The organism is Rhodococcus sp. 66b, assembly GCF_002076325.1.
GTDB classification, from domain to species: Bacteria; Actinomycetota; Actinomycetes; order Mycobacteriales; family Mycobacteriaceae; genus Rhodococcus_F; species Rhodococcus_F erythropolis.
Map to the genome: position 1 here is coordinate 227,451 of NZ_MUZB01000005.1, position 56,820 is coordinate 284,270.

Annotated in this window: 54 protein-coding genes (1 of these 54 cut by a window edge); 24 read left to right on the forward strand and 30 right to left on the reverse strand. The window is 62.6% G+C overall.

From position 1 onward, the window contains the following. Window positions 1-29: 29 nt before the first annotated feature. Entirely contained in the window at window positions 30-572 is a 543-nt protein-coding gene (locus B0E55_RS11330) for a hypothetical protein (protein WP_021332531.1), read from the forward strand. A gap of 50 nt (window positions 573-622) precedes the next feature. After that, complete coding sequence (locus B0E55_RS11335; RefSeq protein WP_019747714.1) at window positions 623-1,339, forward strand: GAF and ANTAR domain-containing protein; 717 nt, start codon at window positions 623-625, stop codon at window positions 1,337-1,339. Here B0E55_RS11335 and B0E55_RS11340 read toward each other — a convergent pair. Beyond that, entirely contained in the window at window positions 1,308-2,255 is a 948-nt protein-coding gene (locus B0E55_RS11340; RefSeq protein ID WP_021332532.1) for a LysR family transcriptional regulator, read from the reverse strand. The two genes, B0E55_RS11335 and B0E55_RS11340, sit on opposite strands and share 32 nt — an antisense overlap. 153 nt (window positions 2,256-2,408) lie before the next feature. Between B0E55_RS11340 and B0E55_RS11345 the strand changes: the two genes are divergently transcribed. Both B0E55_RS11345 and B0E55_RS11350 read left to right on the forward strand, forming a co-directional pair. Then, window positions 2,409-3,785, forward strand: coding sequence for an MFS transporter (locus B0E55_RS11345; RefSeq protein ID WP_080909724.1), 1,377 nt, complete (start codon window positions 2,409-2,411; stop codon window positions 3,783-3,785). Further along, the gene (locus tag B0E55_RS11350; RefSeq protein ID WP_020907052.1) at window positions 3,782-4,525 is read left to right on the forward strand and encodes a 3-hydroxybutyrate dehydrogenase; all 744 of its coding nucleotides are present in this window, start codon (window positions 3,782-3,784) and stop codon (window positions 4,523-4,525) included. The genes B0E55_RS11345 and B0E55_RS11350 overlap by 4 nt, the downstream gene beginning before the upstream one ends. A gap of 22 nt (window positions 4,526-4,547) precedes the next feature. Here the strand turns inward: B0E55_RS11350 and B0E55_RS11355 are convergent, their stop codons facing one another. From B0E55_RS11355 to B0E55_RS11365, 3 genes are all read right to left on the reverse strand, one after another. Beyond that, complete coding sequence (locus B0E55_RS11355) at window positions 4,548-5,432, reverse strand: aldo/keto reductase (RefSeq protein WP_080909784.1); 885 nt, start codon at window positions 5,430-5,432, stop codon at window positions 4,548-4,550. Window positions 5,433-5,532: 100 nt separating this feature from the next. Beyond that, window positions 5,533-6,069 carry a hypothetical protein gene (locus tag B0E55_RS11360; protein WP_019747719.1) on the reverse strand — a complete coding sequence of 179 codons (537 nt, stop codon included), beginning with the start codon at window positions 6,067-6,069 and terminating at the stop codon, window positions 5,533-5,535. 17 nt (window positions 6,070-6,086) lie between these two features. Continuing rightward, window positions 6,087-7,028: an oxygenase MpaB family protein gene (locus B0E55_RS11365; protein WP_019747720.1), complete on the reverse strand. Its 942-nt coding sequence runs from the start codon at window positions 7,026-7,028 to the stop codon at window positions 6,087-6,089. Between the two features lie 87 nt (window positions 7,029-7,115). Between B0E55_RS11365 and B0E55_RS11370 the strand changes: the two genes are divergently transcribed. Then, window positions 7,116-7,685 (forward strand): TetR/AcrR family transcriptional regulator, encoded by a 570-nt coding sequence (locus B0E55_RS11370; RefSeq protein ID WP_019747721.1) that lies wholly within the window; start codon window positions 7,116-7,118, stop codon window positions 7,683-7,685. Here the strand turns inward: B0E55_RS11370 and B0E55_RS11375 are convergent. After that, window positions 7,672-8,463 (reverse strand): DNA-formamidopyrimidine glycosylase family protein, encoded by a 792-nt coding sequence (locus tag B0E55_RS11375; RefSeq protein WP_021343682.1) that lies wholly within the window; start codon window positions 8,461-8,463, stop codon window positions 7,672-7,674. The genes B0E55_RS11370 and B0E55_RS11375 overlap by 14 nt on opposite strands. A 48-nt stretch (window positions 8,464-8,511) precedes the next feature. Continuing rightward, entirely contained in the window at window positions 8,512-13,059 is a 4,548-nt protein-coding gene (locus B0E55_RS11380; protein ID WP_080909785.1) for an ATP-dependent helicase, read from the reverse strand. A gap of 106 nt (window positions 13,060-13,165) precedes the next feature. Here B0E55_RS11380 and B0E55_RS11385 point away from each other — a divergent pair, with 106 nt between their 5' ends. Beyond that, window positions 13,166-14,497, forward strand: a complete 1,332-nt coding sequence (locus tag B0E55_RS11385; RefSeq protein ID WP_020907057.1) for an anaerobic C4-dicarboxylate transporter family protein — start codon at window positions 13,166-13,168, stop codon at window positions 14,495-14,497. Window positions 14,498-14,534: 37 nt separating this feature from the next. Here the strand turns inward: B0E55_RS11385 and B0E55_RS11390 are convergent, their stop codons facing one another. The 3 genes from B0E55_RS11390 to B0E55_RS11400 are packed head-to-tail and all read right to left on the reverse strand — an operon-like array spanning window position 14,535 to window position 17,286. Next, window positions 14,535-15,626 carry an N-formylglutamate amidohydrolase gene (locus B0E55_RS11390; protein ID WP_020969180.1) on the reverse strand — a complete coding sequence of 364 codons (1,092 nt, stop codon included), beginning with the start codon at window positions 15,624-15,626 and terminating at the stop codon, window positions 14,535-14,537. Window positions 15,627-15,660: 34 nt separating this feature from the next. Then, on the reverse strand, window positions 15,661-16,665 hold the full coding sequence (locus B0E55_RS11395; RefSeq protein WP_080909725.1) for an acyl-CoA dehydrogenase family protein: 1,005 nt from the start codon (window positions 16,663-16,665) through the stop codon (window positions 15,661-15,663). A 57-nt stretch (window positions 16,666-16,722) separates the two neighbouring features. Beyond that, the gene (locus B0E55_RS11400; RefSeq protein WP_080909726.1) at window positions 16,723-17,286 is read right to left on the reverse strand and encodes a helix-turn-helix domain-containing protein; all 564 of its coding nucleotides are present in this window, start codon (window positions 17,284-17,286) and stop codon (window positions 16,723-16,725) included. Between the two features lie 134 nt (window positions 17,287-17,420). On the opposite strand from B0E55_RS11400, the gene B0E55_RS11405 reads away from it, so the two are divergent. From B0E55_RS11405 to B0E55_RS11415, 3 genes are read left to right on the forward strand one after another with little or no spacing between them, the layout of a single operon-like run. Next, entirely contained in the window at window positions 17,421-18,797 is a 1,377-nt protein-coding gene (locus tag B0E55_RS11405) for a uracil-xanthine permease family protein (RefSeq protein ID WP_080909727.1), read from the forward strand. Continuing rightward, window positions 18,778-19,842 (forward strand): isopenicillin N synthase family dioxygenase, encoded by a 1,065-nt coding sequence (locus B0E55_RS11410; RefSeq protein WP_080909728.1) that lies wholly within the window; start codon window positions 18,778-18,780, stop codon window positions 19,840-19,842. The genes B0E55_RS11405 and B0E55_RS11410 overlap by 20 nt, the downstream gene beginning before the upstream one ends. After that, on the forward strand, window positions 19,839-20,624 hold the full coding sequence (locus B0E55_RS11415; protein ID WP_069145880.1) for an alpha/beta fold hydrolase: 786 nt from the start codon (window positions 19,839-19,841) through the stop codon (window positions 20,622-20,624). Before B0E55_RS11410 ends, B0E55_RS11415 begins: the two co-directional genes overlap by 4 nt. Here the strand turns inward: B0E55_RS11415 and amaB are convergent. Beyond that, window positions 20,575-22,080, reverse strand: a complete 1,506-nt coding sequence (gene amaB, locus B0E55_RS11420) for an L-piperidine-6-carboxylate dehydrogenase (RefSeq protein WP_021332540.1) — start codon at window positions 22,078-22,080, stop codon at window positions 20,575-20,577. The genes B0E55_RS11415 and amaB overlap by 50 nt on opposite strands. Beyond that, complete coding sequence (gene hglS / locus B0E55_RS11425; RefSeq protein WP_080909729.1) at window positions 22,077-23,393, reverse strand: 2-oxoadipate dioxygenase/decarboxylase; 1,317 nt, start codon at window positions 23,391-23,393, stop codon at window positions 22,077-22,079. Before hglS ends, amaB begins: the two co-directional genes overlap by 4 nt. Window positions 23,394-23,423: 30 nt before the next feature. Between hglS and B0E55_RS11430 the strand changes: the two genes are divergently transcribed. Together B0E55_RS11430 and lat are read left to right on the forward strand one after the other, a co-directional pair. Then, window positions 23,424-23,888 carry an Lrp/AsnC family transcriptional regulator gene (locus tag B0E55_RS11430; RefSeq protein ID WP_019747732.1) on the forward strand — a complete coding sequence of 155 codons (465 nt, stop codon included), beginning with the start codon at window positions 23,424-23,426 and terminating at the stop codon, window positions 23,886-23,888. A 66-nt stretch (window positions 23,889-23,954) separates the two neighbouring features. Beyond that, window positions 23,955-25,283, forward strand: a complete 1,329-nt coding sequence (lat, locus tag B0E55_RS11435) for an L-lysine 6-transaminase (protein ID WP_080909730.1) — start codon at window positions 23,955-23,957, stop codon at window positions 25,281-25,283. Here the strand turns inward: lat and B0E55_RS11440 are convergent. The 6 genes from B0E55_RS11440 to uraD all read right to left on the reverse strand — a co-directional run bounded on the left by B0E55_RS11440 (window position 25,280) and on the right by uraD (window position 31,998). Further along, window positions 25,280-27,991 (reverse strand): molybdopterin-dependent oxidoreductase, encoded by a 2,712-nt coding sequence (locus B0E55_RS11440; RefSeq protein ID WP_080909731.1) that lies wholly within the window; start codon window positions 27,989-27,991, stop codon window positions 25,280-25,282. The genes lat and B0E55_RS11440 overlap by 4 nt on opposite strands. Next, window positions 27,988-28,797 carry an FAD binding domain-containing protein gene (locus B0E55_RS11445; protein WP_029537912.1) on the reverse strand — a complete coding sequence of 270 codons (810 nt, stop codon included), beginning with the start codon at window positions 28,795-28,797 and terminating at the stop codon, window positions 27,988-27,990. The genes B0E55_RS11440 and B0E55_RS11445 overlap by 4 nt, the downstream gene beginning before the upstream one ends. A gap of 7 nt (window positions 28,798-28,804) precedes the next feature. Next, entirely contained in the window at window positions 28,805-30,118 is a 1,314-nt protein-coding gene (locus B0E55_RS11450) for an 8-oxoguanine deaminase (RefSeq protein ID WP_232816936.1), read from the reverse strand. Between the two features lie 53 nt (window positions 30,119-30,171). Next, the gene (gene pucL / locus B0E55_RS11455) at window positions 30,172-31,089 is read right to left on the reverse strand and encodes a factor-independent urate hydroxylase (protein WP_198538419.1); all 918 of its coding nucleotides are present in this window, start codon (window positions 31,087-31,089) and stop codon (window positions 30,172-30,174) included. 64 nt (window positions 31,090-31,153) lie between these two features. Continuing rightward, complete coding sequence (gene uraH / locus B0E55_RS11460) at window positions 31,154-31,483, reverse strand: hydroxyisourate hydrolase (protein ID WP_080909732.1); 330 nt, start codon at window positions 31,481-31,483, stop codon at window positions 31,154-31,156. Continuing rightward, complete coding sequence (gene uraD, locus B0E55_RS11465; RefSeq protein ID WP_020969193.1) at window positions 31,480-31,998, reverse strand: 2-oxo-4-hydroxy-4-carboxy-5-ureidoimidazoline decarboxylase; 519 nt, start codon at window positions 31,996-31,998, stop codon at window positions 31,480-31,482. Before uraD ends, uraH begins: the two co-directional genes overlap by 4 nt. A 116-nt stretch (window positions 31,999-32,114) precedes the next feature. Between uraD and B0E55_RS11470 the strand changes: the two genes are divergently transcribed. Then, window positions 32,115-32,915, forward strand: coding sequence for a tyrosine-protein phosphatase (locus tag B0E55_RS11470; RefSeq protein ID WP_047890256.1), 801 nt, complete (start codon window positions 32,115-32,117; stop codon window positions 32,913-32,915). Here the strand turns inward: B0E55_RS11470 and B0E55_RS11475 are convergent, their stop codons facing one another. The 9 genes from B0E55_RS11475 to B0E55_RS11515 all read right to left on the reverse strand — a co-directional run bounded on the left by B0E55_RS11475 (window position 32,916) and on the right by B0E55_RS11515 (window position 41,860). Continuing rightward, a complete protein-coding gene (locus tag B0E55_RS11475; protein WP_019747741.1) occupies window positions 32,916-33,278 on the reverse strand; it encodes a VanZ family protein in 363 nt (120 codons plus the stop codon). After that, window positions 33,275-33,625: a hypothetical protein gene (locus tag B0E55_RS11480; protein WP_003940792.1), complete on the reverse strand. Its 351-nt coding sequence runs from the start codon at window positions 33,623-33,625 to the stop codon at window positions 33,275-33,277. Before B0E55_RS11480 ends, B0E55_RS11475 begins: the two co-directional genes overlap by 4 nt. Next, complete coding sequence (locus B0E55_RS11485) at window positions 33,625-34,050, reverse strand: DUF1707 SHOCT-like domain-containing protein (RefSeq protein WP_029255031.1); 426 nt, start codon at window positions 34,048-34,050, stop codon at window positions 33,625-33,627. The genes B0E55_RS11480 and B0E55_RS11485 overlap by 1 nt, the downstream gene beginning before the upstream one ends. Window positions 34,051-34,126: 76 nt before the next feature. Further along, window positions 34,127-35,923, reverse strand: a complete 1,797-nt coding sequence (locus tag B0E55_RS11490) for an acetyl/propionyl/methylcrotonyl-CoA carboxylase subunit alpha (RefSeq protein ID WP_019747743.1) — start codon at window positions 35,921-35,923, stop codon at window positions 34,127-34,129. A gap of 138 nt (window positions 35,924-36,061) precedes the next feature. Beyond that, window positions 36,062-37,462: a condensation domain-containing protein gene (locus B0E55_RS11495; RefSeq protein ID WP_080909733.1), complete on the reverse strand. Its 1,401-nt coding sequence runs from the start codon at window positions 37,460-37,462 to the stop codon at window positions 36,062-36,064. A 4-nt stretch (window positions 37,463-37,466) separates the two neighbouring features. Next, entirely contained in the window at window positions 37,467-37,883 is a 417-nt protein-coding gene (locus B0E55_RS11500) for a SufE family protein (RefSeq protein WP_019747745.1), read from the reverse strand. Next, a complete protein-coding gene (locus tag B0E55_RS11505; protein WP_019747746.1) occupies window positions 37,880-38,785 on the reverse strand; it encodes a sulfurtransferase in 906 nt (301 codons plus the stop codon). Before B0E55_RS11505 ends, B0E55_RS11500 begins: the two co-directional genes overlap by 4 nt. Before the next feature lie 118 nt (window positions 38,786-38,903). Further along, a complete protein-coding gene (locus B0E55_RS11510) occupies window positions 38,904-40,367 on the reverse strand; it encodes a condensation domain-containing protein (RefSeq protein WP_080909734.1) in 1,464 nt (487 codons plus the stop codon). Continuing rightward, on the reverse strand, window positions 40,367-41,860 hold the full coding sequence (locus tag B0E55_RS11515) for a condensation domain-containing protein (RefSeq protein ID WP_080909735.1): 1,494 nt from the start codon (window positions 41,858-41,860) through the stop codon (window positions 40,367-40,369). The genes B0E55_RS11510 and B0E55_RS11515 overlap by 1 nt, the downstream gene beginning before the upstream one ends. Window positions 41,861-42,010: 150 nt before the next feature. Here B0E55_RS11515 and B0E55_RS11520 point away from each other — a divergent pair, with 150 nt between their 5' ends. Beyond that, window positions 42,011-43,708, forward strand: a complete 1,698-nt coding sequence (locus tag B0E55_RS11520) for an MFS transporter (protein WP_019747749.1) — start codon at window positions 42,011-42,013, stop codon at window positions 43,706-43,708. 63 nt (window positions 43,709-43,771) lie between these two features. After that, the gene (locus B0E55_RS11525; protein WP_080909736.1) at window positions 43,772-45,076 is read left to right on the forward strand and encodes an HNH endonuclease signature motif containing protein; all 1,305 of its coding nucleotides are present in this window, start codon (window positions 43,772-43,774) and stop codon (window positions 45,074-45,076) included. A 124-nt stretch (window positions 45,077-45,200) separates the two neighbouring features. Here the strand turns inward: B0E55_RS11525 and B0E55_RS11530 are convergent, their stop codons facing one another. The 3 genes from B0E55_RS11530 to B0E55_RS11540 are packed head-to-tail and all read right to left on the reverse strand — an operon-like array spanning window position 45,201 to window position 47,836. Beyond that, window positions 45,201-45,842: a Maf family protein gene (locus B0E55_RS11530; protein WP_007731146.1), complete on the reverse strand. Its 642-nt coding sequence runs from the start codon at window positions 45,840-45,842 to the stop codon at window positions 45,201-45,203. A 15-nt stretch (window positions 45,843-45,857) separates the two neighbouring features. Beyond that, window positions 45,858-46,199: an acyl-CoA carboxylase subunit epsilon gene (locus B0E55_RS11535; protein WP_019747751.1), complete on the reverse strand. Its 342-nt coding sequence runs from the start codon at window positions 46,197-46,199 to the stop codon at window positions 45,858-45,860. Next, window positions 46,196-47,836, reverse strand: coding sequence for an acyl-CoA carboxylase subunit beta (locus B0E55_RS11540; protein WP_003940853.1), 1,641 nt, complete (start codon window positions 47,834-47,836; stop codon window positions 46,196-46,198). Before B0E55_RS11540 ends, B0E55_RS11535 begins: the two co-directional genes overlap by 4 nt. A gap of 115 nt (window positions 47,837-47,951) precedes the next feature. On the opposite strand from B0E55_RS11540, the gene B0E55_RS11545 reads away from it, so the two are divergent. From B0E55_RS11545 to B0E55_RS11565, 5 genes are all read left to right on the forward strand, one after another. Next, window positions 47,952-48,806, forward strand: a complete 855-nt coding sequence (locus tag B0E55_RS11545) for a biotin--[acetyl-CoA-carboxylase] ligase (protein ID WP_020907080.1) — start codon at window positions 47,952-47,954, stop codon at window positions 48,804-48,806. Between the two features lie 118 nt (window positions 48,807-48,924). After that, a complete protein-coding gene (locus B0E55_RS11550; RefSeq protein WP_020907081.1) occupies window positions 48,925-49,500 on the forward strand; it encodes an HdeD family acid-resistance protein in 576 nt (191 codons plus the stop codon). A gap of 62 nt (window positions 49,501-49,562) precedes the next feature. Then, window positions 49,563-50,129, forward strand: coding sequence for a PH domain-containing protein (locus tag B0E55_RS11555; protein WP_021343702.1), 567 nt, complete (start codon window positions 49,563-49,565; stop codon window positions 50,127-50,129). A 37-nt stretch (window positions 50,130-50,166) separates the two neighbouring features. Then, a complete protein-coding gene (locus tag B0E55_RS11560) occupies window positions 50,167-50,847 on the forward strand; it encodes a response regulator transcription factor (RefSeq protein ID WP_003940916.1) in 681 nt (226 codons plus the stop codon). Window positions 50,848-50,873: 26 nt separating this feature from the next. Beyond that, window positions 50,874-52,196 (forward strand): sensor histidine kinase, encoded by a 1,323-nt coding sequence (locus tag B0E55_RS11565; RefSeq protein WP_019747754.1) that lies wholly within the window; start codon window positions 50,874-50,876, stop codon window positions 52,194-52,196. 26 nt (window positions 52,197-52,222) lie between these two features. Here B0E55_RS11565 and B0E55_RS11570 read toward each other — a convergent pair whose 3' ends face one another. Then, complete coding sequence (locus B0E55_RS11570; protein WP_007731156.1) at window positions 52,223-52,822, reverse strand: GtrA family protein; 600 nt, start codon at window positions 52,820-52,822, stop codon at window positions 52,223-52,225. 191 nt (window positions 52,823-53,013) lie between these two features. Between B0E55_RS11570 and B0E55_RS11575 the strand changes: the two genes are divergently transcribed. The 5 genes in view from B0E55_RS11575 to B0E55_RS11595 are tightly spaced (at most 35 nt apart) and all read left to right on the forward strand, a layout consistent with a single transcriptional unit that may run on beyond the window. Then, complete coding sequence (locus tag B0E55_RS11575) at window positions 53,014-54,213, forward strand: 5-(carboxyamino)imidazole ribonucleotide synthase (RefSeq protein WP_438473318.1); 1,200 nt, start codon at window positions 53,014-53,016, stop codon at window positions 54,211-54,213. Beyond that, window positions 54,197-54,709: a 5-(carboxyamino)imidazole ribonucleotide mutase gene (gene purE / locus B0E55_RS11580; RefSeq protein WP_080909738.1), complete on the forward strand. Its 513-nt coding sequence runs from the start codon at window positions 54,197-54,199 to the stop codon at window positions 54,707-54,709. Before B0E55_RS11575 ends, purE begins: the two co-directional genes overlap by 17 nt. Before the next feature lie 7 nt (window positions 54,710-54,716). After that, window positions 54,717-55,094: a hypothetical protein gene (locus tag B0E55_RS11585; protein ID WP_020907086.1), complete on the forward strand. Its 378-nt coding sequence runs from the start codon at window positions 54,717-54,719 to the stop codon at window positions 55,092-55,094. A gap of 35 nt (window positions 55,095-55,129) precedes the next feature. Further along, window positions 55,130-56,317, forward strand: a complete 1,188-nt coding sequence (locus B0E55_RS11590) for a sensor histidine kinase (RefSeq protein WP_019747758.1) — start codon at window positions 55,130-55,132, stop codon at window positions 56,315-56,317. Window positions 56,318-56,352: 35 nt separating this feature from the next. After that, window positions 56,353-56,820, forward strand: the 5' portion of a protein-coding gene (locus B0E55_RS11595) for a response regulator (protein WP_021332552.1). 225 nt of this gene lie beyond the right edge of the window; the window shows 468 of its 693 coding nt (coding positions 1-468); its start codon is at window positions 56,353-56,355; its stop codon lies off the right edge, out of view.

Below are 56,820 nucleotides of genomic sequence, written 5' to 3' on the forward strand. Positions count from 1 at the left end.
CCGGTCGAGCGTCACCCAGGAGGATCTCAATGTTCGGTAATCGGTCGCGATCTGCTGAGGAACACATAGCTACCGGCTATCTGGTCACTCACCTGTGCGGGGCGATGGTGGGGCTGCAACTCTCGCGGTCACTCGCGGACTCGTACGGTGCCTGGGCCGACGGTGAGCTGGACTCGTTGCCGGGTGAGCTCGAGTACGAGATCGAGCAGCTGCTGCAACTGATCGAGGACACCCAGGGCATATCTCTGCCGCGGTACTCCAAGATCGACGCGACGGTCAATCGGATCAGACGCCTCGTTCACGTCGACGCAATCTGGCGCAACCGTCTCGTGAAGTTGGCAACTCTCGAGATCATGCGGACCGCTCTGTGCGGCAAGAGTGCGATGTGGGAGGTCCTGCGAGACATTCCGGCCGGGGAGACCGAGGAGCAGTACCGCGAACTCAACGACCTGGTGTCCAAGCAGATCACCACGGTCACGGCGCTGCATCACCGCGCAGCTACGGAGGCTTTCCAGGGGACGGACGGGCGGGAATCGGCGAGCGGCGGCGACCCCATCAGGTCGAGTAAGTAAGGTTTGTACCGTTCGATGAAGAATTCGATGAACGGTAGACCCCGAGGTGTATGGAGATGGCTGAGCGCGACCAAGCACTGACAGAACCCAAGGCAGTGTTCGCGGCGTTGGCGGAGATCCTCTACTCCGCGGCAGACAGCGCCGAGGTGTACTCCGCGATCTGTTCGGCGGCTGTCGAGTTGATTCCCGGTTGCGACCACGCAAGTCTGATGCTGCGACGTGGAAACACCAACGTCACCGTAGCGGCGAGCGACGAGATCGCCGATTATGCAGACGATCTCGAGCGTGCCACCGGTGAGGGGCCGTGCATCGACGCCCTCGATACGGAGGCGCCGCAACTCGAGTCGGACCTTCGCACCCCGAATCAGTGGCCCGAGTTCGCTCGGAAAGTAGTGGCAGAGACACCCATTCGCGGATCGATGGGGTTCCGGCTGATGGTCGATCGTCAGAAGTTCGGTGCCCTCAACCTCTTCTCGGACACTCCGGGGGCTTTCACCGAAACCGTTGCCGACCACGCGATCATGTTGGCGTCATTTGCATCCGTGGCCGTCACTGCGCTGACGCGAGGCGAGGATGCCGACTCGCTGCGACGTGGTCTGGCAAGCAGCCGCGAAATCGGTCAGGCCGTCGGTCTGCTGATGGCACTGCATCGTGTGTCCGACGACGAGGCCTTCGACATTCTGGTGCGAACCTCACAAAACATGAACGTCAAGATCGCCGAATTGGCGCGCAAGGTCATCGTCCAGCATCGTTCGACTCTGGACTGAGCGCTTCGTTCGTTCCGGGAGAACCGAGGAGTTGAGATCGCTTGCGATCCACCGTCTCTCGAAGAGCTGTCACCACCGCTGCGACCTCCGGGCGTCGCAAGGATTCCGAACGGGCCACCAACCAATAGGAAAGTCTCACCTCGATGTGAGCCGGTAGAACGCGAATCAAATCGTCGTGCTGCTCGGCCATGAAACAGGGGAGAAGGCCGATGCCGGCACCCGCGCGCGTTGCCTCGATGTGTACGAACACGTTGGTGGACGTGACGGCCTCGCGCATGGAAACCGTGAGCTTGCGAGCCAGATCGAGTTCGTCGACCTGCAGCATCGAGTCGATGAAGTACACGAGCGAGTGATCGGCCAGATCTGCGGCACTCTCGGGAACAGCATTCTGACGTAGATAGTCTCGGGACGCGTACAAACCCAGCGCGTAGTCGGCCAGATGGACTGCTTCGGCGCGGTGAACGTGAGGCTTGCCGACCACAACCTCGATGTCGAGACCCGAGCGTATCTGCGACGCCTTTCTGGTTGCGACAACAATCTCGACGCTGACGCGGGGATGGCGTCTGCGAACCGCGGCGCCGGCGGGCGCCGCGATGTATGCGCTGAATCCGTCGGTCGCCGAGACTCGCACGACGCCGTCGAGTTGCTGCTGACCGGTGGAGTCGAGCGCCAGTTCGTTCACCGCGGCCTCGATGCGCTCGGCCGCGCTGAGGGCTTGTCTGCCCAGGTCGGTCAGCTCCCAGCCGCCGGACGAGCGGACCAGGACACGGCCGCCGAGACACTTCTCGAGCGAGGAAATGCGGCGCGAGATGGTGGTGTGATTGAGGCCGAGGTCGTCGGCGGCGGTGTTGAAGCGACCGGTGCGACCGACCGCGAGAAGCACCAGTAGGTCGTCCGGGCTCAGTCCGAGAGTCATATCTGCATTTTTGCACCTATATGGTGCGAGATTTGTCATTGTCGTGCCATCAATCTGCACTGATACTCATCGAGTCACAAAAAATGTGCGAGCGGTCACATTCCTGATCGTGAAGAGCAGGCGAATCGCGAACTGAAGACGAGGGAGTCCACGATGAGCGTCGACAACATGCCGAAACCCGAGAGCCAAGCCCCACCATCGGGGCTGAAGAAGGTGGTCGGCGCCTCGATGGCGGGCACCGTGGTCGAGTGGTACGAGTTCTTTCTGTACGGCACGGCGGCCACGCTGGTCTTCAGCAAGGTCTTCTTCCCCGGCGGCGGCAACGAGCTGGATGCGATCATCGCGGCTTTCATCACCTGCGCCGTCGGATTCGCCGCCCGGCCACTCGGCGGAATCGTCTTCGGATACTTCGGAGACAAATTCGGCCGAAAGCAGTTGCTGCAGTTCAGTTTGCTGTTGGTCGGCGCCGCAACGTTCTTGATGGGCTGCCTGCCTACCTACGGTCAGATCGGCTACTGGGCGCCGGCAATGCTGGTCACGCTGCGCTTCATCCAAGGATTCGCGGTCGGCGGCGAATGGGGTGGGGCGGTACTCCTGGTCGCCGAGCACAGCCCGAATCGATCGCGCGGATTCTGGTCGTCGTGGCCTCAGGCGGGCGTGCCGATGGGCAACCTGGTGGCGACGGTCGTGCTGTTGATCCTGACGTCGACGCTCTCGGACGAATCCTTCATGAGTTGGGGCTGGCGCGTTGCCTTCTGGCTCTCCGCGGTGATCGTTCTGGTCGGGTACTACGTTCGGACCAAGGTCACCGATGCTCCCATTTTCATTGCGGCGCAGAAGGAAGCAGAACTGGTCAAGGCAACCTCGTACAGCGTTTTCGAGGTCGTCAAGCGTTACCCGCGCGGAGTGTTGACCGCGATGGGGCTGCGTTTCGCCGAAAACGTCATGTACTACCTCGTGGTGACCTTCTCGATCACTTACCTCAAGGTCGTCGTTCATGCGGACACGGCGCACATCCTCTGGTGGATGCTGATGGCACATGCCGTGCACTTCGCAGTGATTCCGTTGGTAGGCAAACTGTCCGACACGATCGGTCGACGCCCGGTGTACATGATCGGCGCCGTCACCGCCGGAACGTGGGGATTCTTCGCCTTCCCGATGATGAACAGCGGGCACAATGCAGTCATCTTGTCGGCAATCATCATCGGGCTCGTGTTCCACGCGTTCATGTACGCAGGCCAACCCGCGATCATGGCCGAGATGTTCCCGACTCGGATGCGCTACTCCGGTGTCTCCCTGGGTTATCAGGTCACGTCCATCGTGGCGGGTTCACTGGCTCCGATCATCGCGACCGGATTGCTGAGCAAGTTCGACTCCTCGGTCCCCATCGCGATCTATCTCCTGCTGGCATCCCTGGTCACCATCGTTGCAGTCATTTTCGCGCGGGAGACCAAGGGAATCTCGCTCGAGTCCGTCGACGCCGCTGACGCCCGTGTTCTCGCCGACGAGCGGGCCGGTGTGTCTGTATGACGCTGACCGGAAAGTCTGCTCTGGTCACCGGTGGTGCCAGCGGGATCGGCGAAGCGTGTGCTCGACTCCTCGCCGCCCGCGGCGCGCACGTGACCGTCGCCGATCTCGACGACGTCGCCGCGAAGTCGCTGGCCGAGGAGATCGACGGCACGGCGTGGGCCGTCGATCTCCTCGACACCGACCAACTCGTGGATCTGTCACTCGAGACGGACATACTCGTCAACAACGCCGGCATACAACGGGTCAGTCCTATCGAGGATTTCGACGTCGAGGACTTCCGGAAGATTCAGCGCCTCATGGTCGAAGCGCCATTCCTCCTCGCTCGGGCCGCCCTGCCGTACATGTACCGCAACAGTTTCGGTCGCATCGTGAACATTTCCTCGGTCCACGGGCTCCGCGCTTCGGCATTCAAGAGTGCATACGTCACGGCTAAGCACGGACTCGAAGGACTGTCGAAAGTTGTTGCGCTCGAAGGCGCCCCACACGGTGTCACCAGCAACTGCGTCAATCCGGGCTACGTCCTGACGCCACTGGTGCGATCCCAGATCTCCGACCAGGCAAAGGTTCACGGAATCAGTGAATCCGAGGTTGTCGAAAAGGTGATGCTCACCGAGAGCGCAATCAAACGGATGGTCGAGCCTGCGGAGGTGGCATCGCTGGTGGGCTGGTTGGCATCGACCGAGGCGTCGATGGTAACGGGGGCGTCGTACACCATCGACGGAGGGTGGAGCGCCAGCTAGACCACCCGAGCTGCTGGGTTTTTCACGCTTCGGGGATCTCGATTCCGAACTTCTCGCGAGTGATGACCTCGGGTTCGGGACCACCGCGAACTCCGGTGTCGAGTGCGTCGATTGCGGAGAGTTCTTCGGCGGTGAGTTCGAAGTCGAACACGTCGAAGTTCTCCGCGATGCGCGAGGGAGTCACCGACTTGGGGATCACCTGGCGGCCCTGCTGGAGGTGCCAGCGGAGCATCACCTGTGCGGGAGACTTGCCGTGAGAGGAAGCGATAGCGCCGATGGTGGCGTCCTCGAGGGTTGAGCCGTGAGAGCCGTCGCGATAGAACGTGATTCCGCCGATCGGTGACCATGCCTGAGACAGAATGCCGTGATCGGCGTCGGCCTCGAGCAAGGTCGACTGCCTGAAGTATGGATGGACCTCGATCTGGTTGACCGCCGGCACTACGGACGTTGCGTCCAATAGTCGGGTGAGGTGATCCGGCATGAAGTTACTGACTCCGATGGCACGAACCTTGGCGTCTGCGAGAAGTGTTTCCAGCGCCTTGTACGCGTCGATGGTGCGCTCGAACTCGCTCGGCAACGCCTGGTGAAGGATGAGGAGGTCAAGTTGCTCGACTCCGAGTTTGCCTGCGCTCTTGTCGAAGGCGTGCAAGGTCTCGTCGTATCCGTAGTCGGTGATCCAGACTTTCGTTTCGACGAAGATCTCACCGCGATCGAGACCGGATCGCCGGATCGCCTCGCCGACGCCCTTCTCGTTGCCGGAGGCCGCAGCCGTATCGATATGGCGATAACCCACCGACAGCGCGGACTCGACTGCGGCGAGAGTTTCGTCCGGCGGGGTCTGGTAGACGCCGAAGCCCAGCGCGGGGATGTCGACGCCGTTGTTCAGTTTCAGGCTCGGGATGCTCATGTCGTCCACGGTAGCGGCGGCCACTGGTTCGGTGGGAGTGACTGCTCAGCCGGGTAACGGCAGTACCCCTTCAGGCCTGGCAATTTGCAGTTGTGGCTCGTCAATGAGTGAGCACTATCTTCAAGCCGACTATGAGGGTGGCGACGGCAGCGAGGCCGAAGGCTGCCAGATGTGTGTTCGTGCTGACTTTCTCGCCGTGAAGACGGCTGATCACGTAACTGGTGGATCCGATGCGCAGGATCAAGACGATTTCCGCGATCAACTGCGCCGTCCGTGGTTCCAGGAAGTTGAACCACGCCGTCGCGAGAATGGCGACAGGAACAACCGCGGAGGTGAGGATCGGGACAGAATCGCGCAGCGAGTCGATTCTCTCCGCGGTGGTGAGACGGCGGTCGTTGCGAATGCTCTCGCCGACGCTCTCGGCAAATGTGTGGGCGATGTACGTCGACAATGCCGTGCCGACCACAATCGCGGCGCCCAGTGATTCCTGAGATTTTGTCACCGGGACGAGTGCGGCGAGGACAAGAATGTTGCCGTAGATGTACGCGGTGGTTCTCGCCGCCACACGTTCTTGTCCCAGCGGCGCACCGTGAGACGTGATCGGCCGGTTCAGCAGTGTTCGCAGGTCCCACTCCATGTTCAGAGCATGGCAGATCAGACCCTCGGGCTGTAGTGCATCGGATTATCTCGCTGCTCGAGCGGCGGTAGATTGCGCGCCGGTGTGTGGACCAGTGGTGCCCCGGCGGGAATTCTGCCGCTGGCTCGGTCCCATCCCGCGCGAGCGCGCGGTTGATACCGGTATCGCCACGGCACCAGGCGGAAGACGGCGTTGACGGTGCGGCCGACAGCGTTGTGAATTTTCTGATCGCGACTGGTCCACGAGTAGCCGAGAAGGTCGCGAACCGGTTGGTCGTACATGCCCACTGTCAGCCACACGAATCCGCGGGCGAGGGGAATCCGCGTGAGCCGCCACAACGGATCGGGTAGCCACGTCATGTACGGGGGCTTTCCCAGCCCCGACAAATCCAAGACGTCGCGAGTCGCTTTGTTGTCTTCGAGTACGTTGCGGCACATGTGGTCCCAATACTCCTGAAATGCCTCCCAGGTTTCGGGAACCGGGCGCATGCTCATCCCGTACAGGCGGTACCACTGAATGTGCTCGGTGAAGAGTTGTCGTTTCTGGGCCTCGGTCAGGCCACCGGAGAAGTTCTCGGCGGTGACGATGGTGCCCATGAAGAATGTCGCGTGCGCCCAGTAGAAGGTGTCGGGATCAAGTGCGTGGTACCGGCGTCCCAGCTTGTCGATGCCCTTGATCCGTGTGTGATAGCCACGGACTTCTTCGGCTGTCTGCTGCGCGCGATCGCCGTCGAAGACGACGCCGGCAATGGGATACAGCGAGCGGTACAGCCGTTCCCAGCGCTCGTCGAAGAACTGCGAGTGCTCCTCGACCCCGGCGCCGAGACCAGGGTGCATGTTTTGCATCGAACCTGCCCAGACACCTTGGAGCATCCCGCGCCAGTCGCCGAAATACTTCCAGGTCAGGGAATCCGGACCGAGGGGAACCGGGGTGCTGCTGTCGCCAAGTTGACTACGCATGTTGTCAGATTAGGATCGACAACAGCGGTAGTCAAGGATCGAATACCGGGTGCATTGAAGAACAAGTGTCGGCGAAGTGGGGAAGTTGTGAGCATCGAAGAACGCAGGGCCACTCGAAAGGCGACGTTGTTCGACGTCGGAGTGACACTGCTCGGTGCGGTCGACGGTCCGGCCGTCAACGTGCGAGCGGTCTGCAAGGCCGCTGGTCTGACCGAGCGGTACTTCTACGAGAGCTTCACCGATCGCGATCAGTACGTTGTCGCGGTCCACACGTTTGTCGCCGAGCGCGCGCAGTCGGCGCTCGCCACGGCAGTGGAGTCCGAGACGACATCCGAGGCAGTCGCCACCGCTGCGGTCGACGCTTTCGTCAAGCTGATGGTCGACGACCCGGCAATGGGGCGAGTGCTTCTGATCGCTCCGCTCTCGGAGCCGGTGCTGAGCGGACGCGGTATCGAATCGATGCCGGCGTTCGTGGACCTGGTGTACGACCAGTTGTCCGAGATTGCTGATCCGGTGGACAAGCAGCTGGTGGCAGTCGGGCTGGTCGGGGCGTTGTTCACACTGTTCATCGGTTATCTGGACGGCTCGATCGTCGTCGAGCGCGAGCGATTTGTGCGCCATTGCGTCCGGCTGCTGATCAACGCTAACCAGGCGTGAACGGCTGGCACGCGGGGCAGAAGAAGATATTTCGCTCGGTGAGCTGATCCGGTCCGAGGGTGCCTTCTCTGATGCGGGTTCCACATCGGCGGCAAGGTTTTCCGCGTCTGCCGTACACCCACGTTTGCCTACCTGGGCGGGTGTCGCCGGTGGTGACCCGGATGCGACGCGACTTGTTGACGTTGATGGTGCGGAATGACAGATCCACAATCGCGTCGAGGTTCCCGGCGCGGTGTGTCGGCGTCTTCGGGTGAATGCCTCGTAGGAAGCAGATCTCGTTGCGGTACACGTTGCCCAGTCCGGCCATCACGCGCTGATCCAGAAGCGCGACTCCGATCGGTACGGAGTCTGCAGCGCGAAGATTCTCGACGGCCACGGAACTGTCCCAATCGGTCCCGAGCAGGTCCGGTCCGAGGTGCCCGACGGCCTCCTGTTCCTGCCCCAGTTCGAGGATCTCGGTGACTCCCAGTGAAAAGCCCACTGCTACAGAGTCTTCGGTGGCCAAGATTATGCGCGCTTGATGGGCGGGTCTGCGCCAGCGCTCGCCGGGGCGATAAATCTGCCACTGACCCTCCATCTTCAGATGCGTGTGAATGGACGCTTCGCCCACGCGGATCAGCAGATGCTTTCCGCGGCTGGCGACGGAATCCACACGATGTCCCGATAAATCGACGGTGGCATAGCGAGGAACGCGGACATCGCAGGTGGTGAGTACCTTCTCGGCCAGGGCAGCGCGCAGATCGTTGGCGGCCCGCCACACGGTATCGCCCTCAGGCATGGTCGCCGCTCCAGCACTTCACGATCGCAACCATCATGACCTCAATCCTCATGACCTCAACCGGAATCCGCGAGGGGTGGCCGCGAAGCCGGCTTCGACCAGGACGGGAGCAAAATCGTTGCCGTGGATGGTCTCTCCGTCGACCTTCTCCACTACCAATTTGTCGACAGCGCGAGAAGTCACCTTCTGGGCAAGCGACAGTGCTGCCAGGCGCAAAGTTCCGCCGTCGTCGGTGAATGTCAGGATGGTGCGACCGCCTCGCTCGACGAACAGAACCAACTCGCCCTCCACCAGAACCACCAGTGCTCCCGCCTTACGCCCGGGCCGGTGTCCGGGTGACTCTTCGCCCCCCGACGCCGGCCACGGCAGTGCTGCGCCGTATGGATTGGCCGGGTCGCACGCCGCGAGAGTGACTGCAGCCGAGGAGGTGTGGCGCCCCTCGATGGAATCACCGAACGTGCGCAAGCGGTCGACCACGGGAGGCGTCGAGAATTGAGCGCCGCCCAGGGTGTCCACGAAGTATCCGCGTCGAGCGCGCCCGTTGTCCTCGAACGTGCTCAGTACCTTGTAGATCAACGCGAAACCGCCCGGCACGTTCTCGCTCATCACCGATCCGCGGGTGACTACGCCGTACCGTTCGAGTAACAGATCGGCCGTGGCGTGCGCCCGGATGGTCGGGTCCGGTTCGATGGCCGGCAGTTGGAACCACCGACCGGAAGCGGTTGCCGGTCCCGTGCGAGCCGGGGTGGAAGCGCGCGCCATTCCGCGGTACGGACGGGCACGAGGAACACGTCGAGGCGATCGGTGACTTGTGGTGGTTCTGGTGGTGTCCGAGAGAAGTGCGCGCAGCGGTGCCACGGTGTCGTTACCGATGTGTCCGAGCCACACCAACTCCCACAGTGCCGTCGTCACCGCACTGTCGACCGTGTCTGCAGCCGACTCCGTAGTTTGCAACGCGTCGACCAACTGGCGGAAGAAGTAGGCACCGCCGCCGGACAGCAGGTCGAGGATGCGTTTCTGCAACTCCGAGACGTCGGTGTCGGCGGGCGAATTGAGCGTGATCGGTGCCAGGTCGGCGGGGTGCAGAACTACCCACCCGTCTTTGCCGGAGATTGCTCCGGATCCGGACCACAGGACTTCACCCGTCGAGGTGAGTTCGTCCAACATCGCGGGGGAGTAGTCGGCGACTCGGCTCGGCAGGATCAACGATTCGAGAGCGGACGCCGGAATCGGAACGCCGGCAAGTTGATCGACTACCGTTGCAACACCGTCGATTCCGCGCAGCGTGCCGCCCACATGCTGCCAACCGGGAAGGAAACGTCCGAGCGTTGAGGTACTGACCGGCTCGACCTCCTGCCGTGCCGCGGCGAGCGAGCGACGCCGCAAGCGGCGCAGGACTTCGGCGTCGCACCATTCGCTCCCAGTTGCAGACGGTCGGAATTCTCCTTCGAGAACACGCTTTTCGAGCGCGAGCCGACCGAGAACGTCACGCGCGACGGATACTCCGATACCGAAGCGTGCAGCCGCATCCGTGAGAGTGAATGGTCCGTGGGTGCGTGCGTATCGGCTCAGGAGGTCGTCGAGTGGCTGATCGACCGGCTCGATGAACGCGGCCGGAACCCCGATGGGTAGGGGAACGCCGAGTCCATCGCGAAGGCGCGCTGCATCTTCGACGACGGTCCACCAACTCTCGCCCGCATAGGAGACGTGGAGGGCACGTTTGTCTGCGACCAACTTGTCGAGCCACGAGACCGGATCCTCGAGACAGCGTTCCGTGACTTCTTCGGTGGTCAGCGGGCCGAGCATGCGGAGGAGGTCGGCAACGCCCTCGAGGTCCTTGGCCTTGCGGTCCGGAGCGAGACGTTGCAGTTCACGTTCTGCCTGCTCGATCACTCCGGCGTCGAGCAGCTCGCGCAGTTCGACGCGGCCGAGGAGTTCGGCCAACAGCGTGGAGTCCAACGACAGTGCGGCGGCGCGTCGCTCGGCCAGGGGGCTGTCGCCCTCGTACATGAACGCGCCGACGTAGTTGAACAGGAGCGCACTCGCGAATGGTGAAGGCGAGGGCGTCTCCACTTCGACTATTCGAATCTGGCGCCGTTCGATCTTGCCGAACAATTCCTTCAGTGCCGGCAGGTCGTAGACGTCCTGCAAGCACTCACGCACGGTCTCGAGCAGGATCGGGAATGTCGGGAACTTGCGGGCGACGTCCAGCAGTTGCGCCGACCGCTGACGTTGCTGCCACAGTGGGGCACGCTTGCCGGGATTGCGGCGTGGGAGAAGCAGTGCGCGGGCGGCACATTCGCGGAATCGGGAGGCGAACAATGCCGAGCCACCCACCTCCTGGGTGACCAGATCTTCGATGTCCTCGACGTCGAAGGTGAACAGTTCGGCGCCGGGAGGTTCGTTCTCGGTGTCGGGGAGACGGATGATGATGCCGTCGTCGGAGGCCGTCGGACTGGAATCGACGCCGTATCGTTCCTGCAAGCGGGCCCCGATGGCGAGGGCCCACGGTGCGTGTACCCGTTGGCCGTACGGGGAATGCAGCACCAGACGCCAATCGCCGAGTTCGTCGCGGAAGCGCTCGACAACCAGCATTCGATCCGACGGGACCTGCCCGGTGGCATTCTTCTGCTCACCGACGAGTTGGATCAGATTGGTTGTGGCGTTGTGATCGAGCCCGCCCACGCGACAACGCTCGACGACGTCGGCTTCGTTACCCAGCGCGGTCTCTCGAACGAATTGTCCCAACGCCTGTCCGAGTTCGGCAGGGCGACCGAGTCCGTCGCCATGCCAGAAGGGCAAACGACCGGGCATGCCGTAGGCGGGGCTGACCAGAACCCGATCGAAGGTGATCTCCTCGATCCGCCAACTGGTGGCGCCGAGCGCAAAGACGTCGCCTACCCGGGATTCGTAGACCATTTCTTCGTCGAGTTCGCCGACTCTTGATGCTTTCTCACCGACCATGTAGACCGTGAAGAGGCCGCGGTCGGGGATGGCGCCGCCGGAAGTGACTGCCAAGCGCTGCGAACCCGGGCGGCCCGTCAGAGTGTTGGACTCGCGATCCCAGACCAGGCGCGGACGTAATTCGGCGAACTCGTCCGAGGGGTACCGCCCGGCGAGCAGATCCAGAGTCGACTCGTAGGCCGAACGGGGAAGCGTTGCAAAGGAACCGCTTCGGCGCACCGTCTCGAACCAGTCGTCGACGTCGATCGGTTCCAGAGCGGTGGCCGCAACAGTTTGCTGGGCAAGGATGTCGAGGGGATTGGCGGGAACGGCCATCGCCTCGATCTTGCCTTCGACCATGCGCTCGACGGTCACCGCGCAGTGAATCAGGTCGGTGCGATGTTTGGGGAAGACGACGCCTCGTGAGATCTCGCCGACCTGGTGGCCGGCGCGACCGACACGTTGCAGGCCGCTGGCAACCGAAGGCGGCGCCTCCACCTGGATGACCAAGTCGACGGCGCCCATGTCGATTCCGAGTTCGAGACTGCTGGTGGCGACGACGCATCGCAATCGACCCGATTTGAGGTCGTCTTCGATGAGGGCTCGCTGGTCTTTGCTGACCGATCCGTGGTGGGCGCGAGCAAGGAGGGGTTCTGCGCCGTAGTTGACCTCGGTGGGAGCTCCGATCTGCGCGGGCGGGCGAGGTGTTTTCTCGACGGCCAGACCGATGCGTTCTGCATGAATCTCGTTGAGCCTGGCCGTCAATCGTTCGGCGAGGCGCCGAGAGTTGGCGAACACGATGGACGATCGGTGATCGAGCACGAGGTCGACGATCTGTTCCTCGACGTGGGGCCAGATCGAACCGGCTTGCGGGGTGGGGGATTCGGAACCGTCGGCGGGCGTCGCGATACCCAATTCGGTCATGTCCTCGACGGGGACACGGACCGTGAGATCGAAGGTCTTGGCGGCAGGCGGTGCCACGATTCGGATCGGTGCCGAACCGGCGAGGAACCGCCCGATCTCCTCGTGGGGACGGACAGTGGCCGACAATCCGATGCGTTGCGCCGGACGCTCGAGCAAGCCGTCCAGACGTTCCAGAGAGAGCGCAAGGTGCGAGCCGCGCTTGGTACCCGCCACCGCGTGAACCTCGTCGACGATCACGGTGTCGACGCCGACCAGTGTTTCCCGGGCAGCGGAGGTGAGCATGAGGAACAACGACTCCGGCGTCGTGATCAGGATGTCCGGAGGACGCTTGATCAACGAGCGCCGGTCGGCCTGGGACGTATCGCCGGAACGGACACCGACGGTGATCTCGGGCGGGGTGAGGCCCAGACGTTTCGCAGTCTGTGTGATGCCGACCAGCGGCGCGCGAAGGTTCCGTTCGACGTCCACGCCCAGCGCTTTGAGTGGCGAAATGTAGAGGACTTTGGTGGCGCGTTCGCCTTCGTCCTTCGCGGCGAGTTGATCGAGAGCCCACAGGAACGCCGACAATGTCTTGCCGGAGCCGGTTGGTGCGACGACAAGTGTGTGAGAGCCACTTGCGATGGATTCCCAGGCACCGAGCTGCGCAGCAGTCGGAGCGCTGAACGCGCCACCGAACCACTCGCGTGTGGCGGGCGAGAACCTACCGAGGACATTGGTCACGACCACCATATTGCCCCTTCCCACCGACAGCGTGTTCGTGCCCGCAGCCGAAGTGCAGAGCATACTATTTGCCCTGTTATAGCGATTCTCTTGTTATCGAGAAGGCGAGTGCCTGATGGAAGCAGTCAAGATTGTCCTCGAGCTGGCGGTAGTGCTCGGGGCGATTGTCATGGGTACCAGATCGAGCGGTGTCGCTCTCGGTCTGTGGGGCGGCGCAGGTGTTGCCGTCCTCGTGTTCGTCTTCGGAGAGGACGTCGGCAGTCCGCCGGTCGACGCTCTCCTCATCGTCCTGTCCGTTGTCCTCGCGTCGTCGATGATGCAGGCGGCCGGTGGTATCGACTGGATGGTCACCATCGCGGCCAAGTTGATCGAATCTCGCCCGAAACAGATCACGCTGATCGCGCCGTTGGTGTCATTCCTGTTCTCGGTCGGTGCCGGTACGTCCAACATCCTCTACCCGCTGCTCCCCGTCATCTACGACGTCTCGTACAAGAACGGTGTGCGGCCGTCACGGCCGCTGTCGCTGTCGGTTGTCTCGACCGGTGTGGCGCTGGCGTGTAGTCCGGTGTCCGCGGCGATGGCGGCGATGGTCACGCTGACCGACGTGCCGCCTTACGATTTCGAACTCATCGACATCATCAAGATCACCTTCCCGGCCGCTGTCGTCGGCATCGTCCTCTCCTCCATCGCGGTCAACAGGCTCGGTAAGGATCTCGACGACGACCCGGACATACAGGCGAAGATGAAGTCGGGCGAATTGGCCGGACCTGGTGCAGCGTCCAAGACCGAACTCGTCTCGACGAAGACCGGACGAAACGCGGCACTGATCTTCCTGGCCGGCGTTCTGGCCATCGTGATCTTCGGCCTGTTCAAGGGAATTCGCCCCGAAGCCGCCGACGGTTCCCCGATGGGGATGACACCGATCATCGAAATGCTGATGTTCGTCGTGGGTACGTTGATCCTGCTGGTGTGCCGCCCGAACGTTGCCGACGTGCCCTCGTCGACGGTGTTCCGTGCCGGCATGGTCTCGGCCATCGCGCTGTTCGGTCTGGCATGGCTGACGGACACGTTCATCAGTGCACATTCGGAGCTGATCACGAGCACCGTCGGCGACTGGGTCAACGCCGCGCCATGGATCTTCGCGCTCGGTGTCTTCCTGGTCTGTGTCCTGACGACCAGCCAGTCGACCGCGACGAGGACCATCGTGCCGATCGGTCTCGCTGCCGGGATTGCACCCGGCCTGGTGAGCGGCATGTGGGCCGGAGCGTTTGCCGGTGTCTATCTGTTGCCGACAAACGGTTCGCAGATCGCAGCTGCGAACTTCGACCTCTCGGGCAGCACGAAGCTCGGCTCCAAGCTCGTCGACCACTCGTTCTTCCTGCCGACCATCATCTTGGCCGTCACGACGATTGCGGCCGGCGCGGTGTTCGGAGTGGTACTCGGTTGAGTGAAACCGCTGAGTCAGCCTGAGTGATATCGCTGAGTCAGCTGTTGCGGTAGTGGTCCCAGCTCGCCTTGCACGCGTGGGCGAGCTGGTCCACCCGTTCGGCGTCGGGTGTAGGCCAATCGAGGCCGGGTTCCATGATGTATGCGGCCAGTTCGTCTCCCAGTAGGAATTCTCGTTTGAATTCGGCCTGAACCGCACTCAACGTGATCCCGGCTTCGGCGGCGCGGGCGCTCAATTCGGCGAATCTGGCTCCGGCTCGGATGATTTCGAAACTGCCGAGGTACGGCTGATTGAGAGCGACGGCATCTGGATCGTCGACCTGAAATCCCTTGCGATGTGAGACCGCAAGTGTGCGAATGAGCTCCGGATCCATCGTCACGGGATTGTCGCCGCGTCGATTGCCGTGGTGGTCGCCACGATTGGAGAGTGCGACGACGTCGGGGAGTCGATCTGCTTCCGGCCGTTCGACATTGACGGCGCCGTCCCGCCGGGTGGTGTGGTTCATCGTGTCGTGGAACGACAACGTCGTGAACGATCGACCGAGTTCGAAGCTCTTCTCCACCATGGCTTCGATCAGTGCGTCGCGAGTTCTTTCGTAGACACCCAAACCGTGTTCGGCTGTCTCGGTGAAGGTCTCGGCGAGGTTCTTCCAGCCCGCGTCGTCGGTCGGCTCGAGCAACAGGGGGTAGAACGAGAAGGTGACAGGGCGAACTGCGTCGACGCCGGTGAGGTCTGCTTTGTTGCCTGCACCGGCCTTGTGGACGCGGGCGAAGGCTTCGCGCAGTGACGCTTCCAGGTTTTCGGGCTTCGCACGGTTGGGATCGCGAATCATGCGAGGGTGCGGATTCTCCACGTACACGATGCGCGAATCTATTTCGGCCCAACGGCGCACGATGGGACTGGTGGACATGTCGGTGAAGTCGAATTGCAGCCGCTGTGTGAACTCGGGTGCGAGAAAACGTGAGAGTTCTGCTGGAATCGCGGAACCCGAGTGTGGGCAACTGACAAGAAGGTCGGCTTCGGCGATGGCGTCGTCGAGACTGCGGGAGTCGCGATCGGCATAGAACGTCAGGTCCTCCGGCGTGAACACGGTTCCGGCCGGGATGAGTACTGGTTCTCCACTGGTCATGAGCCCCAGCGTAATCGAGTGCAACCGTGCAGACTCAGTATCCGCTGAGTCGTTCCACGAGAGCTGTCTTGATCTCCGGTCGACCAGCCGCGACAAGAGTGAAGGTGGCTTCTCGCATGAGCCGCTCGGGGGTGTTGCTGCCGACGAGGGCGCGGCTTCCGGTCGCGGTGACGAGCGCGGCCGACGCTCGTATCGCAAGTTCCGATGCGCGGGCGCGTGCAGTCGACATGTCGCCGCCGCCGCGCAGTGCTGCATCGAGATCGGCGCGCGCCCGGGCGGCTTGTTCTTCGAACGCGTCGGCGTCGACTCCCAGATCCGCGAGTTCGGTCACGGCGCGGCGGGTGATGCCCATGGCCATCGCGCCGTTGAGCCACAAGCCGGGGAGTTGGGTGCTCTGGAACTGTTCGTCGCTGACGACCGCACAGACGTCGGTATCGGGAATTTCGAAAGCGTCGAACACGATTCGGACGGTGTTGCTCCCGCGCGCCGCGATCAGTGGAAGCTCCTCGATCGTCAGACCCGGGGCCTCGCCCACCGGTACGACGGAATGAACGATGGAATTGTCGAACTCGTCGCGCGCCGACACCAAGAGAACATCGACGATGCCCCAACCGGTGACGAAGGGTGCGATCCCGTCGAGGACGTAGCCGTCGTTCACCCGCTTGGCCCACAGGAGCGGTGGGCGGGGGATGGCGCCGGCATAGGCAACCCCACCGCGAATCGTGCCGGAAACCAGACCGTCCCAGTATTGTTCGCGCAGAGACGTATTGGTACTCGCTGCCAGGGCCCCGACGACGCCGTGATGCTGCATCCAGGTGAACGTCGTCGCGAGGCAACCGCCGCACAAGGTTTCGAGGACCTCGACCAGTTCTTCGCTGCTGGGGCCACCGTCACCGAGGGCGGCGATGCCGTAGAAGCCGTCGGCGGCGAGCGCGTCGAAATGGCTGCTGGGGATTTCTCCGTCGGCGTCGACGCTGTCGGCGACGGGAAACAGAACGGTATCGGCGATCTCACGCGCAAGTTCCGGCCACTTGGTCACGCTGTCAGGGTAAGCCGCGAGCCGGGGTTGTGGTGTGGAACTGCAGCGGTGGCGTATCTAGAAGGACGGCGGTGAACTCACGATGAGGAATCTCGCAACTGCAGCGGTGCGATTGAACCACCGATGCGGGATGGCCGAGGTGTAGAGGAGGGTATCGCCGACATGAAGAACGTGATGCTCGTCCAGCCCGACCTCGACCTCGACAGATCCTTCGAGAACATGAATGAATTCTTCGCCGGCATGCTCGGTGTGCTCACCTGCCTCGGAGTGAGGTGCTGCCGTGATCTCGTTGGGTTCCATGGTCCGTGAACCGGTCGAGCAGAATCGGATCACCGAATCGTGTGCCAGTTCGAAGGTTCGCCCCTCGCCGGCGCGGACGAGGCTGGACGGAGTTCGCTCGCCCTGTGCCAAGAGTGAGTGCGCCGTGGTGCCGAGCGATTGCGCGAGGCGGTGAAGGTTCATGACGCTGGGTACTGCGTGCCCGTTTTCGGTTTGGCTCAGGAATGGCTGCGACAACCCTGACTTCACGGCAACCTCACGCAACGTCAAACCGGCTTCTTTTCTCGCTGTCCGCACGGCTGCCCCGATTGCGGTCGCTATCGCTCTCTGGTCGTCGTCCATGTGCCGAAGATAGCAGTGCTCTGGTGAAAGTTTTGATTACACAGACGAAACAAATTCGACCACGGTAAGAAATTATCGACGTGCTGAATAGTCCCGTACACGAAACACTTCCAGCTTCGGACGGAGATCGGCGCATGGCCATCCATCCAGTCGACCAGCGGCTCCCCATTGCCCGCCAGTCTGCTTTTGCTCTTCAGCACGTCCTCATCATGTACACCGGTTGCATCACGGTTCCGCTGGTTTTCGGTGCCGCAGTCGGGCTGGACCGCAGCACGGTCGCGATGCTGATCAGTGCGGACTTGCTCGTTGCAGGCATCATCACGATCATTCAGAGCCTGGGCGTCGGCAAGGTTGCCGGTGTCCGCCTGCCGATCGTCTGCGGTGCGACGTTCGCCGGGCTGACGCCGATGATTCTGATCGCCAAGGAGTACGGCCTGCAGGCCGTGTACGGGTCCATGCTGGTCGGTGGCGTGGTCGGCATAGCGTTGGCCGTTCCGTTCGCCAAAATCGTCCGATACTTCCCACCCCTGGTCACCGGCGTCGTCCTCACAGTCATCGGCATCTCGTTGATCGGTGTCGCGGGAGGACTGATCGTCGGAAACGACCCGACCTCCCCGTCGTTCGCCGATCCGAAGAACCTGGCGCTGGCTGCCGCAGTCGTTGTGGTCGCGGTGGCGTTCATCTGCCTCGGTCGCGGGATGTGGACGCAACTCGGTGTACTGATGGCACTGGTGATCGGTACCGTGATCGCCATCCCGATGGGTCTGATCGATCTGAGTGGCGTCGGCGGCTCGGCCTGGGTGGGCTTCCCGATGCCGTTCCACTTCGGCGCTCCGGAGTTTCCCGTCACCGCCGTGGTGGCGATGAGTATCGTCATGGCAGTCGTCTTCGCAGAATCGACGGCGAGCATGCTGGCGGTCAGCGAGATCACCGGAAAGCCTTTGAAAAAAGCAGATCTCGCACGCGGGCTGGTGGCCGACGGCATGTCGGGAGTTCTGGGCGGAATCTTCAATGCCTTTGTCGACACCGTTTTCTCGCAGAATGTCGGCGCCGTTGCCACGACCCGGGTGTACAGCCGGTACGTGACCGCTACCAGCGGTGCCATTCTGATCGTTCTCGGCCTCATCCCGCGAATGGGTGAAGTGGTTGCAGCCCTGCCTGATCCGGTGGTCGGCGGCGTCGGAATCATCTTGTTCTCCACTGTCGCCGTGGTCGGAATCAACACACTGCGCAAGGTCGATCTCAGTGACCCGATCAACACCACGATCGCCGCCGTATCGGTGGGGATCGGTATTCTGCCGGAATTTGCGGAGGGGATGTTCGAGCGATTCCCCTCCTCGGCTCAGATCCTCCTCGGTAGCGGCATCACCTTGGCTGCGGCCTCTGCCTTTTCACTCAATCTGCTGTTCAATCACACCCGACTCGGTGAACTCGCGAGGCGATCGCGAGAGAGCCTTCCTGAACCCGCTACCAGCTCTGCAGGAGACGCCAGTGCCATCGTCCCAGTCTGATCCCTTCGAAGTTCCCGTCATCGACATCTCGCCCTACGTGCTCGGTGGTGCCGACCAGAACAAGGCGCGAGTGGCCGCCGAAGTCGACCATGCCTGTCGGACTGTCGGTTTCATCCAGATTCGGGGCCACGGTGTTCCGACCGATGTTTCTTCCGGCCTCGCCGAAGCCATGGACGACTTCTTCGGACTGCCGATGGAGACGAAGTCGGGCTACCGAATCGAGGGCGCGAATCGTGGGTACAGCCCGCCCAAGAGCGAGTCGCTGAGCTTGAGCCTCGGCGTCGAATCCGCGACTCGGATGAATGACTTCTTCGAGGCCTTCAACGTCGGAACCGAAGCCAGATCATTCACCGAACTCGAACTGTCGGAGGATGATTACGGAATCAATCTGTGGCCCGCAGTGCCAGGTTTCACGGAACGAGTGGAGAATTACTATGCCCATGGCGAGCGGGTGGCACGCACACTGACCACCATTTTCGAAGATGCGCTCGGTCTGACCCCAGGATTCTTCGAGTCGATCACCGATCATTCCATCGACGTACTGCGGATGAACAACTACGCATTACCCGAAGGGACGGTGACATTGGACGGTGAGTTGAAGGGTATGGGCGAACATACCGATTTCGGGCTGGTCACCGTGCTGTGGGCGGATCAGGTCGAAGGTTTGCAAGTACTCGGGAGCGACCGACGCTGGCACGATGTCTGGCCGGTCGACGGCGCGCTACTGGTCAATCTCGGGGATCTCACCGCGCGACTGACCAACGACAGGTGGATGTCCACGCTGCACCGAGTTGCGCCTCCGGTGGTGAACGGCACCATCAAGCGTCGGCGATCGGCGGCCTTCTTCCACGACGGAAACGTCGACGCGGTGATTGCGACTCTGCCGAGTTTTCAGGACGACTCCGGCTTGGAGTACGAATCCATTACCGTTCGCGATCACATCAAGGCCAAATTGGCCGGGTCGAGGCAGGGAAAGTCCAACGCCGCCGCAGGTCGTGAGGCGGCTCGGGTACTTTCGGCTGCAGAGCTCGAGATCAAGCAGTGAGTGCACGGAACATCGTCCTCATCCACGGAGCGTGGGCCGGCGGTTGGGTCTGGGATCGTGTGTGTGGCCCACTGAAATCGGCCGGCTTCAATCCCGTTGTGGTGGAGCTTCCAGGCTCGGGAAGTTGGAACCCCGACGACGTGATCGATCTCGACGCAGTTGCCGAACATGTTGTGGCAGTAGTCGAGTCCCTGGACGGGCAGTGCACCCTCGTCGGTCACTCCGGCGGAGGCATCGTGGCCTCACAGGTGGCTGAGTTACTGCCGTCGCGGGTAGCGGGTCTTGTGTACGTCGCGGGGATGATGCTTCCATCGCAGATGGACTTCGGGATGCTCTGCATCGAAGTCGGTCTGGCAAGTCCGGTCGGGATCTCACGTTGGTTAGTCCCCGTGGACGACGGGAATGCGACGGTGGTTCCGACCGAAGCCGGTGCCGCTGTGTTCTTCCACGAAGCGCCGGTGGCTGATGCGATCTTCGCCGCGCGCATGCTCGTTCCACAACTGGAGTCGGCCCGCCTGATGGCACCCGTCTGGACGGAAGAACGATTCGGAACCGTCCCGCGTTTGTATGTCGAATGCACGCTCGATCGAACCGTGCCGATCGAAGCTCAGCGTGCCATGCAGAAACTTGTTCCCGGTGCCCAGGTGGTCAGCCTGGACACCGACCACGCCCCGCAGTTGTCGAGGCTCCCGGAGTTGATCGAAGCGATCGCCGATTTTGCCCAGAACGCGTTCAGCCGAACTCGACGCCTTGAGCCAGCGGCAACTGGTCCGAGTAGTTGACGGTATTGGTGGCTCGGCGCATGTAGGCCTTCCATGAATCCGAACCCGATTCGCGTCCGCCGCCCGTCTCCTTCTCGCCGCCGAATGCGCCGCCGATCTCCGCACCGGACGTTCCGATGTTCACGTTCGCGATGCCGCAATCGGAGCCGTCGGCGGCGAGGAAGCGCTCTGCTTCTCGCTGATCGAGTGTGAAGATCGAGGATGAAAGTCCTTGAGGTACACCGTTGTGCAGCGCAATAGCGTCGTCGAAGTCGGTGTAGGTCAAGACATAGAGGATGGGTGCAAATGTTTCCGCCCGTACCACCTCGGTCTGTGCGGGCATACGAACGAGAGCAGGTGTCACGTAGAACCCGGATTCGCCGACGCGATCACCGCCACACACCACGGTTCCGCCGTCGCCGCGCGCGGCCGAGAGGGACTTCTGCATTGCCTCGTACGCGGCTTCGTTGATCAGCGGTCCGACCAGAACACCGGAATCGAAGGGACTACCGACCTGGAGTTGCGCGTACGCGGACGCAATGCGGTCGACGACCTTGTCGGCGATCGACTCGTGAACGATGAGTCGGCGCAGTGAGGTGCAGCGCTGCCCGGCAGTTCCCGCGGCGGAGAAGACAATTCCGCGCACGGCAAGCTCGAGATCCGCCGACGGCGTGACGACCGCGGCGTTGTTCCCACCTAACTCCAGAAGACTTCGTCCGAAGCGCGCGGCGACCCGCGGAGCCACGGCGCGGCCCATCCGCACGGAACCCGTGGCGCTGACCAAGGCCACGAGTGGGTTGTCCACCAGCGCCTCACCGACGTCACGTCCGCCGACGACCAACTGATGCACGTCGATCGGTGCTTCACAATCCGCGAGCGCACGCCGCAGGAGCGCATGACATGCCAGAGCGGTCAACGGAGTGGTTTCCGAAGGCTTCCAGACGACGGAGTCGCCGCAGACCAGAGCAATGGCGGTATTCCACGACCACACCGCTACCGGAAAGTTGAACGCAGAGATGACCCCGACAACGCCGAGCGGGTGCCACGTTTCCGACAACCGGTGGCCGGGACGTTCGGACGGCATGGTGCGCCCGTAGAGCTGCCTGGAGAGACCGACCGCGAACTCGCAGATGTCGATCATCTCCTGTACCTCGCCGAGAGCTTCCGAGGTGACCTTGCCTGCCTCCAGCGTCACGATCTCCGCGAGATCCTCCTTGTGCTCGGTCAGTAGGCTGCCCAGCCGCCGCACCACCGCGCCGCGCGCCGGAGCGGGGACGGTGCGCCAGGTGAGGAACGCTCGATGAGCCGCCTCGACGGCGTCGTCGACCTCTCGGCCGGAGTGCTGCCGGACCGTACGCAGCTCTGTGCCGGTGATCGGCGTGTGCGCGCTCAGATCACCGGCGGGCCACTCGACACCGCAGGCAGCGAGGGCTCTCTCGGCGCGATCGGCGAGGCTCGAAGGATCAGGCAGGTTCACGGGGAGTCCTCTGTGTTTGAAGGCGGAAGTGTTTGTAGGCGGGAGTGGTTGTTGGCGGGAGAAAGCAGGGCACGTGATGCCTCTTGTTGTGCGCGGTACAGCTCGAACGGATCTTCGATGGTGCGGTCGATGGCGCCCTCCAATCGCTCCTGCCCGTATTCGGCGCCGGGCGCATCGGAAACGAATCCGGTCACGGAATCGAGATTGGACGCGAAGATCCCGGCCGCGGATGCCGGTAGGAAGTCCTCGTAGACGATCGGGTCGCGGACGACAACAGTTCCTTCGTTTCGGTACGTGAAGTACGCCAACCCCGCGTCGTCGAGTCCGTCCTCGGTGTGCGGAAATTCGCTGCCCCATTCGGCATTCTCGGGCCTTGCGATCAGTCGGTCGTAGATCGCACGCCCGCTGGGGGTCAACGCGATTCCGCGTGCCTCCACCTCGCCGAATCTGACGCGGACAGGTTCTGTGGTGACCGATCCGTCCGGCCGCCGAAAACGTCTGTCTTCGGCCAGTGCGCGAAACGACGTCTGCCGCAGAAGCAGTGGCGGTCCATTCCATCTCGGTGGGCCTTGGATGCGGTCGATCATGATGATGCCGCGCTCGGTCATTCGGCGGTACAACTCGTCGATGTCGAGCACTCGCGGGGTGAGGTGGTTGACATGTGTCGAGCCCTGGCCGGCGATGTCTGCGGCGACAGGTGAGATCGCGGCAAGTTCGCGATACCAACCGGCGTCGATGGGATCGGTGCCGAGCCGAAACGCCGAGGTCGCCGCTTCGACGAATTGTGTCGCCTCGGGCTCCGGTAGGCCGAACTCGCGGTTCGCTTGCCGTGCCCACTGCAGAAGTTCTGGAGAGAACAGGGTGCGGCGACGCAGGAACCCGGTGCTCCGACGCTCGAGGTCGGTGTCGAAGAACCTGGAATCGGAGCCGGTCAGTACCGAAGTGAAAACACGAAACGGGTTCCGGGCGAGTTCGGCAGGTTCGGTGGGGCGAAACGCCGTCGAGACAACGGGAATGGGGGAGTCGGTGAGCCGGAGGTCGTAGTAGCCGACCGGAAACATACCGAATCCGCCGAAGACGGTGGCTACGTCACGTAGTTCGTCGAGAGTCCCCAGTCTGATGGCGCCGTGACGCTCGGCGCTGACTCTCGCCAGGCTGCCCAGGCGCTCCGCCGAATCCGGATGCTCGGCGGCAAAATCACGGTTCACCTGCATCGTTACATCTACCAAGGTGTTGTAAGCGGGGACCTCGTCGCCATACATCTTGGCGAGGGCCGCTGCGAACCGTGCACGTAGCTCCCAGGTTTCAACCATACGAATGTCCGATTGCGTTAGCCTGCGCAGGTGCGAGAAACAGAAACCAGTGACGCTGCCGGGGTTCCGGTCGACGAAACCGATCGACTTTTGATGCGTGAATTGGTCTTGGACGGCCGTGCCACTCTCGCGAGTCTTGCTGAGAAGGCCGGACTCTCGATCTCTGCAGTCCAGTCGAGAGTGCGTCGATTGGAGTCTCGCAAGGTGATCCGTGGCTACTCGGCGAAGATCGATCCGGAGGCACTCGGTCATAATCTGTCCGCATTTGTCGCCATCACTCCTCTCGATCCTTCGCAGCCCGACGATGCGCCTGCTCGCTTGCGTCATCTACCGGCCGTCGTCTCGTGTCACTCCGTGGCCGGGAGCGAAAGCTACGTCCTCCTGGTCCGGGTGGCGTCACCTCGCGCGTTGGAACGATTGCTGCAGGAGATCCGTACGGCAGCCAACGTCAACACGCGAAGCACCATCATCCTACAAACTTTTTACGACGAATGACGGGTGTTCCGTAACTTTTACGGCCTCCTATCGACACTTTCGTAAAATTGACATAATCTTCGCAGTATGAGTACTGCGATGCGAGACTTCGGTGACAGTGCGCTCTTTCCGGTCTACGACGTGCTGAAGGCCAGCATTCTCGTCGACGGATTCGATCTGATTCTCGATGTGCAAAGGTCGCAAGGTTCGTATCTCCGCGACCTGCGAGACGGCACCGAGTTTCTGGACATGTTCGGTTTCTTCGGCTCTTCCGCCCTGGGGATGAATCACCCTGCGATCGCCGACGACGAGGAATTCCAGCAGGAATTGGCCGTTGTCGCCTCCAACAAGCCGAGTAATTCCGACATCTACACCGAGCCTATGGCGCGCTTCGTTGCGGCTTTCGCTCGGGTCCTGGGGGATTCGGCGCTCCCACACTTGTTCTTCGTGGACGGCGGGGCACTTGCGGTGGAAAATGCACTCAAGGTTGCCTTCGACTGGAAGAGTCGGTTGAACGAAAGCCGCGGATTGTCAAGCGATCTGGGGACGAAGGTCCTGCATTTGACGGAGGCCTTCCATGGTCGTAGCGGATACACGATGTCGCTCACCAATACCGAACCGGGCAAGGTCGCGAGATTCCCCAAGTTCGACTGGCCCCGGATCGACTCGCCGTATCTCGCAGACGGTCGCGATGTCGAAGCTGCGGAGAGGAAAGCTCTCGAGCAAGCGCGCCGAGCGTTTTCCGACAACCCCGACGATATAGCCTGTTTCATCGCCGAGCCGATCCAAGGCGAAGGCGGTGACCATCACCTCAGGCCGGAATTCCTGCAGGCGATGCAAGAGCTGTGTCGTGAGAATGACGCCCTCTTCATTCTCGACGAGGTGCAAACGGGATGCGGAATCACCGGAACCGCTTGGGCCTATCAGCAATTGGGATTGCATCCGGATGTGGTTGCCTTCGGTAAGAAAACGCAGGTCTGCGGCATCATGGCCGGCGGTCGAGTGGATGAAGTGCGCGACAATGTGTTTCACGTCAGTTCCCGGATCAATTCGACGTGGGGTGGCAACCTCACCGACATGGTGCGCGCCCGGCGGATACTCGAAGTCATCGAGCAGGACCGACTGATCGACCGCGCGCGATTCACGGGTGCGCATCTCCTTGCCCGGTTGACCGAAGTCTGCGGGCGCTACGCGGCGGCGACCGAGCCGCGCGGTCGTGGTCTGATGTGCGCGATTACGTTGGCGGACAGTGACCTTCGTGATCGCGTCGTCCAGCGACTGCGAGAAGACGAGCATGTGATGATACTGCCAACCGGGAAGAGAGGAATCAGATTCCGTCCCGCGCTGACGGTGACCACCGGTGAGTTGGACGACGCGGTCGACGCAGTCGAGCGAGTGCTCGAGCGCGAAGTCTAGGCTCTGGCCTGGAGTTCGCTCCACACTCGATCCGGTGTCATCGGTGTGGAGTACATACGCACTCCACACGCGTTGGCTATCGCGTTTGCCAACGCCGGTGCTACCGGATTGAAGGGGGCCTCACTCATCGATTTTGCGCCGAAAGGCCCGAGTTTGTCGTACGTGTCGGCAAACAGTACTTCGGTGATCGGCAAATCTCCGATCTGTGGAACGTGGTAATTGCGTAGCTGAGGATTGATCACTCGGCCTTCTTCGATGACGATTTCCTCCGACAGTGCAGCGCCGAGGGCCTGTCCCACACCGCCTTCCACCTGCCCTCGCAGTTGTGCCGGGTTCATGACGGTGCCGGCATCGGCGGCCTGAACCGACTGCAGGATCTTCACCCGGCCGGTATCCGTGTCGACGGCAACGCGAAAACCGTGAACGTTGAACGAGACCGAGCGCGGTGTTCCGTCGTGGCGACCGTCAGCGGCGAGCGGGCCACCTTCGAGTAGCGTCGCGAAATCGAGGCAACCGTGGGACGTTTCGACCCCGTCCGGCGAAAGATCGTCGATCTGCGCGCCGCGGCCACTCAATCGCACCGCACGGGTCAGTATTCGCTCGCGAAGGCGCTCGCAGGCGATCAGGAGCGCCTTGCCGGCGACCACCGTTCCCGTCGACCCGAATGCTCCGGTGTCGTATCCGCCTGCATCGGTGTCGGATTGAACAATCGTGATGCGATCGACTGTCGTCCGCAATTCGGTGGCCGCGATCTGTTGGTGAATCGTGGTGGTTCCGTTGCCGAACTCAGCGGTGCCGATGTTCACCACGTACCGACCGTCGGCCTCGAGTGCGACAGTGGTGTCGGAGAAGTGACCACGCGGCGGGATCGTCGCGATCATGGCAATTGCCATGCCCCGGCCGATCTGCCAACGCGACCCTGCCGGTGCAGCCTCCCCGCGTCCGCTCGACAGTGCACTGTCGACGAGGTCGATGCACTGGTCCAGTCCGTAGCTGCCGAATTCGAGATCACCGTCCTCGACGTGCCAGTCGACAAAATCGTCTCCGGGTACGACGACGTTTCGCCGCCGAAACTCGAAGGGGTCCATGCCGAGACGATCAGCGAGCTGATCCATGGCCGACTCGACGGCGAAGATGATCTGGCCGAGCCCGTAACCACGGAAGGCGCCGGACGGAACGTTGTTCGTGTAGACCGCTTCGGCGTCCACGCGTTTGGTTGCAGCGCGATAGACCGCCATGGATTCGGCGCAACCGTGGAACATGACTCCGATCGAATGGTTCCCGTACGCCCCGGCGTCGGAAAGGACGTCGATGGCCAGTGCAGTGAGAGTTCCGTCGGCATCGGCGCCGGCGCGAACCGAAACTCGCATCGGGTGCCGTGACGGTGCGATGGTGAACTGATCGCTGCGGCTGAACTCGTAAGCAACGGGCCTACCCGTTCGCAGGACGGCGAGTGCGACCAGATCTTCGGTGAGTAGTTCCTGCTTCCCGCCGAAGCCTCCACCGACCCGCTTGGCGAACACCCGGATTCGGCTGCGATCGAGATCGAAGATGTGCGCCAATTCGTCCCGAACCAGAAACGGCACCTGTGTGCTGCTTCTGATGACGAGACGGCCGTCCTCGTCGAGCCACCCCACTGCGCCGTGAGTTTCCAAGGCCACGTGCTGGACTCGCGCAGTTTTCCACGTACCTTCGACGACTGCAGTCGCATCCGCGAGCGCACGGTCCAGATCGCCGACACCATCGTGAAGCGCGGCAACCACGTTGCGAGGGACTTCTGCGATCCGCGAGCTCTCGTCTTTGTCGCCGTGCAGGAGCGGAGCGCCGGGGGAACGCGCCAGATCTGGTTCGAATACCGCGTCGAGTACCTCGTAGTCGACTTCGATCAGCGAGAGTGCACGTTCCGCCTGCGTCGGGGTTTCGGCGATTACCGCGGCGACGCGCTGGCCGCGGAAACGGACGGTCCTGTCGAACACCCGCGTATCGTCCGGATCGTCGTTGCGGTCCTCGTGCCGGGCGGTCGAGAACAGCACGTCCGGACTGTCCTGAAAGGTGAGGACCGCGGCGACGCCCGGCGCCGCTTCCGCTGCTGCCGTGTCTATCCGGGTTATGTGTGCGTGTGCGTGCGGACTGCCGAGTACTGCGACGTGAAGCAGGCCGATCGGCTTCTCACCCGGGGAGAAGTCCATGGTGTACTGCTCGGTCCCCGTGACGATGCGTGCGGACGCCGGGGCTGCGATGGAACGCCCTTGTGCCCCGCCTGTTTTGGCGGTCTCGGTATTGGATGTACCCGCGAGGGCGTCACGAATGGACCGATAACCGGTGCAACGGCACAGGTTACCTTTCATCGAGCACGCGAGATCGGATTTTTGTTCGACCGACAGCGCTGATGCGGTGACTACCATTCCCGCTGTACAGAAACCACATTGGAATCCACCGGCGTCCACGAATGCCTGTTGAATGGGGTGAAGTTTCTCCGGTGTTCCGAGGCCGGCGGCGGTGACGACGTCGCGGCCGCCGAGGCGGTGGGCGGGAAATATGCACGAATGGGTGGGGTGTCCGTCGACCAGAACCGAGCAGGCGCCGCAGTCTCCGGCATCGCACCCCTTCTTGACGGAGTTCGCTCCGTGCTCGCGGAGGAAGGTTCGCAGGCACTGTCCTGGGCGGGGCTGGTCGTCGCGGGGAACTCCGTCCACCGAGTACTTCATTCCAGTTCACCTCGGATTTCTTCGGCGAGAAGGTCAGTCATCGCCTTCCGCCACGGCGCAGTTCCATGGACATCGGTGAAGTAGGCGTCTTCCGGAATCCTGCTGTGCAACGCATCCGCAAGCGCAGCGGCGTCGGGGAGTTCGTCGAATTTCAGAGCGTACGGACGGCGGGTCGCGGCGGTGATCGCCAGTGTGAAACCGTCGGCACCGCAGCGTCCGGCAACGGCTACGGCCGATCGCCCGAGTGACGTCTGTGCCAGCTTTCGCATCGCGGTACGTGCGGTCAGTGCATGCACGGGAATCCGGATACTGCGGATGATCTCGCCGGGGCCGAGCACGTTGCGAGAATCGTCGATGACGAAATCGACTACGGGGACTGAGTATTCGGTACCGTCCGGACGCCAGATCGTCAGTTCGGCATCGAGAGCGGTGCACAGAGTCGTCATCGCTCCGGCTGGGAAGGAGAGCGCGATGTTGCCGCCGACGGTCGCGTATCGCAACACCTTCCACGATGCGAGCAGTGCGTCGGCGCAGTGTTGGAACAGCGCTGCGGCGGACCATGAGGTGGGAAGATCGGCGCGGCACAGTTCCTCGATGGTGCAGGTGGCCGCGATTTCGAGACCGAGATCGCCGACCGCGACAGCTTTCCAGTCGAAGCCCGCAAGGTCGACAAGAGTGGTCAGGTGCGGCTGCGGTTCCGAGTACAGCCAGGTGCCGCCGCCGATGAACCCGATACCGGGTGAGGCACAGGGGAGCTCGGCGCGGGTCCGCGGCACCAGAACTTCGTCGACGCTGTGCAGATCCATCGCTGCCTCAAGCCTTTCCGAGTAGGTCGCGGTGTGCGCGTGCGACATCCGAGGCCACGACGTCCTCGTCGACGGTGGTGACTCGTCCGTCGGCAACTACGATTCGCCCGTTGACGAGTAGTAACTTCAGCGGGGGCGTCGAGCCGAGTACGAGCGCCGCCACCGGATCGGTGATGCCGGCATGCGCGACGGTGTCGAGTTTCCACACCGCCAGGTCGGCAAGTTTTCCGACCTCGATCGATCCGATTTCGCCCTCGCGGCCCAGAACTCGTGCGCCGCCGATCGTTCCCAATTCCAAGGCTTTTCGCACCGTCATCGTCTGCGGTCCGCCCTTGGCGCGAGCAAACAGAAGCGCATGACGAGACTCCTCGATCAGACTGCATGCTTCGTTGCTCGCCGCGCCGTCCACGCCGAGCCCCACGGTGACCCCGCCCTTCACCAGATCGGCGGCACGGGCGATACCGGCCCCCAGCCGCGCATTGGAGGTCGGACAGTGCGCCGCGGCAGTTCCGGTTCGCGCCATCGTCTCGATACCGGCGTCGTCGAGATGGACTGCGTGTGCGTACCAGACGTCCGGGCCCACCCAGCCGACGCGTTCCATGTATTCGACCGGCGTGCAACCGAAAAGCTCTCGGCAGAAGCTTTCCTCGTCCAGGGTCTCGGCGAGATGCGTGTGCATTCGCACGCCGTTTTCGCGGGCCAGCGTCGCGGACTCTCGGAGCAGTGACTCCGTCACCGAGAAGGGTGAGCAGGGAGCTACCGCGATCTGCAGCATCGACCCCGCATTCGGATCGTGCCAGCGGTCGATCACCGACTGCGTGCCGGTCAGGATGTCGTCGAGTTTTTCCACGACGTGATCCGGTGGCAGGCCGCCGGAACTCTGACCGAGGTCCATCGACCCACGACACGGGTGGAATCGAAGGCCAACCTGCGCAGCGGCGGTGATCTCGGCTTCGAAAACGTCGCCGGCGTCGCGGGGAACGACGTAGTGGTGGTCGGTGGTGGTCGTACATCCGGTTTTTGCCAACCAGGTGAGTCCGCCGGTGGCCGCCACGTGGACGGCGTCGGCGTCGATACCCGCCCAGACGGGGTACAGCGTGGTCAGCCACTCGAAGAGCGTCGAGTCTGCTGCCAGGCCACGGGTGATCCATTGGTAGAGATGATGATGTGTGTTCACCAGACCGGGCGTGATCAGGCAACCGTTGCCGTCGATCACGTGCGCATTGGGGTACACGGGAGCCTTTCCGGCCCCCACGTCGACAATCTTGTTGCCCGAGATCACGACGTAGCCGTCGGGGTGCTCGGAACGCTCGCTGTCCATCGTGACCACATGGGCATTGGCGACGACGAGAGTGGTCCCGAGGGCCGGGTCGGTCACGACAACCAGCCTGAATAGGGTGTCCACGACGGCCCCGCGTCTGGTGCGTCGGATCGGCTGACCGCAGCTTGGATCAGCCCGTACGGACGATCGGCGGCGTGGAACACCTCGTTGTCGTTCTCGACTCCGAAGCGGCCGAGTGCATATTCGAAATGATGCTTGTTGGGTGCCGACAGTCGAACCTCGGCAATGATCGGAAACTCTTCGAGAATTGCTTTGCCGATGTGGAAGAGCGTCTGCTGCAAGGCAAGTGAATGCACCTGCGCGAACTGTTTGACGATTTGTGCCTTGATACCCACGTAGACCGATTCCCAGTCGACGTCGGTGGTGACGAATCGCCACTGGGCGACCAAGGTCGTCGCCATGACGCGGTCGTCTGTCGGCTCGAGGATCGTGTACGGATCTTCGAGGAAACCCGAGAACTCACTACCGGTCGATTTGAGGATCACCAGGTCCTTCAAACCGCCGATCACCCACGTCCCGGCATCGACTGTCCCAGTATCGGAGATTGTGATCGACGCCGTCCGAACTTCCTGACCCTTCCGAATCCAGGTGTAGTCGTGCTCGCTGCCGTCGACAATCGCACGCTCCCAAGCGTATTCCTCGATCTCGATCCGCGCGCCACTGGCCGGTTCGATGTCGTCGACGAAATGACGGGCGAGTTCGAGTCCGTACGTCTCGATCGAGATCAGACCCTTTTCCTTGGCGTAGGAATAGGCCGTTTGTTTCTGCGTGTCGGTCGGCAGAACCTTCGACTGATCGCCGGTTAGGTACGCGTCGGCGAAATCTCCACGCAGGCAGGTGGAGACGTTGATGTCGTGGATCTCGTGACGAGGAGTGTCGCGGTAGATTCGGACTACCCTGTTCTCAGCTTTGCCGTACTGGTGACCGGTAAGTTCGATGGATCCGCTCAACCGGTCGGTGCTTGTAACACCGGTCGTGATGTTGCCGGTCGTGATGTTTTCGGTAGTCACGTTTTCAGCTCCCGCAATAGGTGGAATAAGCAAAGGGCGACAGCAACAGTGGGACGTGATAGCCCCGCGCCGCGTCGTCCACCCGGAAGGTCACTGTCACTTCCGGGTAGAAGTTCTCTTGTCCGTTGGTCTCGAAATACGTTCCCGTGTCGAAAGTCAGGGTGTAGTGACCGGTGGCCAGACCACCGGGAGCAAGTTCGGGGATGCGGCCGTCGGAGTCGGTCTCGGCACTGGTGATCGTGACGCCGTCTCGATCACGAAGTTCGACGCGAATCCCCGCAGCGGGAATGCCCGTCGTCGCGTCGAGAACGTGCGTGCTCAGGGTCTTGCTCATGCTGCGCCTCCGGCGAGTGAATCGATCAGACGGGCAAGCCTGATTCGATTGATGGCGGCCAATTCGGTTCGAAGCACGGAACGCTCGGTCGCCGGGTCGTTTCGGAGACGGCCTCGAAGGATGTCGAGGAGCTCCGTTCCAGATTTCCCCGACGCGCAGACCAGGTAAACATGGCCGAATGTCTCTTCGTACTCGGCGTTCTTCTGTCGAAGTTCCGCGAGGACGTCTTCTGTCGCGGACGAGACTTCCGACTGTTCACGGGTCGAGGCCGCGCTTTCGCTTCGCTCACCGATTCGTGGGTGGCCGGACAGAGCGTCGTCGATTTCGGACTCGGGAAGCTCGGCCAGCACGGCATCTGCTTTGTCGAAGAGAGCTTCCAGATCGGTGAACGGGCGAGACGAGGCGATTTCCTGTGCCCACACGGCGGAATGGCAACACTCGAGCAGCGCCGCGACTGCCTGGTGGTCACCGAGCGCATCGAAGGCTCCGAGACCACTGGAATTCGTTGTAGGCATGTCCACAGGATTACTTGAGCATGTTACGGATCTGTAGCGCAGCAATTACGGGAGATGATGTGTCTCGATCTTATTTCTCCGGCCGCCCTATTCCGGTGACAGATACATTCTTAGGTATGACCGATACTCCGAAGCTGTCTTCCGTCGTACCGTCCCTGGCGAACCTCCGAGACATCGGTGGCCCCGAATCGAGCTTCGGTGGCACCGTCCGCACCGGGAGTGTGTTTCGTTCCACCGATCTGGCATCGCTCAGTGCGGAGGGCGCACAGACCCTCGCCGATCTGGGCATCGTCACGATCTACGATCTGCGCACCGAGTCCGAACGCGAGACGGCGCCGGATCTGACGCCGGACGGAATCCGAGAACTCGGCCTGGACGTATTGGCGGACAAGCAGTATCGCGCCATTCCGGCTCAGATGCAGCAGATGATCGCCGACCCGGCGTTTGCTGCCGAAGCGTTGGGTAGCGGCCAGGCGCTCGAGTACTTTCAGGGAAGTTACCGCGATTTCGTGACCTTGCCGAGTGCGGTCGCGTCGTACCGGCAACTGTTCGTCGACTTGGCGCAGCCGCCCAGCTCGCCGGCACTCATTCACTGCACCACGGGCAAGGACCGCACGGGCTGGGCCGCAGCCGCGCTACTGCTGTTCCTGGGTGCCTCCGAGGACGCGGTCTTCGCGGACTACCTCGAAACCAACAAGGTTCTGTTGCCGATGTTCGCGCCGCTCCTCGAGCGATTCGAGGCCAAGGGTATCGATCCGACCCTGCTCGAAGGTGTCCTCGGTGTCAGGCGCGAGTACCTGCAGGCGTCGATGGCAGAGCTTGCGCAGGTCCACGGATCGATCGAGGCCTACTTCACCGACGGCCTGAAGATCGACGCGTCGACCCAGGAACAATTGCGGAGCAACCTGCTCAGCTGATCAGGACCTGCTCGGCTCGTCGTCGCGGGCCGTTCGACGCCGCATCACGAGGCTGACGATACCGATCCCGATGGCGATGCCGAGCAGGTCGGCGGTGCCGTCCCAGATCGAACCGGAACGCGAAATGGGCAGCGCTGCTTGAAGAACCTCGGACGTAGCAGCAAAAATCACGAGCCAGACCGCGGTGATCCACGCCGGGATCCGGGCGTGCAACGAGGTGATCGCCAGCACCGCGAACATCAACGTGTGAGTGATCTTGTCGGTGTTCTCCGGGCTCGACGGGACGGTGGAGCCCGGGGAGAAGAGCATGATCAGGGCAATGACCACGGCGATCGCCAGCGGCCAGTATCGGTTGTTCTTCAATTCGTCTGCCCCTCGACGACGACGAGTCCGAGTGCACCTTCGGCGAATCTGGTGACGGCGTCGGCGGCTGTCGTGAGCGCCTCGGTGTGCCCGTCGCGGGCCCAGCCGGTCAGCAGGGCGGTGGAGTCGAGAGGCGTCAGAACGACCTCGGCGAGAAGCTCACCGGTGTTGGGCTGGCACACGGCCCAGGAGTAGACGCTGTTTTCGTGCCACTGAGCGCTCCGCTGACTCACGTAATCGGGGTCGGTGATACCGCCGTCGGCAAGGGCAGGGCGGTCGTCCACACGCTCGTCTGCGCGCAGTGCTCGCAGATACCATCCGCCTGCGTTGATCTCGATCGGCTCCATCAGTCGGAGCCCCGCTCGCGGCGACGCTTGGCTTTGCGTTCCCTGTCGGTACCGAACAGCAGTGCACCGGCGAGGGGAATCGCGAGGAACCACAACCAGGTACCGGTGACGAAGAACAGGATCACCGCGAGAATCGGGATGACGGCCATGACGCGACCGGACCAGTCGGGGTTGAATCGTCGCTCCGCCGGTGCGGCGGGAGGTGTCACCATCGACAGGGGAGCGGTGCCTGGAGCTTGATAGTTGCCCGGTAGATCGGCGAACACCGGAACGAGTTCACTGCGAGTTGTTGCGGCACTGACGATTCCGCTTCTCTCGTCGAACTCCGTGACGGTGAGGCGGCCTGCGGCGAAGTGCTCGCTCAGGAGATCGAGTGCCTGCTCGCGTTCTGCAGTGCCGATGCGAATGTCGGGGACGTCAGCCATCGTTACAGCCTACTCAAACGACTGTGCGCCTTTCCGGTAGTGGGGACTACCGGAAAGGCGCACGGGGCCGGAGGCCTTACTTCAGTTCTGCGAGAACCGTTCCCTGCGTGATTGCTGCACCCGGCTCGACGGACAGTCCGGTGACGACACCGGCCTTGTGCGCGTTGACGGGGTTTTCCATCTTCATGGCTTCGAGAACCGCGATCAGGTCGCCTTCGGCAACTTCCTGGCCTTCGGTCACTGCGACCTTGACGACGGTGCCCTGCATCGGAGCGGTGACGGCGTCACCGGATGCTGCGCCGCCGCCGGCGCCGCCGCGCTTGCGTGCCTTCGGCTTCTTGCGGATGGCACCGGATGCTGCGCCGCCGCCGTTGCCGAGCGAGAACTGGCCCGGGAGGGAAACCTCGACGCGACGTCCACCGACCTCGACGACGACGTTCTGACGCGGCAGAGCCTCGTCCTCGTCGTCGACCGGTGCACCGGAACCGGCGTACGGCTCGATGGTGTTTTCCCAGTCGGTTTCGATCCACTTGGTGTAGATGTCGAACTTCTCGCCGTCACCGACGAATGCCGGGTTCTCGACGATGTGGCGGTGGAACGGGAGGACGGTCGCGAGGCCGTCGATCTCGAACTCGGCCAGAGCGCGCGATGCCCGCTGGAGGGCTTCTTCGCGGGTGGCGCCGGTGACGATGAGCTTGGCGAGCATGGAGTCGAACTGTCCGCCGATGACGTCGCCGGCGACGACACCGGAATCGACGCGGACGCCGGGGCCCGTGGGCTCACGGTAGACGGAGACCGGGCCGGGGGCGGGCATGAAGCCGCGGCCGGCGTCTTCACCGTTGATGCGGAACTCGAAGGAGTGTCCACGCGGGGTGGGATCTTCCTTGATGGAGAGTTCTTCGCCGTTGGCGATGAGGAACTGCTGACGCACCAGGTCGATGCCCGCGGTCTCTTCCGTGACGGGGTGCTCGACCTGCAGGCGGGTGTTGACCTCGAGGAAGGAGATGGTGTCGCCCTGAACCAGGTACTCGACCGTTCCGGCGCCGTAGTAGCCGGCTTCCTTGCAGATGGCCTTGGCGGACGCGTGGATGCGTGCGCGCTGGTCGTCCGTCAGGAACGGAGCCGGAGCCTCTTCGACGAGCTTCTGGAAGCGACGCTGCAGTGAGCAGTCGCGGGTACCGGCGACGACGACGTTGCCGTGCTGGTCGGCGATGACCTGAGCCTCGACGTGGCGGGCCTTGTCCAGGTACTGCTCGACGAAGCACTCGCCGCGACCGAAGGCTGCGATGGCCTCACGGGTGGCCGACTCGAACAGCTCGGGGATTTCCTCGATGGTCTGGGCGACCTTCATGCCGCGTCCACCGCCGCCGAAGGCAGCCTTGATCGCAACCGGTACGCCGTATTCCTTGGCGAATGCGACGACCTCGTCTGCGCCCTTGACGGGGTCCTTGGTGCCGGCAGCCATCGGGGCCTTCGCGCGTTCTGCGATGTGGCGTGCCGTGACCTTGTCGCCGAGGTCGCGGATGGACTGCGGTGACGGACCGATCCAGATGAGGTTCGCGTCGATGACGGCCTGGGCGAAGTCGGCGTTCTCGGAGAGGAAGCCGTAGCCGGGGTGGATGGCGTCGGCGCCGGACTTCTTGGCTGCATCGAGGATCTTGTCGAACACGAGGTAGGACTCGGCGGACGTCTGTCCGCCGAGGGCAAATGCCTCGTCTGCGAGCTTCACGAACTGCGCTTCTGCGTCGGGCTCGGCGTAAACGGCAACGCTGCCGTAGCCGGCATCCTTGGCCGCCCGGATGACCCGTACCGCGATTTCACCGCGGTTCGCGACAAGCACCTTCGTAATGTGCGCGCTGGCATGACTGGGCACTGAGCCTCCTGTGGTTCGCATAGTCTGTCTCCGCGGTGTATTCCTCTGGGATTTCACCATCGGGGGATTGGCATCACTTCGGAGTGTATGCATCGCTTCGGCGCTGGCTGTAACCGGATCGCTAAAGCCCACTCCGGCTTAGGAAACGGTTTCGAAAACTACCGATGAGTAGCTGCCGGAGGTGCCGGTGTCCGGTTCGGCGACGATTTCTTCGACGGTCCGGCGCAGTGCGGCCACGTAGGCGTGAACCGCGGCGTTCGCCGTCTCATTGCCTGGATACCTGACTGCGAGATTGAGGCCTTGGGGTGTGCGGTTGATCCAGATGTATACGTCGTGCGTGTATGCCTTGCTTCGAAGTGCTCTGGCGTTCCATTCGGGCCACTGTGCGGCCTCGGGTACAAAGCGAACGTCCATGTAGGACACCACGAATCGCGGTCGAATCGGGGTTTCGAGGTGCTCACCGATCCGATCGAACGGGACCGCGGCGGCAGGCTTGACCGAAGCGATCGATTCGGCGGCGCGTGTCGCGAGGTCGCCGAACGAACAGTCCGATCCAACGGTGAACTCGACCGGGCACAGTCCGACGAACCAGCCGAGCGCACCCGCCCACTCCTGAGCGCTGCGGGTGTGAACCGGCGTCACGACCTCGAATTGATCGGATCCCGCGACTTCGCGACCTACGGCCGCAAGTCCGCCGAGTAGTCCGGCGAAATAACCCACGCCGGCGGCTGCACACGTCGAACTGAAGGCCTTGGACTGCTCGGCGTCGAGCAGCCAGGTCGACAGGCCGTTCTGAGAATCGGTTCCGCGTTCACCGATCGGTAGCGGGAACTGGGGTAACCCGTCCGTTCCGAGAGCCTTACGCCAGATCTCCACCGCAGCCTTCTCGGCTTCCATGTCGGCCATCTGCTCGCGTTCGACGGCACCGAAATCGACGTAGCTGCCCACCGGGAACAGATTTGCAGCGCTGCCGGTCGAGGCCTCGCGGTACAGCGCTGCAATCTCGTGAGCGACCAGCACGATCGAGAAACCGTCGATGATCGAGTGGTCCGCCGCGAAGAACACGGTGAACGGACCGTCGCCACCGCGGGGCGTCAACGTCGCGAAGACGTACGACGGCCAACTGTGCGGGGACGCGTAATCGTCGAACAGGCGGTGAAGGTGGTCGAAGTTGTCCTGGCTGGACGCGTCGTAGCCGTGGCTGACGACCCCGATGTTGATTCCGCCGATCGGGACGGTGTGCCGGGTGATCTCGCCACTCGAGGGCTCGAGGACGGTATGCGAGCGCAGAACTTCATGACGGTCGATCCAGCGGCCGAGGGCGACTCGGAACGCATCGACGTCGAGCGGGCCGGAAATCTCGAAAGCTGTTCCCAGCCAAGACTTGTCGCCTGCGCCTGCAGCGGAACGGTTGAGATGTGCCTCGTGAATGTAGGAGACGGGCCGCGGATCCGGAACCCATGGCCCGGTTGCGCACGGCAACCATTCGACGAGTGCGCCGGCCGGAATCGCATAGTCGGCCAGTTCGGTGAACTCCATGTTTTCAGCCCCGCAAGTGCCGCTTGATGCGCGCGAGCATGGCCGACATTCCGCGCAGACGGAGCGGGCTCACAGCTTCTGCGAGACCGAGCGCCGAATAGAAGTCGTCGGGTACACCGAGGATCTCGTCCGCGCTGTGACCGTCGAGCCCCTGCGCGAGGATCGATGCGAAACCACGCGTCGTGGGAGCCTCGGGGGGCGCGCTGAAGTACAGACGGACGTTGTCGCGATCCGAATCGTCGACCGAGAGGAACAGCGGCGACTGACATTCGGGGACCGGCTCCATCGCGCTCTGCTCGAGCTCCGCCGGCAACGGCGGTAGCTCTCGGCTGAACTCGAGAAGAAGAGTGAGCTTGTCCGAGGCGCCGACGGCTGCGAAGTCGTCGACGATCTCGGCCAGGGCCGAAGGAAGAGTGCTCATGACGCCGATACGGAGGAAGGAACTGCGCCGGGCTCTTCGCCCTGGACGATCGGGACGCGCACTGCATTGCCCCACTCTGTCCAGGAACCGTCGTAGTTACGAACGTTCGGGTAGCCGAGAAGATGGGTCAACACGAACCAGGTGTGGCTGGAACGCTCACCGATGCGGCAGTACGCGACGATGTTGTCGTCGGCCGACAGACCGCCGTAGATCTCGCCGAGTTCGGTGCGGGTGCGGAAGCGGCTGTCCGGTGCCGCTGCCTTCGCCCACGGGATGCTGAGAGCGCTGGGAATGTGTCCACCGCGCAACGCACCCTCTTCGGGGTAGTCGGGCATGTGGGTGCGCTCGCCGGTGTACTCCTGCGGAGATCGCACGTCGATGAGCGGCCCGTCGCCCAAGTGTGCAAGTACGTCGTCCTTGAATGCGCGGATGGGAGCGTCGTTGCGCTTGACGACCGGGTAATCCGTTGACGTGATGTCGGGAACGTCGAATGCGGTGTCACGGTTCTCGGCGATCCACGCATCGCGGCCACCGTCGAGAAGACGGACGTCCTCGTGGCCGAACAGAGTGAAGACCCACAGTGCGTAGGCGGCCCACCAGTTGCTCTTGTCGCCGTAGATGACGACGGTGTCGTCGCGGCTGATGCCCTTGCGGTTCATCAACTCTGCGAACTTCGCACCGTCGATGTAATCGCGGGTGACCGGATCGTTGAGGTCGAGATGCCAGTCGATCTTCACTGCGCCGGGAATGTGGCCGACGTCGTACAACAACACGTCTTCATCGGATTCGACGACCTTGAGGCCCGGCGTACCGAGATTCGCCGAGAGCCATTCCGTCGAGACCAACCGGTCGGGATGCGCGAACTCGGCAAACGCGGTTGAGGGATCGGGGGCAACGGGCACGGGCGTACTCCTGAAGACGAATCGTTCGGTTCGAACACGGACTTGATCGATTCTATGCGCTGCGCGCAAGGGGAGACGCCCGGAAGCAGGTTCTGCCTGCTCGTACCCGTTGCCGACACTAAATCCTCGGTGTTCCTGCCCCGACGCTCGAATCTCTCAATTGTTCGGTGACACTTCCGATCGGCGTCACGCCCCGGGCGCAGACTTCCCTCAGAATCCGGTCGAGATCGGTGAGGAAATTCACCATGGTTTCGTTTGCCGTGTCGGTGTCCGGGAAGCGCGAACGCAGCGAGAGACCACGGTTCGTTCGCGAAATCCAGAACTGGGCATCGTCGGCGACCGTCACATTGCTGATGTGATGAGCGTTGAGGAGATCATGATCGTCGGTGCCGGGTAGTTTGCGGTAATCGATGTACGACACCATGAAGACGTCGGTGCGCGTGCGTCGAATCTTGTCGCCCAAAGCATCTCGAACTTGGGCCATGGTGACGCCCTCGAGCGTCAACGCAACTCGGAACGACGCATGCGTATGTGCAAGGGATGCACCGAAATCCGCATCGGGAGTGATCTGGACCGTGATCGGCGCGCTCGTGGTGAGCCAGCCGATGGCGTCGGCCCAGCGTGGATCTTTGCGGATGTGCAGCGGGAATTGCAGTGGAAGCGTCGCCTGTCCGGTGAACGAGTGGACGGAAAGTCCCATCGCAGTGAGGATTCCGGTGAACACGCTGCCGCCGGCGGATAGGCAGATCTCGTCGAACTTCGCGGTCAGTTCCTCGTCGAGCAGCACGCGCACATCGGCGCCCTGAGGCGCGGGCTTTCCTGCCTCGACGCCGAGATCCAAGGGGAAACTCGGCGATGTGCCACCACAAATCTCGTAGAACCTTGCCCACTCTCGGATTCGAGGGTCGTTGTCGACGGGAAGCAGGGCGTCGGCCTCCAGTTCGCAGTACCGCACGAAACTTCCCGGGTCACCCAGTCGGCTCATCACTGCGTCGACGGCCTCGTGGTCGGTCAGTTCGGGTATGGCGATCAGTCCCTCGTAGATCTGTCGCAGTTCCCCGAGGGCGATGACCAGCGAGTAGCCGTCGACGAGGGTGTGATCGAAGGCGCTCAGGACCGTGTAGTGCTCGTCGCGTTCGACCGTGGCAAACGTGTAGGCGGGGAAGGTCAGTGGATCGCATACCGTCGTGAATCGCTTCTTGAGGTGCGCTCGGAGGTCTTCGGTCGAATCGAACTTCACAGGTTCCGAAGTCTCGATGTGTGTGCCGTCGGGATCGAGTCCCATTCGGGTGGTGGTGAACTCGCCCACCTCGAATCCTGTGTGCAGAGTGTCATGGCGACTGATGAACAGGCGCAGCGCGAGATCGAGTGCGGGCCGATTCAGTTCTCCGGGAAGGTCGAATGCGGCTGCCATCCACACACTCCGGCCCATGCCGTGTGTTCGCGCAGTCTCGAGATGGAAATGCTGGTTGTACGACGGTGGTACTTCCGACTCGGTGACGGCGCCGTCCGCGGGCTGGAGCGACCATTCGGTGACGATTCCGGGCTCGAGTCCGTATCGATCGATCGAGGTGACATGCATCAGGACGCTCCCTCTGGTGCCGAGAACGAGTAGTCGCCCTGAGCTGCAACAGTTTTGATGATCTTGGAGACGTGCTCGGCGAAGCGGGTGGCCGATTCGTGGGCAATGGGGGTGTCAGGGTGGGACACGGCGATCCAGGTACCGGTGTGCATCCGGTTGATCCACATCGACGCGATCTGCGTCTCTTTGCCGCCGACGATTCCCGTTGCCTTCGTCTCGGCGTAACTGTATGGATCCGGCATGCGGCGGCCGTCGATGTACGAGACGATCGGCGGCGGGGTGAGCGTCTTCGACAATCCGCCGGGTGCGGAATCCGACTCGGCCAAGCTCGACAGAACCAGGTCGATGACTTGCTGCACAGAGACATCGAGGAGTGCCTTGCCGTCGTGGTACCCCTGCTGCCCGAGCTTTGCCAACTCGGTGAAGCGTCGCTTGTCGTCGACGTCGATGCCGACCGGGATCAGGTTGATGTACCAGCCCTGTGCAAACGAGTCGGCCTCGGTTCGTGTGCTGACCGGCGAGAGGGCGATGTACTTGTCGCGTCCGGCCAGTTCGAATTCCGCAATCGCGAGGGCGGTGAATATTCCACCGATGAAGTTGGCGCCGTTGGCTTTACAGACCGCACCGAACTTCTCGCACTCGATGTCATCGGCCAGGTCGAAGCGTGAACCGATAGCCGGTTTGGGCGCGTCTTCCGCCCCGAGCGGGAGCGGAAATCCGGGGAACGAGCCGCCGCTGCGCATGAGGTAACCGAGCCACTGGTGCACTTCGGGTGACTGCATCGTCAGTTCGGTTGTTCGCTCGCGTTCGACGCGACCGAACTGTGCGTAACTTCCCGCGGGGCCCAGTTCGGGATGTGACCCGGTCGTTTCCGCGGCGTAGAGCTGACGCAATTCCGCGTACATCAGCACCATCGAGTTCATGTCCGAATGGGCGTGGTCGACTGCATGGAACAGGGTGAAGCTCGGATCGGCTTCGAGGTCGGCATGGTGGTGCTCGACGGCACCGAACACGAAGGCCGGCCACTGAAGGGCACTGGTTTCCGTTGCGAACTTGGTTGCGACGAGTGCGCGGATCGCCTCGGATTCGGAGACGTCGTCGCCGACGCGGTACTCGAGTTCGATGCTCTCGACCGGCACCACGTGTCGACGGACCTCGAACGCGGTGTCCGCAGCGTCGGTGGTTGCTTCGTCGAAGGAGAACCAGCTGTGCAGCGTGTCGTGGCGACGGACGTAGCGCTGCAGGGCTCGCGTCATGGCGTCGCGGTCGAGTGTTCCTGCGAAATCGAAGGCGATACCGATCCACGGAGACTGCGGATCGCCTTTCTCTGCGGTGACGCGGGCGCGTCGCAGGTGGCGATCCTGCATCGTGGTCGGGGGTAGTTCTCGGTCGATCTCGGCTTCGGCGGCTCGTTGAGCGGAAGCATGCGTGACGCCCCATTCGATTACCCGTCCAGGAAGCGGGTGCCAATGGGTGATCAAGTTCAGATCCATCGAGTAGAACTCCTGCGTGTGTCGTCGAGAAGCCTGCTCTGAAAATGGGCAGACGACGAACTATCCCATCTGGGGGACTGAATTGTCCGAAATACTACAATCTAAACAAGAACAGGTTCTAGAAGCGTCGTGTTCGATTAGGATCATTCGGTGCTTCCGGACCCTTTAGGTGACGCTGTCGGCGCCGACCATAAGGGCGGACGGCGAGCTGGTTCTCTGACGCCCTGGCTCGGGTTGGCGACGAGTCTGGCGGCGGCGTTCATGCAGTTGCTCGACGCGACGATCGTCAACGTCGCGCTTCCGAGCATCGCCGTCGATCTTCAAGCAGGCGTATCGGCGCAGTTGCTCATGGTCAGCGTGTACATCCTGGCTTTTGCGTGTTCGTTGATCACCGCGGCCAGGTTGGGGGACCTGTTCGGTCGTAGGGTTGTTTTTCTGACCGCCCTGTTCGTATTCGTCGCGGCCTCGTTGCTGTGCGGGCTCGCTCAGAGCGCGACGATGTTGATCGTCTTCCGGGGTTTGCAAGGGTTGGCGGCCGGTTCGATGTCCGCCCAGACGTTTGCCATCATCTCGGGTCTGTTTCCGAAGGCCAGGCATCCGCGAGTGTTCGGGATCTACGGTGCGACCATCGGGCTCGCAACGGTCAGTGGGCCTCTGATCGGCGGGCTGCTGATCGAGTGGAATCTCTTCGACTGGGGCTGGCGCCTGATCTTCTTCGTCAACATTCCGATCGGCATCGCCGCCTTGATTCTCGGGTATTTCCATCTCGTCGATGCTCGCGCTGAGCATGTGCGCTCACTGGACCTCATCGGCGCCGCACTGTCATCGCTGGCGCTGTTCCTGCTGATCCTTCCCCTGGCCGAGGGAAGGGCGCGTGGATGGCCCACAGGTCTTGTTGTCATGCTCGCGATGTCGGTGCCGGTGGCATTGGCGTTTGTGCTCTACGAATCGCGTCTGGCGAAACGAGGCGGCGATCCGGTCCTTCGTCTGGAGCTTTTCCGCGACCGAGCCTTCGCGATCGGCGCGGTTCTTGCGTTCGTATTCTTCGGAACCCTGACTTCGTTGATCTTCACCATCAGTCTCACGCTTCAGTTCGGGTTCGGGTTCTCCGCATTGCGAGCGGGCGTGATGACGCTCCCGTGGGCCGTCGGCATGGGCGTGGCTGCGGTTCTCTCATCCGCGGTGTACCGGATGCTTGGAAACCGCGTTCTGATCTTGGGGATGGTCGTCTTTGCCGGCTCGCTGATCGCGTTGTCGGTCATCCTCGAACACGAAGGAACTGATCCACGCTGGCTCGCGCTCGCCGGTCCTCTCCTCCTCGGGGGCGCAGGGCTCGGACTGTTCGTGGCGCCACTGCAGACCGCGATCCTCGCGACGGTCGAACCCGCGCACGCGGGTTCGGTGTCGGGGCTGCTACCGACCGTTCAGCAGGTTGGCAGCTCGATCGGACTGGCCTTGATCGGAGTGGTGTTCTTCTCGCTCGTCGCGGGGCAAGCTCCGCAAGCAGTGCAGGGGGAGCGGCCCGAGTACGTTGCGAATCTTGAAGCTGCCGGCGTGAATCCCGGCCTGGTCGACATCGCCGAAAAGGCATTTGTCGATTGCGCGACAAGTCAATTGGCATCCGGAACACCGATGGAGGTGGCGCCGGAATGTCGCCGCGAAGGAACTGCCGGCGCCGGGGGCCAATCCGTTCAAGTGGCAGTTGATGCCGCGTACGCATCTACTCGCGCGGCGGCTGGCGAAGCGTTTCTCGAAGCCCAACGCCGCGTGCTCGCGATCATCGCAGCAATTGCGCTCGGCATCGGATTGGCCTCGACTGCCCTGCCGCGGGTCAATTCCCCAGTCTGAAAAAAATACCCTTGACTCGAACGGGTGTTCGAGTAGCCTGTGTTCAGGGGATCGGGGGATTCAATGAGTGTCTTGTTGTCGGATGTGGTGTCTGGTTCTGCGGTGGGGTTGCGCGGACGCCTGTGGCGGTTGTCTGCTTCTGAGTTGCGTGCTGCTGCGGTGTCGGCGAGCGCGGAGATTCTGCGTCTCGAGGCTGTTCGGGTGGCGGTGGTGGACGAGTTGTCGTTGCGGCCGGATGATCAGGTGATCGCGAGCCGCGGGGTGGGGTGCTGGTTGGCGGCGAACACGATGCTGCAGGTTCGGGACGGGAAGAAGATCGCCGCCCTGGGTGCAGCGCTACGCCCGTTTCCGGCGGTGGCTGCCCGGTTCGATGTCGGGGACTGCTCGTTCGATCATGCCGTGTTGATCGTGGCGTTCTGCGAGTCACCACCGAAGGGCATGCCGGACGAAGCGCTCCCTCGCTGTATCGATTTGTTGTTGGCTGCCGCGTCCGGGGTGGAGGCGACGACCACGAAGGTACGGAACGTTATCGCGACTTTGGAGCGAGTGTTCGAATCGGATGAGATTCCGCCCGCGGAAGATGTCGATCGCAACGAGTTGCGCATCGCGTCGACGTTGCATGGTCGGGTGGTGGTGCGCGGCGATTTCGATGCTCTCACCGGCGAAATGCTGCTATCGGCGTTGTCGAATCTGACGATGCCGACCCCGGCACCCGATGGAACGCCGGATTCGCGGTCGGCGGCGAAGCGGACCGCGGACGGGTTCACCGAACTGATCCGGCGTTACCTGGACTGCGCGAAGACCGGTTTCGATGGTGGGCAGCGTCCGCATGTGAACGTGCACATCAACGCGCGTGATCTGGCTGAGCATCGTGACTGCGCCGCCGCATCCTCGCCCGATGGTGGTGGAGCGGCTGTGTCGGATATCGATGTCGGGCACATGCCCTGGCTCGGACCACTGTCCGTATCGCAGACCAGGCTCCTCGGATGTGACTGTTTCCTCTCGACTGTTCTGCTCGACGGTCACGGGGCTCCGTTGGATGCGAAACCCGGGAAACGATTAGTGTCCGCGGAGCAGCGCGTGGCGTTGATCGCGAGAGACAAAGGCTGCGCCTTCCCCGGCTGCACATGCGTGCCCGCCTGGACCGACGCACACCACATCCGGCACTGGGCCAACGGCGGCCCGACCGTGATGAACAACCTTGTCCTGCTGTGCCGTTCGCATCATCGGCTGATGCACCGCAAATCCGGGTTCGTCGGGAAATGGGAGATTCGCATCGGGGTCGACAACAAACCGTGGTTCATCCCGCCGCCCTCGATCGACCCGCGGCAGCATCCGCGGCCGGCGAACACCACATTCAAAACCTGAGGGGTCAAACCTCTTCGGCGACAACAAAAACGACCAGCTTCGCATCGGCATGAACCCGATGCGAGGCTGGTCAGTGGTGCTTGAAAAAAACTTGCTTGGAGAAACCGTGCTTGGAGAAATCGTGTCAGAAGATGCTCTGCGTGCGCCAGAGATCCGAGACGGAAACCCCGACACGCTCGAGAAGTGTTCGTACCAAAGGTAATCCGATACCGATGACGCTCGATGGATCACCCTCGATTCTCTCCACGAACCAGCCGCCGAGACTGTCGAGCGTGAATGCTCCGGCGACTTGGAGCGGTTCGCCCGTTGCCAGGTACGCCTCGAGATCTTCGGTGGACGGCTGCGCGAAATGAACCACTGTTGCGCTGTGATCCGAGGCCATGCGAACGATGCGGCCGTCGGCGACGCGCAGGACACAGTGCCCGGTCAAGAGAGTGGCGCTGCGTCCGGCCATTGCGGCCCATCGCTTTCGGGCGATGTCTACGCTGCCCGGCTTGCCTTGAAGTTGCCCGTCGATCAGGAGCATCGAATCGCACCCGACAACGACTACGTCGGTGAGATTGTCGGCGGCAAGACCGGGAACGATCTCGGCGGCCTTGGCCTCCGCCAGCACCGTCACGACTTTTTCGGGAGCGGCGTCGGGGCCGAGGTTGTCGGCAATCTTGTCCTCGTCGACGCCGGAGACACGCACAAGCGGCGAAACCCCGGCCGCCCGCAGAACTGCGAGGCGAGCCGGGGACGCTGAAGCTAGAACCAGTTGAGTCACGTCAGCAAGTGATCGTCAGCTGCGACGGATCGCGGGGTTCAGGTACGCGTACGGCGAGAACGGCGCACGCGTGCGGTGGAACTGAGTCGGATCGCCCCAGGTCTCCGCGGGAACATTCGACTCGGGAGCCTGACCGCTGCCGGCAGCCGCGGCAAGCACGCTTACCAGTGCCGCGATCTCGACGTCGGTGGGCGAACCCTTGACGATCTTGATGACCGACGCGTCGGAGGTCGACGTCTCGGTCAGCTCCGTGAGCGAAGCGTCCGTCGCGCTTCCCTCGACGACCGCACCGTTGGTCGGTGCAGTCTCCGCCAGTGCGACATCTTCGCTGAGAATGTCCTCGGTGGTTGCGGTCATAGGGGAATGTTCCCATGCTTCTTGGGCGGAAGGGAAACGGCCTTGCGCTCGAGCAGTCGCAACGCGGAAACGATTTGTCCGCGGGTGTGCGACGGAGGAATGACAGCGTCGACGTATCCGCGCTCAGCGGCGACGTACGGGTTGACGAGGGTGTCCTCGTACTCGTTCTGCAGCTTGAGGCGCAATGCATCGACGTCTTCGCCGTTCTTCGCGGCTTCGAGAAGCTGCTTGCGGTAGACGAATCCGACAGCTCCGGATGCACCCATGACGGCGATCTGAGCGGTCGGCCATGCCAGGTTCACGTCGGCGCCCATGTGCTTGGAGCCCATGACGTCGTACGCTCCGCCGTAAGCCTTGCGGGTGATGACCGTGATCTTGCCGACCGTTGCTTCGCCGTACGCGTAGAGGAGCTTCGCGCCGCGACGGATGATGCCGTTGTATTCCTGCTCGGTTCCGGGGAGGAAACCGGGAACGTCGACGAGGGTGATGATCGGGACGTTGAACGCGTCGCAGGTACGCACGAAGCGTGCGGCCTTCTCCGAGGCGTCGATGTCGAGGCAGCCCGCGAACTGGGTGGGCTGGTTGGCGACGATGCCGACCGAGCGGCCGTCGACGCGACCGAAACCGACGATGATGTTCATCGCGCGCTCGGCCTGGACCTCGAGGAACTCGTCGTCGTCGAGGATGCGACGGATGACCTCGTGCATGTCGTACGGCTGGTTGGCCGAATCCGGGATGAGGGTGTCGAGTTCGATGTCCTCAGCGGTCAGGCTGTCTTCGATCGAACCGACGATCGGGTCGGTGATCTCGCCGCGGGGAGCTGCTGCCTGGTTGTTGGACGGCAGGTAGCTGAGCAGGTCCTTGACGTAGTCGAGGGCATCCTGCTCGCCGGAAGCGACGTAGTGGGCGACTCCGGACTTGACCATGTGGGTGCGAGCACCACCGAGGTCTTCCATCGTGACGTCTTCGCCGGTGACTGTCTTGATGACGTCGGGGCCGGTGACGAACATCTGGGAAGTCTCGTCGACCATCACGACGAAGTCGGTCAGTGCGGGGGAGTAGACGTGGCCGCCGGCGGCGGGTCCCATGATCAGTGAGATCTGGGGGATGACACCCGAGGCCTGGACGTTGCGGTGGAAGATCTCGCCGTAGAGGCCGAGCGAGACGACGCCTTCCTGAATGCGCGCGCCTGCACCTTCGTTGATGCCGACGAGGGGGCGACCGGTGCGGATCGCGAGGTCCATGACCTTGACGATCTTCTCACCGTAGATTTCGCCGAGCGATCCGCCGAAAACGGTGGCGTCCTGTGAGAAGACACAGACGTCGCGGCCGTCGATGGTGCCGTAACCGGTGACGACGCCGTCGCCGACCGGGCGGTTGTCAGCGAGACCGAAGTTCACACTTCGGTGCCGTGCCAGTGCGTCGAGTTCGACGAAGGAGCCCTCGTCGAGGAGGGCGGTAATGCGCTCGCGGGCGGTCAGCTTGCCTTTGGCGTGCACCTTGTCGATGGCGGCTTCGCCGCTCGGTGCCTGCGCCTGGGCTTGGCGATTCCGCAGGTCCGCGAGCTTTCCCGCGGTCGTGTGGATATCGGGTGCGGCCGCCGCCTCCGGCGCGTTCGGCTCTTGGACAGTGGTCATGGACGTGAGCTTAACGAGAGTGCGTGGGGGGCTTCGAAGGCAGGTCCGATTGTCGCCGTCTTGCAGGCTCAAGCTACTGACCAGTACATTCTCGCTGTCGTCATAGGCTGGGGCTATGTGGACCGACTTGAACCGACCGCCCCTCGACGGCAATGCCCTACGACGCGCACTCGTGCGCAGTGACAACGACGACGCGCGCGTTTTCTGGAACCGCCTCGACGTTGTCGAGGAGACCGGTTCGACGAACGCGGATCTCCTTGCGCGAGCGGCAGATCCGGATGCCGACCGTCACGTTCTGATCGCCGAGTATCAGGCGAGTGCCCGCGGCCGTCATTCGCGCACTTGGGTGAGTCCGCCGCAAGCGCAGATCTCGATGTCGGTTCTGCTGTCGATGCCCGGAATGAATCTCACGGACATGGGTTGGCTCCCGCTACTGTCGGGAATCGCGGTCGTCGACGCGCTGCGGAACGTGGCCGAAGTGCCCGCAGAACTCAAGTGGCCGAACGACGTTCTCATCGGTGACAAGAAGGTCGCCGGAATTCTGGCCGAGGTGGCAAGGACAGCGCCCGATCCCGCGGTGGTGGTGGGCATCGGGTTGAACGTGAGCCTGGGTGTCGAGGAGCTGCCCGTCCCGACCGCTACATCACTCCTCATCGAAGAAGCATCGACTGTCGACCGCGACACCCTCGTTCGAGCAATTGCCCGTGAGTTGGCGACGCAATTCCGTGCTTGGGAATCATCGAAATGGGATACATCTGTGTTGGCTGCCGAATACCGGCAGCGTTGCGGGACGCTGGGCAAACGAGTCCGCGCGGTCTTGCCGGGCGACAAGGAGGTGTTCGGTATCGCGACCGACATCGACACTTCCGGCCGCGTCGTCATCGAAATCGAGGGAACAGATGGGGAGACCTTTGCGGTCGCTGCGGGTGATATCACGCACCTTCGGGCCGCCCCGGTAGCCGAATCGTGAGCCTTGCCGGATTTTCTGGCACCAAAGTGCTAATTTTTGGCCCTGGCCGGTTTTCGAACCAACCGTCCGTCCTTCATTGCATTTAACTGCGGGATTTACTGAGCTGCCTAGGGGCGTCATGACCACACCGATCGTTGTTCCGACCGAAGCCGAGACGGCCGAGAGCGCTCGCCGCGTACTCACCGGTGTGACGGTGCTGCTCGGTGTCCTCACATTAGGCCTGGGTATCGCGGTACTCGCATGGCCGGATGCCACCCTTTTCGTGGTCGCGGTGGTCATTGCGATTCAGTTGTTCGGATTCGGAATCGTCCAGATCATCCGTTCGTTCGCGGACGTGACGGCTTCGGGTGGAACTCGGACGCTTGTCGCGATCTCCGGCGCGTTGGCAGTGCTCCTCGGATTCCTGGTTCTCCGTAGCCCTTTGCAGACGGTGGTTGTGATCGCATTGGTGATCGGTGCCTGGTGGGTATTCCGTGGCGTTCTCGATCTGGTCGACGCGGCGTCCGGGCACACCGTCGATCGCGGTCTGTCGATCGTGCTCGGAGTCATCAGCATCGTCGCGGGTGCAATCGTCCTTCTGCAGCCCGAACTCTCGCTCGACGTCTTCCGCATCGTGGTCGGCGTGTGGATGGTGCTTTACGGCATCATCATCGTCGTGACCCCGTTGGTGCTGCGAAAGATCGCGCAGCCCTGAACGTGGGTGTGCCTGAAAGTCGGTGTGCCTGAAAGTCGGTGCGGGATGGCAGACTTCCCGTCATGGGATATCCCGAAGACGCCCTCGCTCAGGACGAGGAACTGATACTGCATCGCCATCCTCATTGGAAGATGTTGGTGCTTCCGGCGCTGACGTTCGTGCTTGCGACGGCCGTCGCCGGGTTCTTGTTGGGCCTCGCACAGACGAGATTGGACGGCACGGCTCGCACCGTGTCGTCCATCGCCATCGGAATCATCTGGCTCGGTGTCGTGGCCTGGCGGTCGGTTGCGCCGTTCACGGTCTGGAAGTTCACGCATTTCATCGTCACCGATCGGCGAGTGCTCATCCGCCACGGAGTGCTCACGCATACCGGTATCGACATCCCCATGGGGCGGATCAGCAATGTTCAGTTCCGCCACGGCTTGATCGATCGAATGCTCAAGACCGGAACTCTGGTCATCGCCTCTGCCAGTGACGATCCGCTCGAGTTCGACGACATTCCTGACGTCGAGCACGTTCACGCCCTGCTGTATCACCAGGTTTTCGATTCCATGCAGCAGCCACCATCGCAGCCACCGCAGCGGCCGGCGGGTGAAAACGACGACCCGAACGATCGAAATGGCTGGTAATCAACGTGCAAAGGCGTGTTGTCCGTAGTCTGTTCGTGTGACTGCCGTATTGCTAGCCGAAGACGACGAGGCCATTGCCGCACCCCTCTCCCGCGCACTGGGGCGTGAAGGGTATTCGGTGACGGTCGAACCGACCGGACCCGCTGCGTTGCAGCAGGCGCTCGAAGGTGATTTCGATCTGTTGATTCTCGATCTCGGCCTTCCGGGCATGGACGGACTCGAAGTCTGTCGACAGATTCGTGCGCATCGCACCTCGCTCGCCGTGCTGATGTTGACCGCCAGGACCGACGAAGTCGACTTCGTGGTCGGGTTGGACGCCGGCGCCGACGACTACGTCAGCAAGCCGTTTCGCCTCGCCGAGTTGATGGCACGTGTGCGAGCACTCCTGCGTCGCCACGGTGGCCGCGAGGACACGATCGTCGAGGTCGGTGGCATCAGGCTCGAGCCCGCGGCACGACGCGTACTCGTCAACGGCTCCGAAATCGCCTTGGCCAACAAGGAATACGAACTTCTGCGGGTCCTCCTCGAACATGCCGGGGAAGTAGTATCGCGCGATACGATCCTTCGTGAGGTGTGGGGCGACGTCGAGCTTCGTGGATCGAAGACGCTCGACATGCACATGTCGTGGCTGCGCCGCAAGATCGGTGACGAGGGCCCCGCTGTGGAACGCAGAATTGCCACCGTCCGCGGTGTCGGTTTCCGAATCAACACCGACTAACTTCTCGAGAATCAGGAACTGCCGGCATGCGGCGTCGCATATTGCAGTCGATTCTCGCTGTCGTGATCATGACGGCGTTGCTGCTGGGAGTTCCGCTGATCTACACGGCGTGGCTCTGGGTGGAGGACGTGACGCGAAGTGATCTCCGGGTGCGCCTCGACCGGATGGCCGCTGAGGTCATCGCGCAAGAGGGGACGAACGGGCTCGTCGAAGGTGCGTTGAACACCGATTCGCTCAAGGTTCTCACCCCGAACGACGGGCGCCTCGTCGTCGTGTATCCGACCGTCGTCGACGGCGCTGCACGCGTCGACGTCGGTGAGGCGACGGTCAAGAACGCACTCGTCGAATCGCTCGCGATGGGAACGTCCGGCTCGTTGCGTCTCGAGGTGCCGTCGGAGAACTTGCGCACCCAGCAGAAGCAAGCGGTGATGGCCGTCGGTGTGCTCGTGCTTCTGTCCATCACGGCAGGCACCGTGGTCGCTGTGGTCACTGCACGTCGGCTTGCCGATCCGCTGCAGGATGTGGCCGACCGGGCGGCGCGCCTTGCCGAAGGTGACTTCCGGCCGGATCCTCGTCGGCACGACATCCCCGAACTCGACCGCGTGTCCGACGTCCTCGATGCGGCAACTGTGGAGATTTCGGTGCGGCTGCAACGAGAACGCGCGCTGGTCGCGGATGTCTCGCATCAACTGCGCAGTCGACTGACTGCAGTGCGGCTGCGCCTGGACGAGTTGTCCGTTCACGAAGATCCTGACGTCGTGAACGAGGCCGAGGAAGCCATGGCGCAAGTGGACAGGCTCACCGACGGAATCGACGACCTGATTCGCTCGTCGCGCACCAGTGGGTCATCGGCGAGTCTGGTGTCGGTAGTCGGCGAGCTGGAACAGGTGACCCGCGACTGGCAGGCTCAGTTCGACGGAGAGGGACGCAGGCTCCGCCTACGCGGCGATCGCGCGGTGATGGCCGCGACCACAGGTTCGCGTCTGCGTGAAGCTGTTTCCGTTCTGGTCGACAATTCGTTCGAACACGGTGAAGGTACGTGCACGGTGTCTGTCCGATTGATCGACGGTACCGGTCGCAGTTCGTCTCGTCGTGACTCGATGGTGTGCGTCGAGGTCACCGACGAAGGCTCCGGCGTGGAGAACGATCTTGCACCGCACATCTTCGACAGAGGATTTTCGGGGGCCGGGTCCACCGGCGTCGGATTGGCGCTCGCACGTGCACTGATCGAAGCCGACGGGGGCCGACTGGAACTGCAGAGGCGTAAGCCTGCCTTGTTCGCCGTCTTCCTGCCGGTGGCCAACACTGCGCCGACCGCGGACGTCGTTCCGCACCGCGAACCGCGCTGACCGAAAGGCTCGCGCAGACGGAAAACTCAGGAGTGCCCGAGCTCCTCTTCGGCATCAGGAATGACCGGGTCAGGCGCTGTGGTTTCGGATAACGCTGTGGTTTCGGACAATCCTGTGGTGTCGGACAGTTCGAGCGGTTCCGGATTCTCGTCGGGAAACACGAACTTGCGGAAGGCCCAGAATCGGAACGCCATCTGCAGCAGGTTGCCGATGACGTACGCACTGATGAAGTCGGCGATGTTCTCCGTCGCCAAGCTGACTTCGGGTACGCGCAGGTTGAAGACGTAACTGGAGATGTAGAGCGGTATGAAGCTGATGACGACGCCGATGGCGCTGATGATGAAGAACAGCGCAGCTTCGTGCGCTGGCTCACGGCCACCACGGTTCTTGAACGACCACTCGCGGTTGAGAATGTACGACGCGATCACCGCGACGACGCCGGCGATGATCTTGGCCGTGATCGGCTTGGATTCGAGGATCGACAGCTTGAGTGTGTAGAAGATGCCCGAGTCGATCAGGAAGGTAGTTCCGCCGACGATCGCGAATTTGATCAGCTCGCTGTGACGCAGAGCGATGTCACGAAACGGTTGGGGTATGCGGGCAATGACCCCGTCGACAAATGGCACAACAGATGAGTTTACGAAACGAAACCGCGTTACCACCAATTTGCCGCGGATTCATCAGCAGAATCACAGATTGGGAACGCTGAATGAACGGGCGAACGCGGCACATGACAACATAGAGAGCCGTGACCGGCAACAACGATCCCGCGCAGATCCCCGCCCGCCCGACCACCCCTCGACCGGCAAAAGCATCCATGCCCGTCGTCACCATGATCGGTGGCGGACAGTTGGCCAGGATGACTCACCAGGCGGCGGTGGCCCTGGGCCAGACGCTCCGAGTGCTCTCCGGGACTGCGGACGAGCCGGCAGCTCAGGTCAGCCCCGATGTCGTGCTCGGTAGCCACACCGACCTCGACGCTCTTCGCCGCGCAGCGGTCGGTTCCAACGCGTTGACGTTCGACCACGAGCACGTGCCGACCGAACATCTCGAGGTTCTTGTTGCCGAAGGCGTGAACGTTCAGCCTCCGCCGCAGGCTCTGATCTTCGCTCAGGACAAATTGCTGATGCGTCGCAAACTTGCCGAACTGGGCGCACCTGTACCCGCGTACGCCGAAGTGACGTGGGCGGAAGACGTCGTGCGTTTCGGTTCCGAACACGGTTGGCCGCTTGTCATCAAGGCAACCCGCGGAGGCTACGACGGCCGGGGCGTCTGGATCACCGATGATCAGGACGAAGCAGAAGCCATTGTCACCGAGCAGTTGGACAAGGGTGTTCCGCTGATCGTCGAGGAAATGGTCTCGATGCGTCGGGAACTGTCTGCCATGGTTGCGCGGTCGCCGTTCGGACAGGGCGCTACGTGGCCGGTCGTAGAGACCGTTCAGCGCAACGGCCAGTGCGCCGTCGTGATTGCACCTGCCCCCGCCCTTTCGAGTGCCGTTGCCGAGGAAGCCGAACAATTGGCGCTACGCATCGCTTCCGAGTTGGGTGTCGTCGGCTCGATGGCCGTCGAACTCTTCGAGACGACTGACGGCACTCTCGTGGTCAACGAGCTGGCAATGCGCCCGCACAACTCCGGTCACTGGACGATGGACGGCGCACGCACCTCTCAGTTCGAACAGCATCTGCGTGCCGTTCTCGACTACCCGCTCGGCGACACCTCGCCGATCGCGCCGGTCACGGTGATGGCAAACGTTCTGGGTGCACCGGAAGCGCCCGAGATGACGATGGACGAGCGTGTCCATCACCTCTTCGCGCGGATGCCCGATGCGAAGATCCACCTGTACGGCAAGGGTGAGCGCAAGGATCGCAAGATCGGCCACGTCAACATCGTCGGCGGCGCCGGATCCATCGACGATCCGAATTACGTTGCCGCAGTTCGCGAACGCGCCGAGCGCGCAGCACATTGGCTTTCGTATGCAGTTTGGACCGACGGATGGGATGTACACGGTGAGTGAGAGCGCGCAGGTCGGCCTGATCATGGGCAGCGATTCGGATTGGCCGATCATGGAAGCTGCAGCCGAAGCTCTGGCCGAGTTCGGTATCCGCTTCGAGGTCGGTGTCGTCTCGGCGCATCGCACGCCTCAGCGGATGCTCGACTACGCCAAGGAAGCCGCGGGCCGCGGAATCAAGGTCATCATCGCCGGTGCCGGTGGCGCCGCGCATCTTCCGGGCATGGTTGCCTCGGCTACACCGTTGCCGGTCATCGGTGTTCCGGTGCCGCTCAAGTACCTCGACGGTATGGATTCACTCCTCTCGATCGTGCAGATGCCGGCCGGCGTCCCGGTGGCGACGGTCTCGATCGGCGGCGCTCGCAACGCCGGTCTGTTGGCTGCTCGGATCCTCGGCGCTTCGGATCCCGCACTGCAGCAGCGGATGGTGGCTTTCCAGAAGAGCCTCGAGGCGATGGTGCTCGACAAGGACAAGGCGCTTCGCGAGAAGCTGCTGGGCTGATCTTCTCGTGTGTGCACGGCGTGGGCTGCCGCTGATCCGAGCGAGTCGGGGCAGCGCGCAGTCCGCATTCGTCACCCGCGTCGCCCTGTTCTACGCCGGGATTCTCGGCGCGGACATCCGCTTCGACGACGAGTCCGGGATCTTTGTCGCTTCCGGGCTGCGCGGCGGGTTCGCCAGAGGCGGAACAACTCTCGGCGGTGTGTACCTCACCCGGCGAAACACGACTCGATCCGTCCTTCGCCACGAGGCAGTTCACGCGGACCAATGGGCCAGGTACGGAATCGTATTCGGGCTGCTGTACCTGCGTGAGGAGTTGCGTCATCGCGGTCCGCGGAACCGATTCGAAATCGAGGCCGGTCTCGAAGACGGCGGTTACCGCACCTGAGTGAAAGCTCGTCAGTAAAAGCTACTCTTGGCGGCATGGCTCGTTTTCCGACTAGTGAACGCTTCGTCCGCTGGAGCGCGGAACATGCTCGCGGTGTGGACATCTGCATTGCGACGGTTGCCGCACTGTTCAGCGTTGTCGTTGCGGTCGAGGCGAGTCCGCTGGCGGTGTTCGTCTCGCTGGGTATGACCGTTCCGTTGGCATGGCGACGCTCGCGCCCCGAACTCTCCGGCATGGTGATCGCAGGGTTCGCAGTTCTACACGTGATCTTCATCGGCAACACACTGCTCGCATCGGCCGTTGTCGTGCCCATCTCCCTGTACGCGCTGGCCGCCTATGGCGCTCGGTGGAGTTCGCTCACCGGCCTGGTGCTCGCGTTGCTCGGCTCGATTGCCGGAACTGTTCGATACTTCGGCTACGACGGAATCCCGGTGTCTTCGCAGGTCATGCAGTCCGTGGCCGTCATGATCTTCATGCTCGCGGTCTGGGCGTTCGGTGATTTGCGTCGAGTTCGCACCAAACAATTGGAAGGTCTGACCGAGCGCGCACGGTTGCTCGAACTCGAGCGTGCGCAGGAAGCGGAAATCGCGACGATCAGCGAACGCTCGAGGATTGCGCGCGAGATGCACGACATCGTCGCGCATTCGTTGACCGTTGTCATCGCTCAGGCCGACGGCGGACGTTACAGCGCGGCCAAGGATCCTCAGGCTGCAATTCAGGCGCTCGAAACCATTGCCTCCACCGGTCGCCAAGCGTTGACCGACATGCGATCGCTTCTGTCCGTCCTGCGTGAGGACACGCCCCGGGATTTCTCGGTGATCCCGGGCGCCGGCGATATCGACAGTCTCTTCCACGAGTTACGCAGCAGCGGACTCGACATCGCCGTCAGTGTGACCGGTGAACCACGCGAACTCTCTGCGGGTGCGGGGTTGACGGCGTATCGCATCGTCCAGGAATCGCTGACGAACGTTCTCAAACATGCGGGGCCAGGAGCACAGGCGAGCGTCGAGATGACGTGGGCTGAAACCGAACTCGTTCTCGGCATCACCGACGACGGACGAGGCGGCAGCGCCGCGCTGGTCGAATCGTCACCAGGCGGACAGGGACTGATCGGAATGGCCGAGCGAGCCAAGCTGCACGGAGGCAAAGTAACCGCCGGGCCGAAATCAGGCGGCGGATACAGTGTCCGGGCCGTCCTGCCGTATGAACGAACGTCTGGGTAGGTCTTGAAACGTCTGAAGGTCTTAAGGTGAGTGGCATGGACGAACACGTGGCTCCGATCGCAGTGGCACTGATCGACGATCAGCAGCTGGTCCGCGCAGGTTTTCGAATGGTCATCGACTCGCAGCCGGATTTGTCCGTGGTGGTCGAGGCTTCGGACGGTCAGCAGGCATTGACCGAGTTGGCGGCCTGTCATGTCGACGTCGTCCTGATGGATGTCCAGATGCCGAAGATGGACGGCATCGAGGCGACCCGTCGGCTCCTGGCCGACCCCGATGCGCCGAAGGTCGTGGTGCTCACCACCTTCGACAACGACGAGTACGTGATGTCGGCAATCAGGGCGGGCGCCAGCGGTTTCCTGCTCAAGGACGTGCCACCGGAACAGTTGCTCGACGCCATCCGCACCGTGCATCGCGGGGACGCGGTGATCGAAGCTCGGGCCACTCGGCGACTGCTTCAGCACGTCGGACCTCTCCTGGAAGGTTCGGCGCCCGAATCGCAGTTG

Bases quoted from the DNA above. Each gene is read 5' to 3' on its own strand.
- B0E55_RS11330 (WP_021332531.1), top strand. From the start codon at position 30: ATGTTCGGTAATCGGTCGCGATCTGCTGAGGAACACATAGCTACCGGC.
- B0E55_RS11335 (WP_019747714.1), top strand. From the start codon at position 623: ATGGAGATGGCTGAGCGCGACCAAGCACTGACAGAACCCAAGGCAGTG.
- B0E55_RS11340 (WP_021332532.1), bottom strand. From the start codon at position 2,255: ATGACTCTCGGACTGAGCCCGGACGACCTACTGGTGCTTCTCGCGGTC.
- B0E55_RS11345 (WP_080909724.1), top strand. From the start codon at position 2,409: ATGAGCGTCGACAACATGCCGAAACCCGAGAGCCAAGCCCCACCATCG.
- B0E55_RS11350 (WP_020907052.1), top strand. From the start codon at position 3,782: ATGACGCTGACCGGAAAGTCTGCTCTGGTCACCGGTGGTGCCAGCGGG.
- B0E55_RS11355 (WP_080909784.1), bottom strand. From the start codon at position 5,432: ATGAGCATCCCGAGCCTGAAACTGAACAACGGCGTCGACATCCCCGCG.
- B0E55_RS11360 (WP_019747719.1), bottom strand. From the start codon at position 6,069: ATGGAGTGGGACCTGCGAACACTGCTGAACCGGCCGATCACGTCTCAC.
- B0E55_RS11365 (WP_019747720.1), bottom strand. From the start codon at position 7,028: ATGCGTAGTCAACTTGGCGACAGCAGCACCCCGGTTCCCCTCGGTCCG.
- B0E55_RS11375 (WP_021343682.1), bottom strand. From the start codon at position 8,463: ATGCCTGAGGGCGATACCGTGTGGCGGGCCGCCAACGATCTGCGCGCT.
- B0E55_RS11380 (WP_080909785.1), bottom strand. From the start codon at position 13,059: ATGGTGGTCGTGACCAATGTCCTCGGTAGGTTCTCGCCCGCCACACGC.
- B0E55_RS11385 (WP_020907057.1), top strand. From the start codon at position 13,166: ATGGAAGCAGTCAAGATTGTCCTCGAGCTGGCGGTAGTGCTCGGGGCG.
- B0E55_RS11390 (WP_020969180.1), bottom strand. From the start codon at position 15,626: ATGACCAGTGGAGAACCAGTACTCATCCCGGCCGGAACCGTGTTCACG.
- B0E55_RS11400 (WP_080909726.1), bottom strand. From the start codon at position 17,286: ATGGACGACGACCAGAGAGCGATAGCGACCGCAATCGGGGCAGCCGTG.
- B0E55_RS11405 (WP_080909727.1), top strand. From the start codon at position 17,421: ATGGCCATCCATCCAGTCGACCAGCGGCTCCCCATTGCCCGCCAGTCT.
- hglS (WP_080909729.1), bottom strand. From the start codon at position 23,393: ATGGTTGAAACCTGGGAGCTACGTGCACGGTTCGCAGCGGCCCTCGCC.
- lat (WP_080909730.1), top strand. From the start codon at position 23,955: ATGAGTACTGCGATGCGAGACTTCGGTGACAGTGCGCTCTTTCCGGTC.
- B0E55_RS11440 (WP_080909731.1), bottom strand. From the start codon at position 27,991: ATGAAGTACTCGGTGGACGGAGTTCCCCGCGACGACCAGCCCCGCCCA.
- B0E55_RS11445 (WP_029537912.1), bottom strand. From the start codon at position 28,797: ATGGATCTGCACAGCGTCGACGAAGTTCTGGTGCCGCGGACCCGCGCC.
- B0E55_RS11450 (WP_232816936.1), bottom strand. From the start codon at position 30,118: ATGGACAGCGAGCGTTCCGAGCACCCCGACGGCTACGTCGTGATCTCG.
- uraH (WP_080909732.1), bottom strand. From the start codon at position 31,483: ATGAGCAAGACCCTGAGCACGCACGTTCTCGACGCGACGACGGGCATT.
- uraD (WP_020969193.1), bottom strand. From the start codon at position 31,998: ATGCCTACAACGAATTCCAGTGGTCTCGGAGCCTTCGATGCGCTCGGT.
- B0E55_RS11470 (WP_047890256.1), top strand. From the start codon at position 32,115: ATGACCGATACTCCGAAGCTGTCTTCCGTCGTACCGTCCCTGGCGAAC.
- B0E55_RS11480 (WP_003940792.1), bottom strand. From the start codon at position 33,625: ATGGAGCCGATCGAGATCAACGCAGGCGGATGGTATCTGCGAGCACTG.
- B0E55_RS11485 (WP_029255031.1), bottom strand. From the start codon at position 34,050: ATGGCTGACGTCCCCGACATTCGCATCGGCACTGCAGAACGCGAGCAG.
- B0E55_RS11495 (WP_080909733.1), bottom strand. From the start codon at position 37,462: ATGGAGTTCACCGAACTGGCCGACTATGCGATTCCGGCCGGCGCACTC.
- B0E55_RS11500 (WP_019747745.1), bottom strand. From the start codon at position 37,883: ATGAGCACTCTTCCTTCGGCCCTGGCCGAGATCGTCGACGACTTCGCA.
- B0E55_RS11510 (WP_080909734.1), bottom strand. From the start codon at position 40,367: ATGCATGTCACCTCGATCGATCGATACGGACTCGAGCCCGGAATCGTC.
- B0E55_RS11515 (WP_080909735.1), bottom strand. From the start codon at position 41,860: ATGGATCTGAACTTGATCACCCATTGGCACCCGCTTCCTGGACGGGTA.
- B0E55_RS11525 (WP_080909736.1), top strand. From the start codon at position 43,772: ATGAGTGTCTTGTTGTCGGATGTGGTGTCTGGTTCTGCGGTGGGGTTG.
- B0E55_RS11535 (WP_019747751.1), bottom strand. From the start codon at position 46,199: ATGACCGCAACCACCGAGGACATTCTCAGCGAAGATGTCGCACTGGCG.
- B0E55_RS11540 (WP_003940853.1), bottom strand. From the start codon at position 47,836: ATGACCACTGTCCAAGAGCCGAACGCGCCGGAGGCGGCGGCCGCACCC.
- B0E55_RS11545 (WP_020907080.1), top strand. From the start codon at position 47,952: ATGTGGACCGACTTGAACCGACCGCCCCTCGACGGCAATGCCCTACGA.
- B0E55_RS11550 (WP_020907081.1), top strand. From the start codon at position 48,925: ATGACCACACCGATCGTTGTTCCGACCGAAGCCGAGACGGCCGAGAGC.
- B0E55_RS11555 (WP_021343702.1), top strand. From the start codon at position 49,563: ATGGGATATCCCGAAGACGCCCTCGCTCAGGACGAGGAACTGATACTG.
- B0E55_RS11565 (WP_019747754.1), top strand. From the start codon at position 50,874: ATGCGGCGTCGCATATTGCAGTCGATTCTCGCTGTCGTGATCATGACG.
- B0E55_RS11575 (WP_438473318.1), top strand. From the start codon at position 53,014: ATGCCCGTCGTCACCATGATCGGTGGCGGACAGTTGGCCAGGATGACT.
- purE (WP_080909738.1), top strand. From the start codon at position 54,197: ATGTACACGGTGAGTGAGAGCGCGCAGGTCGGCCTGATCATGGGCAGC.
- B0E55_RS11590 (WP_019747758.1), top strand. From the start codon at position 55,130: ATGGCTCGTTTTCCGACTAGTGAACGCTTCGTCCGCTGGAGCGCGGAA.